We start from the raw sequence: 57,671 nt of genomic DNA on the forward strand, positions 1-57,671 counted from the left end.
TTTTCGGAGCCGGTCGGTGTCGTGGATACCGTGCTTGTCGTGCGCTCGAACGACACGCACATCAACAAGGCCGACGATGTCGCAGGGCATGTGGTCGGCACGCAGATGGGCTCGTCGTCGCAGCCTGTCGCGCAGGCATTCGATACACAACTGAAAGCGAAGGGCGCGGGCTACGCGGATATGAAACTGTTTCAGGCCTATCCGGACGTGATGGTCGCGCTGTCGAATAAAACGCTCGATGTCGGCATCATGCCGTCGAATATTGTCGCGGTGATGATGAAGCGCGAGCCCGGCCAGTATCGCGTGATTGGCAAGATCGGCGAGCCAAAGATGCTCGCCTGGGTCGCGCATCCGCAGGACAAGGAAGTTCGCGCGTTTATCAATACGTCGCTGAACCAGCTCGAGCAGAATGGCCAGCTCGCGCAGATGCAGAAGAAGTGGTTCGGCTACACGATGAATCTGCCGACCAGCGGTTATCTGCCTGAAGGCGCGGTCTAAAGCGGGTACGCAGCGTGTTCGGGATCAGTAAGGCACTCGCGGCGACGGTTGCGCCATTCGCTCGCGATTTCGCGCAAGGCGCGGCGACCACAGTGATAGCCAGCGTCGTCGCGTTCGCGATCGGCATCGCGATCGGCTCCTTGCTGCTGGTGCTAAGACAGCATGGCGGCCGGCTCTGCGCGGCATGCGTGGTCGTTTACGTGAGCGTGATTCGCGGCACGCCGGCGCTCATTCAGATGCTGATCGCCTACTACGTCCTGCCTGCGATGCTGAATATCTCGATCGCGCCGCTGACAGCCGGCATTCTCGCGCTTGCCTTGAATACGGCGGCCTACGTGTCTGAAATCCTGCGCGGCGCACTCAACACGCTTGGACATGGCCAGGTGCCCGCAGCGCGCGCGCTCGGTATGAATGCGCTGCAGGTGTGGCGCTACATCGTGTTTCCACAGCTGTTCTATCGCTCGATTCCGCCGTTGACCAGCGAATTCACGATGCTGCTCAAAGCCTCTTCGCTGATGTCGATTATCGCGGTGCACGATCTTGCCACCGTCGCGCGCGACGCGACATTGCAAACGAACCTGCCGCTGCAGCTCTTTTCGCTGACGGCCGCGCTCTATTTCACCATCCTGTTCGTCGCGTCGTCGGCGTCGCGCCGGATCGAGCGGCACTTCGCGAGAGGTTTGCCTCATGGCTATTGATCTTGCGGTCGCCGAATCGTGCGTGCCGCCGCTGCTCAAAGGGCTCGCGGTCACCGCGCAGGTCTGCGCGCTCGGCATTCCGCTCGGCATCGTGGCCGGCACGCTCGCCGCGTATTGCCGGTCGGCGCCGTGGGGCGCGCTGCGCGCGCTCGCGTTCGCCTACGTCGAGATGGTGCGCAACGTGCCGTTCCTGATTCTCGTCTACCTGGCCTTTTTCGGCTTGCCGAAGCTGGGCGTCATGCTGTCCGCGTTTGCGATTGGAGTCGCGGCGACCGCGTTCTACACGGGCGGCTACTTCTGCGAAATTCTGCGCGCGGCCTGGGCGAGCCTGCCGCGTGGGCAATGGCAGGCAGGTCTCTCGCTTGGACTCTCTGGCGTGCAGATCCAGCGCTATATCGTGCTGCCGCAGATATTCGGATTCCTTGCACCCGCGACGACGAGCCTCACGATCATGATGTTCAAGGACTCGTCGGTGTTCTCCGTGATGAGCCTCGCGGAACTCACTTACCAGAGCAATCTGCTGACCGCGGACACCTTCGCCTATGTCGAAGTGCTCGGTACCACCGCGCTGATCTACTGGGGGTGCAGCGTGCTGCTCGACATCGCGGGCCAATGGTCCGAACGCTACGCGACACGCTATCGGCGCGTCTGAACGCCGGTCGACATTCGAAGAATCCCCCTCCCGTTCCTTTTGACACGCTGGAGTTTCCCGATGACACGACCACCACTTGTTGCGCCGCTTACCGTGCCGCCGAAGACCGGACACAAGACGCTGCTCTACTCCGAGCTCGCACTCGATCTCGACCATCTCGAAGCCGATATTGCCGTGCTCGGCATGCCGTATGGCGCCGCGTATTCGGCGGCCGATTTCACGAACGACCAGACCCGCGCACCGGCGGCGATTCGTGCGGCGACCGATCGTGTCGTGCGATCGCCGGGCCACTACGACTTCGATATCGACGGTCCGCTGCTGCAGGAGCGCGACGATATCCGCTTTGTCGACTGCGGTGACGTGATTGCCGACCTCGCGGCGCCCGGCAGCCACTATCAACGCGTCGAGGCCGCGGTGCGCAAGATTCTCGCGGCGGGCGCGCTGCCGATCGTGATGGGCGGCGACCACGGCATTACGACGCCGGTGCTGCGCGCATTCGATAGCCTCGCGCCGATCACACTCGTGCATGTCGACGCGCATCTCGACTGGCGCGACGAAGTGAACGGCGTGCGCGATGGGCTGTCGAGCCCGATTCGCCGTGCCTCCGAGATGGCGCACGTCGATCGCATCGTGCAAATCGGACTGCGTGCGCAGGGCAGCGGCCGCCCCGAGGAATTGCGTGCGGCCCGTGCATACGGCTCGGAACTCGTGACCGCTTACGAGTTGCATGAAGTGGGGATGGACGCCGTGCTCGCGCGAATTCCCGACGGCGGCAACTACTATCTGACGATCGACGCCGACGGTCTCGACCCGTCGGTGATGCCGGCCGTGGCGGGTCCCGCGCCCGGCGGCGTGACCTTCGTGCAGGCGCGCAAGCTGATTCACGGTCTCGTGAAGAAGGGGCGCGTGGTCGGCATGGATATCGTCGAAATTCAGCCGGAAAAAGACGTGAACCAGATTTCGTGCATCACCGCGGGCCGGCTGATTCTGAACCTGATCGGCAGCGCGATCCGTGCCGGCTATTTCGACAAAGGGCGTTGACTCATGGAACATATCCGCATCCGCCCGTTCAATACGCGCGACACGTATCCCGAGCAACGGCTCGACAATGACCTCGCTCAAGCGGTCGTGGCCGGCAAGATGGTTTTTCTGCGCGGCCAGATCGGGCAGGATCTCGATACGCGCCAATCGGTCGGTATCGGCGATGCGGCCGCACAGGCCGAGAAGGCGATGTCGAACGTCAAGATGCTGCTCGAGGAAGCCGGCAGCAAACTCGAGGATATCTGCAAGATTACGATCTATCTGACCGATGTTCGTTATCGCGAAGCCGTGTATCGCGTCGTCGGCCGCTGGCTCAAGGGCGTGCACGCGGTGTCGACGGGGCTGACCGTGACCGCGCTTGCGCGGCCCGAGTGGGTGGTCGAAATCGATGTGATCGCGGTCAAGCCTTAGGCAAGCGCTGCTTCATCGAATGCACGCCCGAATGCACTTCCTTCACGCACGCTCGAAGGGAACGCTGCACCAAATCATGGCTTGTCCGAATCACGTTGGATCACGCGGGATGACGCGAGCGGCTCCGTTCGAGTCGCTCGCGTGCATGGTCGACGCCTGCTGATCGTTGCCCGGTGTGGCTTCACGCTGCCTTGCGCAAAGCCCGGCACGAAAGCTGCAATCTCCCTGTCTGAACTTGTATCCAAGATTGAACGCAAGATGCGCGCGATCGTCCACGCGGCCGTCCATGCCGCGGCCAACCACGACAGACAGGAATCCAGACCATGACCCATCGCCGCGACTTCATCAAACGGATCGGAGCGTTCGCGCTCGGCAGCGCACTGCCGTTCGACGCGGCGTTCGCCGCCGGCAATCTGACCGTCGGCGTGATCTATGTCGGCGCGCGCGGCGACTATGGCTATAACCAGGCACAGGCGCAAGCCACTGCGGTAATCAGGAAGCTGCCGAACGTCAAGGTAGTCGAAGAAGAAAACGTGCCTGAAACCGTGGCCGTTCAGAAGACGATGGAAGCGATGATCGAGCAGGACGGCGCGACGCTGATCTTCGCGACGTCGTTCGGTTACTTCGATCCGCATGTGCTGAAGATAGCCGCGAAATATCCGAAGGTGCGCTTCGCGCATTGCGGCGGGCTGTGGAAGAGCGGCGATCCGGCCAATATCACGAGCTATTTCGGCTACATCGACGAGTGCCAGTATCTGAACGGCGTGGTGGCCGGCCATGCGAGCAAGACGAAGAAGCTTGGTTTTGTCGCGGCCAAACCGATTCCACAGGTGCTGCGCAATATCAATGCGTTTACGCTCGGCGCGCAATCGGTCGATCCGTCGATCACGACGCATGTGATCTTCACCGGTGACTGGTCGATGCCGATCAAGGAGGCCGAGGCCACCAATAGCCTCGTCGATCAGGGGTGCGATGTGATCACCTGCCATGTCGATGGCCCGAAGGTGGTGGTCGAAACGGCGGAGAAGCGCGGCGCGATGAGCTGCGGCTATCACGCAAGCCAGGCGCCGCTCGCGCCGAAAGGGTATCTGACTGGCGCGGAATGGGACTGGGCGACGCCCTTCAGGACCATCGTCGCGTCCGCGCAAAACGGGCAGCCGCAACAGAATCTGATGCGCGGCGGCCTCAAGGAAGGCTTTGTGAAGATGTCGCCGTACGGCGCGAAGGTCGGCGCCGATGCGCGCGCGAACGCCGACTCGGTGAAGGCGAAGATGGTGGCCGGCGCTTACCCGATCTTCAAGGGGCCGATCAAGGACAACAAAGGCGCGAGCGTGATCGCGGCGGGCGTCACGCATCCGCAAACCGATATCGCGCTCGAAAGCATGAACTATCTCGTCTCGGGTGTCGTGGGGCAGATCTGATCGTCGCGGCCGTTGCATTCAACGTCCCACGCAAGGAGTGACGATGCGTTCCGATGTTTCAACCAGTGTGAGCGCGCACGGCAGCGGCGCAAGGCTCATGCTCGGCATGCTGCCGGGTGTGCCGACGTTGTGCGCGGTTGGGTGCACGCTGCTGCTGTTTTCGCTGTTCCTGCTCGTGCAGGGGCAGCCGGCCGCGCAAGCGCTAGGGCTGATCGGCGAGGGCGCGTTCGGCTCGTGGTTCGCATGGCAGAACACGCTGCTGCGGGCCGCGCCGCTCATGCTCACTGCGCTGTGCGTGGCATTGCCGGCGCAGGTGGGGCTGATCGTGATCGGCGGCGAAGGCGCGCTGGCGCTTGGCGGCCTCGCGGCGGCAGTCGCCGCGCAGGCCGTGCCGCATGGGTTGCCGTGGTTCGTCGCGCTGCCCCTGGTGGCCGTGGCCGGCATGGCCGCCGGCGGGGTCTGGATCGGCGCGGTAGGCGCGCTGCGCCAGTGGCGGGGCGTCAACGAGACAATCAGCAGCCTTCTGATGTCGTACATCGCGATCGCGCTGTTCAAACAACTGGTCGAAGGACCGCTGCGCGATCCGGCAAGCCTGAACAAGCCTTCGACGCCGCCGCTGCCCGATGCTCTCGCGATCGGCTCGATGCCCGGCCTCGATGTGCATTGGGGGCTGTTCTGGGGTGTGCTCGCGTGCATTGCGGCCTGGATCTTCGTGCGCCATAGCACGCACGGTTTCGCCATGCGCGTCGCCGGCGGCAACTTTCGCGCGGCGCGGCTCGTCGGCTTGCCCGTGAACCGGCTTGCGTTTGCTGCCTGTGTGATGGGTGGCGCGGCCGCGGGCCTCGCCGGGATGTTCGAGGTCGCGGCGGTGCAGGGCAGCGCAAACGCATCGCTGCTCGCGGGCTACGGCTACGCGGGTATTCTCGTCGCCTTTGCCGCACGGCAGAATCCGCTCGCGATCGTGCTGTGCGCCGTGCTCGTAGGCGGGATCGAAGCGAGCGGCAGTTTGCTGCAGCGCCGTCTCGGTCTGCCCGATGCGACCACGCTCTTTCTGCAAGGTCTGCTGTTCGCCAATCTGCTCGCCTGGGAGGCCTTCGGGGTGCGCCTCGCGGCGTGGCGCACGAAACTGCAAGCGGCCGCGCGTGCCGGCGAAGCGGGTGTGCAAATGGAGCGTACTCATGCCTGATCCGCATTCGACCTTTGCCGTGCTCGCCCTGTCGCTTATTGCGGGCGCGATCCGCGTCAGCACGCCGTATCTGTTCGTCAGTCTCGGCGAATGCCTGACCGAGAAGGGCGGCCGTGTGAATCTCGGTCTGGAAGGCATTCTGGTATCGGGTGCGATGACCGGTTACGCCGCGTCGTTTCTGTCCGGTTCGCCGTGGGCCGGCGTGCTCGCCGCCGGCGGCGCGGGGCTGTTGCTCGGCTGCCTGCACGGCCTCGTCTGTTCCTTGCCGCGCGTGTCGGATATCGCTTTCGGCATCGCATTGATGCTGATCGGAACCGGCCTTGCGTTCTATCTCGGCAAGCCCTTTATCGAGCCGCAGGCACCGATGCTCGCGTCGCTGCATCTCGGCGACGCGTTCGCATCGCCTCAGGTGCGCGAGGCCTTGCACGTGAATCCGCTGTTTGCGATCGGCGTCGTGCTCGCCTTCGCCTTGCAATGGGGCTTGCGCCATACGCGCTGGGGCGTGGTGCTGCGCCTCGTCGGCGAAAACGCGGAGAGCGCGCGTGCGATGGGCTATCCGATTACGCGCGTGCGCGTTGCGGCGACCGCGGTCGGCGGCATGTTCGCGGGCGTCGGCGGTGCGTATCTGTCGCTCGTCTATCCGGGCAGCTGGAACGAAGGTCTGTCGAGCGGGCAGGGATTGATGGCGGTGGCCCTCGTGATTTTTGCGCGCTGGAGACCGCTGGCGTGCCTGTGGGCCGCGCTGCTGTTCGGCGCTGCGGGCGCGCTCGGGCCCGCGCTGCAGGCGGTCGGTGTGACGAGCGGCTACTACCTCTTCAATGCCGCGCCTTATCTGCTGACGCTCGTCATCATGATCGTCAATTGCAGGCCCGATCGCACGCTCGCCGGCGCGCCGGGCGAACTGAGCCTGACGCGATAGCGCGCCAATGCGTTGCGCGCCGATTGCCATACCACCCGCAAGAGAGTTCGACCATGACACGTTTCATCGAAGCCCGTCCCTATCCGTGGCCTTACGACGGCGCGCTGCGCGCCGATAACACCGCGCTCGTGATCATCGACATGCAGACGGATTTTTGCGGCATCGGCGGCTATGTCGACAAGATGGGCTACGACCTGTCGCTCACGCGCGCGCCGATCGCGCCGATCAGGTCTGTGCTTCGGCTGATGCGCGAACTCGGCTTCACGATCATCCACACGCGCGAAGGGCATCGCCCCGATCTGTCGGACCTGCCCGCGAACAAGCGCTGGCGCAGCCGCCGGGCGGGCACGAACGGCATCGGTATCGGCGACGATGGGCCATGCGGACGCATTCTCGTGCGCGGCGAACCCGGCTGGGAAATCATCGACGAACTTGCGCCGCTGCCGGGCGAAATTGTCATCGACAAGCCCGGCAAGGGCTCCTTCTGCGCGACCGATCTCGAACTGATTCTGCGCACGCGCGGCATTGCGAATCTTGTGCTGACCGGCATTACGACCGACGTTTGCGTGCATACGACGATGCGCGAGGCGAACGATCGCGGCTTCGAATGCATGGTGCTCGCCGATTGTTGCGGCGCGACCGATGCGGGCAATCACGACGCGGCGCTGAACATGATCCTGATGCAGGGCGGTGTGTTCGGCACGGTCTCGGATTCATCGGCGTTGCTTGCGGCGCTCGGGAGCTGATCATGTCGACGGCTGCGCGCGCACTCGGTATCGAAGTGCTGAACGCGACGAAGCGGTTCGGCGCCTTCCGCGCGCTCGACGGCGTATCGCTGAAGGTGCGGCCCGGCACGATCCACGCGCTGCTTGGCGAGAACGGCGCGGGCAAGAGCACGCTCGTCAAGGGACTGGTCGGTTATGGCGTGCTCGACGACGGCGAGATTCTCGCGGACGACCGTCAGGTGCACATTGCGTCGCCGCGCGACGCGCGGGCGCTCGGTATCGGCATGGTGTATCAGCATTTCACGCTTGCCGCGGGGCTATCGGTCGAGGAGAATCTGCTGCTTGCGCGTGGGCGCGTGCCGTGGCGCATCGACTGGGCCGCGGAGCGCGCGGCGCTCCAGACGTTTCTGCGCGGCATGCCGTTCCGTTTGCGGCTCGACGCGTCCGTTGCAGGGCTCGCGGCTGGCGAAAAGCAGAAGCTCGAAATATTGAAGCAGCTCTATCTGCGCCAGCGCTTCCTGATTCTCGACGAACCGACTTCCGTGCTGACGCCGCAGGAGGCCGACGAGGTGCTCGGTCTGATGCGCGAACTGACCGCACGCGGCGAATTGACTGTGCTGATGATCACGCACAAGTTTCGCGAAGTGGATGCCTATGCGAACGACGTGACGGTGCTGCGCAAGGGACGCTGGGTCGGCACGAGCGCGGTGCGCGATACCGATCGCGACCGGCTGGCCGCGTGGATGATGGGCGAGGAGCGCGCGGGCGATCCGCGCGCGGCTGCGGAGCTGAATGCGCGTCGGCTGCCGCGCCGCGCCGTGGCGGCGGACGCGCCGCTCCAGCTCGAACTGCGTGAGCTGAGCGTGGGCGACGATCGCGGCCATCGCGCGGTGCGCGAGGTGTCGATTGCGGTACGCGCGGGCGAGATTCTCGGCATTGCGGGCGTGTCGGGCAACGGCCAGAAGGAACTGATCGAGGCGCTCGTCGGGCAGCGCCGCGCTGAAGCAGGCGATATGCGCGTAAAAGGTGAGCCATATCGCGCCACGCGCGAAGCGATGACGCGCCTGCGTGTGTTCGCGCTGCCGGAAGAGCCGTTGCGCAATGCGTGCGTGGCGGGCATGAGCGTCGCCGAGAATCTCGCGTTGCGCGAGTTCGACCGGGCGCCGTTCAAGCGCGCCGGCTGGCGGCTCGACCGCCGCGCGCTGCGGGCGCGTGCGCAGAAACTGATCGCCGAATTCAATGTGCGGCCGCCGGCGCCCGAGCGCGCAATCGGCACCTTGTCGGGCGGTAACGTGCAACGCGCAGTGCTCGCGCGCGAGTTCGGCCAGCCGGTCGACGTGCTGATCGTGGCGAACCCGGTTTTCGGCCTCGATTTCGCATCGGTCGCCGATATTCACGCGCGCATTCTGACCGCGCGCGATGCGGGGGCGGCGGTATTGCTCGTCAGCGAAGATCTCGACGAACTGCTCGAGCTCGCGGACCGCATCGCGGTGATGGCCGATGGCCGTATCGTGTTCGAAACGGCCGCGGAACAGGCCGACAGGGTGTTGCTCGGCCGTCATATGGCGGGGCACGTCGACGCGAGCGAACAACACAGGAAAGTGACGGCTCCCGTGCATGCGGGTATCTGACAAAGGAGAGAGGACAGCAATGAGTTCAAGCGGATTGGGCGGATTGAACAGGTCACCGAATGGAATTGTGGTTGGCCTCGTGCAGTTGCAGAACCCCGATGTCGAGACGCCGGCGCAACTCGCGGCGCAAACGCAGCGGATTGTCGAACTGGTGGGCAAGGCACGGCGCAACAACCCGGCGATGGATCTCGTGGTGTTTCCCGAATACGCGCTGCACGGGCTGTCGATGCGCACCGACGACGCGATCATGTGCAGCCTCGACGGCCCTGAAGTGGCGGCATTCAAGGCTGCCTGTATCGAGCATCGCATCTGGGGCTGCTTTTCGATCATGGAGCGCAATCCGGGCGGGAATCCGTATAACAGCGGTATCGTGATCGATAGCGAGGGTGCCGTGCAGCTCTACTATCGAAAGCTGCATCCATGGGTGCCCGTCGAGCCCTGGGAACCCGGCGATCTCGGCGTGCCGGTCTGCAAGGGGCCGAACGGCGCGATGCTGTCGCTGATCATTTGCCACGATGGGATGTTTCCCGAAATGGCGCGCGAAGCCGCATACAAAGGCGCGGAAATCATCCTGCGCACGGCTGGCTACACGGCGCCGATCCGTCATGCATGGCGCGTGACGAACCAGGCCAATGCATTCCAGAATCTCGCGCAGACGGCGAGCGTGTGTTTGTGCGGCAGCGACGGCACCTTCGATTCGATGGGCGAAGGCATGTTCTGCGATTTCGACGGCACCGTGATGGTCGACGGCAGCCACCGTCCCGACGAGATCATCACCTGCGAAATGCGGCCCGATCTTATACGCGAGGCACGCGTTCACTGGGGCGTGGAAAACAACATCTATCAGCTCGGCCATCGCGGCTACGTTGCGGTGAAGGGCGGGGCGCGCGATTGTCCCTATACGTTCATGCAGGATCTCGTGCGCGGCGAATACCGGTTACCGTGGGAGCAGGACGTGCGCGTCACGGACGGCACGTCGTGCGGTTTTCCGGCGCCCGAGCGGCATTACCGCAACGGATCGCGAGGCTGAGCGATGCAAACCGTGAGCGGCGCGCAACCGTTTCCATTTCATTTCGATTCGCGCCACACCGCGCTGGTTGTGATCGACATGCAGCGCGACTTTATCGAGCCGGGCGGTTTCGGCGAGGCGCTCGGCAACGACGTGTCGCTGCTCGCCGCGATTGTGCCGACGGTCGCGGTGTTGCTCGAGCATGCGCGTGCAGAGGGCTGGCTCGTCGTGCACACGCGCGAGTCGCACGCGGCGGATTTGTCCGATTGTCCGCCGGCCAAGCGTGCGCGCGGCAAACCGCTTGCCCGCATCGGAGATCAGGGGCCGATGGGCCGCATCCTCGTGCGTGGAGAGCCGGGCAACGCGATCGTCGATGCGCTCGCGCCGGCCGCCGGCGAGATCGTGATCGACAAGCCGGGTAAAGGCGCGTTTTACGCGACACGTCTGGCGGAGGAACTGGCGCTGCGTTCGATCACACACCTGATCTTCGCCGGTGTGACGACCGAAGTCTGCGTGCAGACGACGATGCGCGAAGCGAACGACCGCGGCTACGAATGCCTGCTGATCGAAGATGCGACGGCGAGCTACATTCCGGCGTTCAGGGACGCGACGCTTGCGATGGTGCGTTCGCAGGGAGCGATCGTCGGCTGGACAGCGACGTTGGCGAGCTTGATGGAGGCATGAGGATGGCGGTTTCGATGAGCGAGTTAAATCGTCCGGACGTGGTTGCGCAGGTTACGGCGGCGTTCGATGCCTATGAGCGTGCATTGGTCGACAACGATATCGCGACCATGAACGCGTTGTTCTGGAGTACGCCTCAAACCGTGCGCTACGGCATTGCCGAGGTGCAGCACGGCGGCGAAGCGATCCAGCGCTGGCGGGAGACATGTGAGCCCGTGCCGCGCTCCCGACGCCTTCATCGCACGGTCGTGACAACGTACGGCAACGATCACGCGACGGTGAGCACGGAATTCACCAGCGACGCGACGCCGCTGCTCGGGCGGCAGATGCAGACATGGGTGCGGTTCGACACGGGCGGCGCGTTCGGCGGCTGGACCATCGTCGCCGCCCATGTCAGCCTGATCGATGTGCATTGACGCGATGCGGTCCGGCTTATGAATGGCTGTGCGCACATGGCTGAGGTAACCGGCTTTCCTATGCTTGCCGATGATGGGCAGTGCGCGACGGAGAAGGCCGCGTCCCGTGCGAATCCACTCGCTGAGGAGGTCTATCAGCGGCTCAAGCACGACGTCTTCAGTTTCAGGCTCTTTCCCGGCGACCGTTTCTCGGAGAACGATATCGCGCAATACTATGGCGTGTCGCGCACACCGATGCGTGATGCGCTGTTCCGTCTCGCTCGCGAAGGCTACCTCGAAGTGGGATTCCGGCGCGGATGGAAAGTGGCCGCGGTCGATTTCGACCGGCTCGATCAGCTTTACGACCTGCGTATCGTGCTCGAAGCCGCCTCGCTCGAGCGGCTGGCGATGAATGCGGCGGCCCATCCGGTGCTTGGCGAACTCGAACGGATTTGGTGCGTTGCCGAACCGGAGCGCAATAGCGATGCAGTCGATATGTTCAGGATGGACGAGCAATTTCACCGCGGGCTTGTCAGCGCCGCGGGCAATCTCGAGATGCTGCGCGTCCATGACGAAGTAACCGAGCGCATCCGCATCGTGCGGCGCCTGGATTTTTTGAAGCCGCACCGCACCGCCGCCACGTATGACGAGCATGCGGCGATTCTTCACCTGATCGAGCGCGGCAAACAGACCGAGGCACGCATCATGCTGAGTGCGCATATCACTCAAAGCAAGCTCGAAGTGCGCAAGATCACGTTGTCCATGCTGATTTCGGCGCGAGACAGCAAGTTGCCGTTCGTTACGTAGCGAACGGTGTTGCCATACTGGCCGACACCTCGGCGGTGTTATTCTTTCGGAATCGGCCGACTATCGGGGTCGAATCGGTGCCAGCCGCCGCGAGGCGGGCTGGTGTTGCCGCCTGGAACTGGCGCGCTCGCGCCGGCTCATGAGGAGAAGCCCATGCCTGCGCGCTCGATCGCATCGCTTTCTCTGTCTTTCGGTCTCGTTTCAATTCCCGTCAAGCTCTACTCCGCCACGGAGAGTTCGGCGGACGTGCGTTTCAATCTGCTCGCGCCGGACGGTTCGCGAGTCAAGCAGCAGTACATTTCGGAAGCGAGCGGCCAGATCGTCGAGCGCGGCGCGATGAACAAGGGCTACGAGTTCGAAAAGGACCGATTCGTCGTATTTACCGCGGACGAGTTAAAGGCACTCGAGGATAGCGCGAGCCACATGGTGGAGATCGTTGCTTTCATTCCTGAAAAGTCCGTCGATCCCCTTTACTACGACAAGGCGTATTTCATTGCGCCCGATAAGCGCGGCGGCAAGCCCTATAGTTTGCTGCAGCAGGCGCTACTCGAAAGCCAGCGCGGCGCGCTGGCGAAATGGGCGTCGAAGGGCAAGACACACATCGTGCTGATCCGCCCGACGCAGGACGGCCTTATTTTTCAGCAATTGCTGTTTGCCGACGAAGTGCGCTCCCTTGCTGATTTGCATATCGAGCACGTACCGGTGTCCGCGGCGGAACTCAAGCTTGCGCTGCAGATTATCGAGCAGGGCACCGAAGATCAGTATGACCCGAGCGCCTACGAGAACGAAGAGAAGAAGCGTATTCTCGCCGCGATCGACCGCAAGATCGAGGGCAAGGAGATCGTGTCGAACGAACCCGTGGAGAGCGAGTCCAGCGGGCAGGTGATCGACCTGATGGAAGCCTTGCGCGCGAGCCTGTCGAAGGGCAGCGGAGCGCGGCAAAAGCCCGCCGCGCGTAAGGCGGCGGAAGAAGCTGAGGTTACCGAAATGCCGGCGCCGCGCGCGAGGAAGCCCGCACAGCGCGCGGCGAAAGCACCCGCCGCGGCGCCTGCTTCTGCTCCTGCCAAGGTCCGCGCTCGCAAGTGAAGCAGAAGAACAATCGCCACGACATCTCGGTACGCAAGCTGCAGTCGTTGCTGGGAGTATCGCGCACCGTACTCGCGGGCCTGATCGACGAGGGCTTCGTCACGCCGGCGCGCGGGCCGCGCAACGAATTGCGCTTTACGTTTCAGGATGTCGTGCTGCTGCGTACCGCATTTCAGTTGCGCTCGGCGCGGATTTCCTCGCGCAAGATTCTTGCGGCGCTCTCGCGCTTGCGCGCGCAACTCCCCGATGAAATTCCGCTTTCCGGCATACGCGTGAGCGCGCTCGGCAACACGATCATGGTCAGGACCGGCCCATCGCAGTGGGATGCGAATACTGGGCAGCTCGCGTTCGATTTCGAGGTTGCCGATATTAAAGGCGATGTGGTTTTTCTCGACGCATCGCCAGCCAGGAAAGATGCTCGCGCGCAGGCGCATGAGTGGTATGCGCTTGCAGATCAACTTGCCGCCGACGGTGAGGCCGGCGAGGCAGAGCAGGCTTACCGCAAGGCGCTGGCAGTTTCGCCTTTACCGTTTTACGGCGCTTACGTCGACCTCGGTGCGCTGCTGTGTGAAGACGAGGGGCGTTGCAAGGATGCCTTAGTCGTCTTTGACGAAGCGATCGGGCATTTTCCTGAAGATGCCGTTCTCCACTTCAATCGGGCGGTCGCGCTTGAACTGCTTGGGCGGTTGACGGATGCCGAGCAAAGTTACGCACGGTGTCTCGAGATCAATCCGAGTTATGCCGATGCGCATCACAATCTTGCGCTGGTCAAGGAGCAGCTTGGCGATAAGCAAGGGCTGGTTCGGCATATGAGTGCTTACCGGAAGCTGAGTAGCTGATCTCCGACGCGGGCGTGCGATTCCTACAGGCGTCTTCCTGCCTCATTCCCTGCCGCAACGCATTGCAGAAATTCCTGCACTTCAAATCAGCGCGTTCGTAGATTCAAAACCCGCTTCTCTGGATATGTTTGACGTACCTGTTCACCACAGGGATATCGAACAATGAATCTGGAGAGCTTATGGTTGACCGAGGGTGGCTAAATCGCGCGTGCCTGCGCGTTGCACATGTGCTGGCTGTGGGTTTGATCGTTGCGTTTGCAACGGATGCGCATGCCGGTTCAGGCGATGCATCGTGTTTCGGGCTCTATTCGCAGTCGCGCGCCGTGCCTGGCACACGGGGATGCTCGATCAGCGTTGCCGGCGGCACGCCCGGCGGAATGGGCAACTATAGCTGCATCAACAGACTCGATCTGATCGACAGCTATTGCGCGACGCCTTCGACGCCACCGCCCGAGGCAAGCTGTCCGGTTGCCGACCCTGTGTATCCGGCGACCGGCGTGACGACGGTCAGTGAGACCGATTTCGTCAGTGGCGGCGACTTGCCGCTCGTGTTCAAGCGGACCTATCGCTCCGCGCCGTTCACCCGAACCGATTCAGGTTTCGGCACCAACTGGTTTCACAACTGGCAGCGTCAACTGGACGTCGCCAAGGCGAGCGGCGCTTCCGCGCAGGTGATTGCGTATCGCGACGATGGCTCGAAGCTGATTTTCGTCAAGGACGCGGGGCAGTGGAAAGCGAGCGGCGGCATGCCGTTCACGCTTACGCAAAGCGCGTCGGACTGGACCATCACCGATCTGACGAGCGATACGCGCGAAACGTATTCGGCGGCAGGTGTGCTGCAAATGGTGCGCACGCACGAGCGGCGTGTCATTTCGTTGACGTATAGCGATGCGAATACGCCGGCTGTGGTTGCGCCAGCGCCAGGCTTGCTGATTACCGTTACCGAGCATGCGGAGGACTCGGTTCCGTATATGGACCTCGTGCTGCGCTTTGCGTACGACACGAAGTCGCGCATCGTGCAGATGACCGACCCCACCGGCGCAGTGACGCGATACGGCTACGACCAGCACGACAACCTCGTTTCAGTGACCTGGCCTGATGGCTATGTGCGGCGCTTTGCTTACGAGAACGCGGCGTTCTGGACCTTGCTGACGGGCGTGATCGACGAAACGGGCTCGCGTATCGCGACGTGGGACTACGACGCTAAGGGCAGAGCGGTCTCGGTTAGCCATCCCGATACGACGCGCAATGTCCAGTTCGTTTATGGCGACGGCAAGACGACGGTTACCGACAGCCGCCGCAGCACGACGTTGAGCTTTGCCCCCATAGGCGGCGTGCAGCGTCCGATTGGCAGCAACTCTTCAGCGGGTTCGACCAGCACGACGTGGGATGCGTCGGGGAATCTGCTGACCGACAGGGCCGCGGACGGCAGCGATACCGAGTTCGCGTATGACCCGGCCGGGCGGCCAGTGCGTTCCGTGCGGCGCAATGGAGCAGGCACGCAGATTACGTCGATGCGCTACGCGGACGGGGTTAGCTTGCGTCCGTCGATGGTGGCGATGCCGGGCAAGGTTCGCGCTTTTGTCTACGACGACGCGGGAAATCCGACCGGCGTTAGTGAGCTGACGACCGATGATCCGACTGGTGCGCGCGGATTCGATGCGTCGACTGCGGGTGGTCAGAAGCGCACGTATGGGATGACGTACGACTCGTTCAATCACCTGAAGACCTTGCAGGTGTACGCGAATGGCGTGTTGAGCGAGGACTGGCATCTGACTACGGATGCGAGCGGTAATAGCCGGAGTTGGAGCGACGCGGTTAGTGGGCGGGACGTCGGCATTTACCTCAGAGATGCGGCGCATCGGCCACTTAACCTTTCGGGGCAAGGTATCGATGTCACGGTCGGCTATGACGCGCGTGGGCGTGTCAGTCGATTCTGGTACACGGAGCTGGCGACACGGAACAACGGTTATGTGCAACGGCGTTTGACGGTGAGCTATGTGCATTCGCCGGATGGGCGCGTGGTGTCGCGCACCGGTACCGTCAGGACGGATAGCGGCGCGGAAGTGCCGATCAGCAGCAGTGAGATCGATGTTTGGCTCGACAACTATGAAGCAGGGGTGATACCTGCGGGTCCTGCAGGTGGCGCACTGTCACTATTGCTGAAGGGGCTGATGGCGCTACCGGAGCAAGGGCTGGAGGATGTGTGTGTCGAGTGCTGGATCTCACCAGGGATAAGATGGGCGGCGGGGGCGGTTAATTGGGGGATGTCGGTTGTCGGACGCGCTGGCGGGGAGTGCGCGACCACACCGGCGGTCATCGATCAGCTCTCGGCTGCGGCCAACGAGATGCATGCAGCAGGTCAGTTGATTAGCAAGGCGGGAAGAGGCGTAACAAAGCATCCCGACTATTTCGGCTTTAAGTCTGCGGAAGAAGTGCGCCAAGTGTATCGAACTAGTGAGCAACTCAATGAGTTTGCGGGAAGCCAAGTCATCGAGATATTGAAGAAAGGCGCGCGAACCGAAGGAGACGGGGGGCCTACCGGCCAAGGTTGGGTTACCTATACGAAGCCCGACGGCGTAGCAGCAAGTTGGACCAGGAATGGCGAATTTATTGGCTTTAGAGGAAACCAGCGAGGACGGTGACATGGGAAAACTGGTATTTGAGCAGATTGATGACGTTCGCGCCGCTCATCCGTATTTGTTCGTCTATTTGCTTGGGGATCAACAGACTTTCCAGGTTGGTCGAGGACATCCGTTCATGCAAATCGAGGTGACGCGAGAACAGAAGTTGTCGTTTAACTTCTATCCGATTGACCAGGAGATTGCGCTTACTCAAGAGCATTGGGAGAAGGTTCTTGCAGTTGCTCGTGAATTTCTTGAAGAGACACTTCAGAGCGGAGACGATTGGTGAATTCGTCGACACACCGAGGAACGCTCGTCGATCGCAAACTTGCCGCGTGAATGGATGAGGGGAAGTGACCAAACTAGCATTCGATTTATTAAGTGATGTACATGCCGCGCATCCGTACATCTTGGTAGGCTTACTTGAAGACGATGAGCCACGCCTGCCAAGCGTCTTTGACCCGTTCATGGAAGTGTCAGTCGAGAAGGACAAGACTTTGCTGCTGACTATCAACCAGGGAAAGAAGTTCGTGGCACTCACGATTGAGCAATGGGAGGAGATCGCTCAGGAAGCACGTAAGTACCATGCCGAAATACTGGCGAATGGCGACGAGTGGTGACTCTCGGGTACGCCAATCGATAGCCGGGCTCGTGAAGCGCGCTGAGCCCGGCGGCGTGGCGCATATACCGCGAATCGAACTTACCGCCGCCAACGCTATTGGAGTAGGCCGATTGACCGGCCTCGCTAACCGTCGAGCAATGGGACGCCATGGCGAGGCACGCGAAAAGCTATCACGAAAAAATCCTGTCAGGCGACATAGACTGTTAGCGACACTTCCGACGCCCCACGTACCAACCCGCCTTTATAAAATCTTTTCAAAAACCCCCCAACTCTTTTGATGCTCCGCCTAAGTAACCTGCATAGAATCGTCGGGCTGCAGGTGCCTAAGCGGACCTCACGCAAAGGAGGGCCCACTCTCGTGGTCGTACGGGCGGCCTTTCGTTGAACACGCTTGTCAAATAAGCCGAGCGTTATCCGGACATCCTGAGGTATCCGGGGCTACGCGCGCCCGGCTTCATTTCTGTTGGGGATTGAGTGAAAAAGAAAATTATCGGCGCAGCTGCTTTGTCCGTCTTTGCCGTGGCGGCTCATGCGCAAAGCAGCGTCACGCTTTATGGTTTGATCGACACCGGTATCGTCTATACGAATAACCAGGGCGGCAAGAGCGCGTGGCAGGAACAAAGCAGCATGCTGTCGAACGAAGTCTGGGGCCTCAAAGGCAGCGAAGACCTCGGCAACAACCTGCATGCGATCTTCCGCCTCGAAAACGGCTTCAATATCCAGAACGGCAAGACCACGTACTCGAATACGATCTTCGGCCGTCAAGCCTACGTCGGTCTTCAGCACGACCAGTACGGCACGCTGACGCTCGGCCGCCAGTACGACCCCGTCGTCGACACGCTCGGCCCGATCGCGCTCGCCAACAACGGCGACGGCAACAACCTCGCCGCGCACCCGTTCGATAACGACAACGTCGACGACTCGTTCTACATCGACAACTCTGTCAAATATGTAAGCCCGACCTTCCACGGGCTGACCGGTGAAGCACTGTACGGCTTCAGCAACACCGCCGGCGGCTTCTCGGATAACCGCGCATACAGCTTCGGCCTGACCTACAGCATCGGTCCGATCAACCTCGCCGCGGCTTATTTGCAGCTCAATAACGGTTCGCTTAACGGTACCGGCGCAGTGTCGAGCAACGACTTCGTCAATTTCCCCGCTGCACGTCAGCGGGTGATGGGCGTGGGCGGCAACTATACGATCGGACCGGCCGTCGTTGGCCTGCTGTGGACGCATACGCTGTTCGACAATACGCAGCCCGGCGCGAATTCGGTGATCCAGCAACCGTTCGATACGCTGCACTTCGATAACTACGAAGTCAACGTGCACTACGCGGTAACGCCGGTAATTTCGCTCGCCGGCGCCTACACGTTCACGCAAGGCGCGTTTAGCGGTGCGACCGGCTCGGCCGATCCGAAATGGCATCAGGTGACGCTGATGGCCGATTACTCGCTCAGCAAGCGCACGGATGTCTATGTGGAAGGTGTCTACCAGCATGCGTACGGTGCGGAAGGTTCGGCGTTTGAAGGTGCATTTATCAATGGCCTCGCGCAATCTTCAACCGGCAACCAGGTTGCGGCGACCATCGGTATGCGCACGCGCTTCTAAAACCCCGAGCGCCGGCAGCCTTAAGGGACGCCGCGCGCTCGGCTTGCGCGTCTTTACTTTTGCCGGCTGCGCGCCTTCTTGCTGTCGATCAATGCAAGCGCGGCGCGCAGCGGTTCTGCGTCGCCGCCGAGCAACTCGCTTGCTTTGATCGACGACTCGAGCATCGACACGCGCATGCCTTTGAGCAAAGCCTCGTCGACGCGCGGGAGCGGTCCCGCTAGCGTAAATGAGCCCGCGAGCGGTTGAGCGGCTGAAAACACCGGCGTGGAAATGCCGGCTGTTTCGCTATCGCGCTCGCCGATCGAAATGTAATAACCCTCGCGGCGAATCCGCTCGTATAGCTCGCCACGGGCGCCGCTGAAGGCATTCAGCACGCGCCCGCCCGAACCTTTTTCCATCGGCAGCACATCGCCTTCGCGAACGTGGTCGCGAATCGTATGCGTCGTATCGACGCGATGCAGGCACACGCGCAAATCCTGCCGCCGCACATAGAACGACACGCTTTCGTTGCATTCGTCGCGCAGCGCACGCATCAGCGGCAAGACCACATCGGCCAGTTGCAGGCCGCGCTGATAGAGCGCGCCAAGCTGCAAAGCGGCAGGACCGATCAGATAGCGTCCGTCTTCGGAGCGCAACAACATACGATGATGCGTCAGCGACGCGATCAGCCGCAGAATCGTGCTCTTGTAGAGGCCGGTTCGCGCCGCCAGTTCGGCAAGCGAAAGGCCCTTGTCGTCGGGGCGGAACGCGAACAGGATGGCAAATGCGCGATCGAGCGCGGCGACGCCGTCGGGGGAAGTCGAGGGCGCCGCTGTTGCATCGTCGGACACGCGACTGGAAGAAGCCATGAGTAGCGAAAGAAACGGTAACGGCGCAATTCTACGCCGGCCCGGTGGCTGCGATACGTCCGGACGCGCCGCGCGCGTCCCATTCCGCGCGCAATACCGAGCCGGTGCTCGAATCGGTGATGAACAGTGTGCGCTGTTCCGGGCCGCCGAACGTCACATTCGTAATCGTGCGCCCAGCGCACGATTCGATTTTCGCAAGCGGCTCGCCGTGCGGATTCAGTACGAACACCGCGCCGAGCGAGGCATGCGCGACGAACAGATTGCCGTCCGCGTCCATCGTCAGGCCATCGGGACCACTGGTGCCATAGAATTGCGCGAACCGGCCGACTTTGCTCGTGCTGCCATCCGGCAGCAGCGGCAGGCGCCAGACCGCGTTATCGCGCGTCATCGCAACGAACAGCACTTTTTCCTTACCGTCGAGCACGAGTCCGTTCGGGCTCGGGCCATTGTCGATCAGACAGTCGAGGCGTCCGTCGGCGGTCAAGCGAAACACGCGTCCGGTCGGATCGTGCAGGCCCGTTTGCCCCTGGTCCGTGAAATAGATGTCGCCGTTGCGCGCGACAATCAGATCGTTGACGCCCTTGAAGCGCTCGCTATTGCGTCGCGCCAGCAACGGCTGCACTTCGCCTTGCCTGGGGTCGAGCTTCATCACGCCGTTTTTATAGTCGGCAATGATCAGCTGATGCTGCGGATGCCACGCCAGTCCGTTCGGCTCGCCGTCGTAAGCGGCAATCACGCGCCATTCCAGCGACGGCGTGATCTGGAAAATGCGGCCATGCGGAATATCGACGATATACAGGTTACCGTGCGGATCGAAGCACGGACCTTCGATAAAGCAGTCGACCGGCTCGCCGCCCTTGTTCGCACGGGACCATTCCGATACCACGCCGTGTTTGCGCAGCGCATCCGGCATGGCGGTATGCACTTCCGTCTTTATGACGGGCGGGACCGGATTCCAGCTCATTGCGTCTCTCCGTCGAAGTGGCGCTCGGGCGCGCCCGTGTATCGATACGGCATCTGGCGCGGCATCGGCCCCTTGTTGCGCTCGGCGCGGCCGCGCTGTTCCCATGCATGCGACAGAATGCCGACCGCGCGCGACAGGCAGAAAATGCCGCGCGCAAGTTCGGGCTCAAAGCCGAGTTCCGCGTAGATCACGCCGGTCGCGCCATCGATATTCATCGGAATCGTGCGGCCTTTGCGCGCCCGGAGCAAGGCTTCGATGGCGCGTCCGATCGTAGCGTAGCGACCGGAAACGACCTTGTCCGCAGCCGCTTCGTCGACGAGATGCAGCAGGCGGCCCGCACGCGGATCGATCGGATGAAAGCGGTGACCGAAGCCCGGCAGGTATTTGCCATGCGAGGCGTTAAACGCGTCGACTTCCGTTTCGACGGCTTCTGCAAGCGTCGCGCCTTGCGCCTGGGCGCGCTCGATCGCATGGAAAAGTTCGACGGCCTGCTGCCCGGCGCCGCCGTGAACGTCGTCGAGTGTATTGAGCGCGGACGCCATCGCGCCATTCAACGGCAGCCCGCAACTGACGGCCATCCGCGAAATGGCAATCGACGGCGCATGCGGGCCATGATCGACCGACGCGACAAGCGCCGCTTCAAGCAGACGCGCCTCGCCGTCGCTGGGCAATTCGCCGCGCAGCATGAGCCAGATCATTTGCGGAAAGCCGATCGTGCCGATCAGTTCCTGAATCGGGTAGCCGCGAATCTTGATCGAGCCCGGATGAATATCGACGATCGACGTGCTCCAGTAATCGGCGGCGAGTGTGGCGAAATCCTGCGGAGAAGTCATAACGGATAATCCCTCGACGATGCGTTGTTCAGCGGTTGATGTCTTCGAGCGCGAGCCCTTTCGTGCGCGGCCCCATGATGCCGATCAGCAGCATCACGAACACCATGCATCCGGTGATCATGTAAAACACGCCCGTCGCGCCGAATTCACGCAGGCAGAACGCAACGATAAAGCCGGAAAAAATCGCGCTCAGGCGGCTCCACGAGTAAACGAAGCCGATGGCGCGTGCGCGGACCTCGGTCGGATAGAGCTCCGATTGATATGTCTGGAACGAGTAGGTCAGCACAGTGAGCGCGAGGTTCATGCAAAAGCCGAATACGATCAGCCCCACGGTGCCGGTCTGATTGGCGAATGCGAGACCGAATGCAGCCGCCACGCCGGATGCACCGACAAGGCTCCATTTGCGCTCGATACGATCGGCAAAGAAGAAGAACAGCGCGGGGCCGAGCGGCAGCGCGATCGACATCAGGAACGAGTACTGCAAGCTGTGGACGAGGCCGATGCCTTTGCTTGTCAGCAGCGACGGCACCCAGTTGCTGAACCCGTAGAAGCCGATCACCTGGACCGCGTTGAACAGCGACATCATGATCGTGCGCTTCAGATACGGTGCTTTGAGGATGTCGCGAAAGCGCCGCTCGACAGTGGGGGCCGCGTGTTCGTATGGCGCAGGCGTCGGCAATGCGCGGCCGTACTGACGCTCGACGACCTGTTCGATCTGCATGGTGACGCGTTCCGCTTCGGCGAGACGGCCGCGTGTAACGAGCCAGCGCGGGCTCTCGGGAATGCCGAGGCGAATGATCCAGATCAGCGCCGCGCCGATTGCGCCCGCGAGCACGACCCAGCGCCAGCCGTCGAAGCCGAACGGCCGCTGCGGCACCAGCCACCACGACATCAGCGCGACGATCGGCACCGCGAGGTAAGGCACGACCTGGGTGATCGCGAATGCGCGGCCACGCAGGTTCTTAGGCATCAATTCCGCAACATACGTGTTGATCGTCACCATTTCGATGCCGAGGCCAATGCCGGCTAGCAAGCGGAACAGGTTGACTTCAAAAGCACTGTGCTGGAATGCCATCAGCACGCTTGCGGCCGTATAGCCGAGAAGCGCAATAACGAATATCTTGCGGCGTCCAAAACGATCGGCGAGGAAGCCGAGCCCCATCGTGCCGATAAAAAGCCCGATAAACGTTGCCGCAACGAATGCGGCGATGCTGTTCATCGCGAAGATCGACGTCGACGTCTTCACGAACAGGCCGCTTTCGGTCAGGCCCGGCGCGATATAGCCGGTCATGAACAGATCGTAGAACTCGAAGCTGCCGCCAAGCGACAGCAGGAACACGATGGTCCAGATATGGCGCGTGGCGGGCAGCCGGTCGAGGCGGGCGACGATATCGCGCGCCACGCTGTCGCGGTCCGATTCGGCGCGCACGCTCGAAGCGGTTCGTGCGGGCTCGGGAATGGCGTCCGCGGTCAATGTCTGTTTCATGTCTGCCTCTAGTCTCCGGTCGGTTTTTTGTTGGCGTGCGATGCTCAGATCGCGCCTTCGTTTTTCAGCTGCGCGATCGCATCGGCGTCGAAACCCAACTGCTGCAGATGCGTCTGCGTATGCTCCGACAAGTAGGGCGCGCGTCTGGCGGGACCGCCTTCGACCGTCTCGCCCCGCGCATCGAGAAAGCGATAGCCGGCGCGCGTGACGCGCTGCACGCGTTCGCCATCGGGTAACGCGTGGATGAATTCCCGGCCGGCGATTTGCGGCTGCGATACGGCTTCGGGCACGCTTAGCACGAGTCCCGCCGGCACACCGGCGGCGGTCAGACGCGCGTCCCAATTGGCCGCACTGTCGGTACGCAGCGCGATTTCGATTTCTTGCTTCAGTTCCGCGCGATGGCGCTTGCGCGTGTCGCGCTCGCGAAAGCGCTCGTCTTGCGCGAGTTCGGGCCGGCCGATCACGTTGCATAGGGCGACAAACTGTTTCGTTTCGTTCGCGGCAATGTTGAGCTTGCCGTCGCCGCAGTCGAAGGTGCCCGACGGCGCGGCCGTGAAGTTTTCGTTGCCCATCGGCTTTGGTTCGACGCCCGCGTTCAGGTAGTTCGAGACGACCCAACCCATCGTCGACAGCGACGCTTCGAGCATCGACACATCGACGATGCGTCCCTCGCCCGTGCGCTGCGCCGCGAAAACGGCTGCGCAGATTGCAAGCGCCGCGCTGATGCCGCCGACCGTATCGGTGACCGGATAGCCGACGCGCAGCGGCGCCGAATCGGCATCGCCGGTGACGCTCATCGCGCCCGACATGCCCTGGATAATCTGATCGTAAGCAGGACGATGCGCGAGCGGCCCGTCGCAGCCAAAGCCGGAAATCGCGCAGTAAACGAGGCGCGGATTCAGTTCAAGCAGCGACTTCGCGCCCAGACCAAGGCGATCCATCACGCCGGGCCGGTAGTTTTCGACAAGCACGTCGGCGTCGCGCACGAGCTTGCGCAGGATGTCCTTCGCCGCATCGTGCTTCAGATTCAGCGTGATCGATTCCTTGCCCGCGTTGACGGCGACGAACGACGCGCCCATGTTGCGCGCAGACGCGCCCGGGTCCGCGCCCAGACGACGCGCGAGGTCGCCGCCGTCGGGGTTTTCGATCTTGATCACATGGGCGCCGAGCAACGCCAGCTGATAGGTGCAGAAAGGTCCGGACAGGACATTCGACAGGTCCAGTACGCGGATGCCCGAGAGAGGGAGGGCGGTCATTGCAGCGAAATCCTCGAGGCTATTTGACGTTCTGTTAGACAGAATGACGTTCTGTAATTGCGTTGGTTGAATCGTAGGTCGCGCGCGGGCCTCGCAGAATCCGGGATTACCCGTATTTGCGGTGGCATGCTGAAGGGACGGGATAGAGATGAAAAAAGGCCGCGTACGCGACGCGGCCTTCGAGGACTTCAGTAGATCAGCGCTTCAAGCCTTTGAAAGCTCGCCGTCGGTGACGCGCCACAAGCCGAGCGGATTGTCGTACTTCAACGCTTCCGGCAACAGCTCATCCGGAAAGCCTTGATAACTGACGGGCCGCAAAAAGCGCTCGATTGCGCTCATGCCGACAGAAGTAAAGCGGCTATCGGACGTTGCAGGAAACGGTCCGCCATGAATCGACGCGTACGACACCTCTTGCGGATGCGAAAACGCATTGATCACGATGCGCCCCGTGCGGCGTTCCAGTATCGGCAGCAGGCGTGCGGCAAGCGAATGATCGTCTCTATCGATCTGCATCGTTGCCGAAAGCTGCCCGCGGAACTGCTTTGCGATGGCGATCAGTTGCTCCGCATCTTTCACACGCACGAGCAATGCGGCCGGGCCGAATACTTCTTCGGATAGCGAAGCTTCCTCAAGCATGCGCGCGCCGTCCACTTCGAAGAGGAACGATTGTCCGTCCCACTCGCCCTGCGGCTTGCCGCCTTCCGCGATGCGCTCGGCGCCGGCGTCGCGTTGCCGTTCGACGTTATTTCCATACGCGGTCGCGATGCCCGGCGTCAGCATCGTGCGCGCCACCATCGCGTCGACACGCGCGATCATCGCCTGCTTCAGCGCCTGATAGCCGGGGCCGTCGATCGCAAGCAGGATCGCGGGCTTCAGGCAAGCTTGCCCGACCGTGACAAGCATGCGTTCGGTAAAACCGTCGCCGATCGCACCGCCACGCGCCGCGAGCGCGGACGGAAGCACGAAAGTCGGATTGACGCTCGTCATTTCCGTGAAGACCGGGATCGGGTCCGGACGTTGTTGCGCGCGCCGGAATAGCGCCATGCCGCCGGCTTCGGAGCCCGTGAACGTGACGCCCTTGATCAGCGGATGATCGACGAGTGCTTCGCCGATTTCGTTGCCGCCGCCGCGGACCATCGAAAATACGCCTTCGTGAAGGCCCGAATCTTTGACGGCCTGTTGAATGACGCGCGCCTGCAGTTCCGATGCGCCAGGATGCGCGTTGTGCGCCTTCAGGATAACGGGCGCGCCGGCGGCAAGCGCCGACGCGGTATCGCCGCCCGCGACCGAGTACGAAATCGGAAAGTTGCTCGCGCCGAAGATCGCGACAGGGCCGAGCGCGATCTTTTGCATGCGGTGATCCATGCGCGCGCGTGGCTGACGTTCCGGCTGCGCAGGGTCGATCGTTGCGTTGCGAAAGCGTCCTTGACGCACGACCGTCGCGAACTGCCGGAACTGCGTGGCCGCTTTCGCGGTTTCGGCTTCGAGTTGCGCGACGGGCAGCCCTGTTTCGAGTGAAGCGCGCTGTGCGAGCTCGGACTGAATCGCGTCGAGTCCCTCGGCGATGCGTTCGAGAAATGCAGCACGTTCAGCAAGACTCGTATGGTTGTAGCTGTCGAATGCGTCGTCGGCAAGACGCGCCGCGCTATCGACTTCGGCTGCGCCGCCAAACGCGAACGACGGCTCGAGTTCCGCGTTCGTTGCGGGGTTCAGCGCCTTCATCGTGCCGGCCGTGGCGGCCACTTCCTGTGTGCCGATTAGCAGATTGCCAGTGAGTGTCATGTTCGATCTCCTGGCGAATCACGCTGAACGCGAGGAAGAAAGCGGGGAAGAAAGCGGCGAAGGCAGCGCAGCGAGCAGCTCAGCCGTCGTGAGAATTTCATGCGCGAAGGTCGGGCCGTTCAGTTCGTGCGCGGCGTGCATCATGTCGTGCGTGAACGCAGCGGTGGCATCGCGTACGAGCGTAACGTGGTAACCGAGCTCCATCGCGAAGCGGCTCGTCGATTCGATGCAGGTATTCGCGAGCAGGCCGACCGCGATCACATGCGTCACGCCTTGTTGCTTGAGCTGGAAATCGAGGTCGGTATTCGCAAAGCCGCTTTGCGCCCAATGCTCGTGAATGATGATGTCGCCTTGGTGCGGCACGAAATCCGGATGCCATTCACCGCCCCACGTGCCTTTCTCGAACGTGTGACGCTTCTGGATGAGCCGCTGCGTCGGGTTCGGATGATCCCAGTTCTCGTAGTCGCCCGGTTGCCAGCGACGATGCGGCACATAGAACACCTGAATGTCCGCCTTGCGCGCGGCAGCGACGATGGCGCGCAGGTTATCGAGCAGCCCAACTTCTTTGGCAATCGACTCGATCATCGGAAATATCTTGCCGCCATGCGACAGGAAGTCGTTATACGGATCCACCAGCAGCAGACCGGTGCGCTCCGCGCGATACACAGTGCCAGCCATTTCGATTCTCCTTTCGGAAAGTGTGCGAACAGGTACACGTCTCGCAGTCGGCGCCGGGCTGCTTCAGTTCTGACGAATCCGTGACGTCTCACGTATCGTGACGGTGATGGCAATTTATCACTATGAAAATCATATGGTCAAGCGTGATGCGGGTTTCGAGGCACGGAGGAAGGCGAGCAGAGGGCGCCATGCATTGTGGTCGGAGGCCCGTCCGGCCGTCTTCTCCGTATGCACGAACGCGAGATCAATGTGTTACTATGAAATTAATAGTTTCGGTGGGAGAAAGATTGTGGCGCGCGTCGCAGTAGAGAATCCGGACACCGTATGCCCGGTCGCACGGTCGCTCGATATCGTTGGGGACAAGTGGACGGTGCTGGTGCTCAGGGAGTTGTATATGGGCGTATCGCGGTTCGAGGAGTTGCAGATTCAAACCGAAGCGACGCCGCAAATGCTGGCGGGGCGTTTAAAGGCGCTCGAGGCGAATGGAATGATCGAACGGCATCCGTACAACGAAAAACCGTTGCGCTACGAATATCGTTTGACGCGGAAAGGCTGGGCGTTTTATCCGGTCATCTACGCGCTGCGCGCGTGGGGCGAGGGATGGTGCAAGGATGAAAGCGAGGGCGTGGCGGTGCGATTTATTCATCGCGAGTGCGGCGCCGACGTCGGGCTTGCGAATGTGTGCCCGAATTGCGGCGCACCGGTCGCGCGCGACGATCTGCAGCCCGTTGTGAGCAGCCATTACGCAAAAGAGCGTGAAGAACGGCGCGCTGCGTTTAAAGACAGGCAGCAAGGTTGAGGGCGGCGAGCCGAAATGACTTGCTCGGGATCGCCCGTGGCGTGCTCGCGCCCGAATACGGGCCTTATCGCGCCGCGCGTCGTCCGCCTGCAATCATCACCACCGCAATGATCAGCAGTCCATAAGCGACCGACCTTACACCGGCGCCCGCGCCGACCGCGTTGAGGATTGCGTTGCTCAGAAAAAGAAACATCGATGCGCCCCAGACGCCCGCGACAGTCGCCTTGCCGCCGGTGACGAGCGTGCCGCCGATCACGACGACGGCGATCGAGATCAGCATGTACTCGACGCCCATATCGAGCGCCGCGCCCCCTGAAACCGCGGCAAGCAGCAGCCCCGTCAACGCGGCGAGCGTGGCGGATAGCAGATACGTCATGCAGCGCACGCGTTCGACTTTCACGCCGGCAAGCCAGGCCGCGCGCTCGTTCTGGCCGAGCGCCGAGAGGCCGCGGCCGAATACCGTTCGATGCAGCAGCACCGCAAGCAGGGCGGAAAGCACCAGCGCGAGCCAGGTGATATTCGGTAGCCCGAAGAAGTGCCCATTCGCGAACGCCTGCAACGCGGGCGGGGGAGGCGGCATGTCGCGGCTTTGCGTAATTGCGACGGACTGCACGATAAAGCTCGACGACAGCGTCGCGATAATCGGCGGAATCCGCAGCATGCGGATCAACAGATAGTTCGCGAGACCGACGAAGATGCCGACCGCCAACGCGACGGCAATGCCCACGATAACCAGCTCGTTGTCGCTCTTCATCAACTGCACGCCGACCACGCCGCTTAGCGCGATAGCGGAGGGCATCGACAGATCGACGTTGCCGGGGCCGGCGGTGATGACGATCATCTGCCCGAGGCCGACGAAGACCATGAAGATGGCGAACACGAGCGCGGTCTGCACCACATTGCCCGCAATCGAGAAGCTGAATACGCCGACCGTGACGAGCCACACGAGCACGGCGCCGACGACCGACCATAGCCAGGGCGCCTCCATGGAAGCGAGGCGCGAGGCGGACGCTGCAGCGCCGCTTTCGTCAGGCCGCTCGCGCACGTGCGGCGACGGCTCGCTCGCGGGTTCGGCGTTGCGATGGCTCGTTTCATGCGTGTCGCTCATTGCACGCCTCCACGCTGACGCTGCTGAAGCAGGACACGCAGCGATAGCACGATGATCAGGATCGCGCCTTGCGCGCCGACCTGCCAGTCCGGCGACACGTTGAGAAACGCGAGAAACGATGCGGCAAGCGTCAGTGTGACGGCGCCGAGCACCGCGCCGATCACCGATACGCGGCCGCCGACGAACTCGCCGCCGCCGAGAATCACGGCCGCAATCGAGAGCAGCGTATAGCGCAGCGCGAGATTCGCGTCGGCGGAAGTCGTGAGCCCCAGCAGACACAGGCCCGACAGCACGCCGAACAGCGCAGCGACGCCGTAGAGCGTCGCCTTGCTGCGCACCAGCGACCAGCCGAAGCGCCGCATCGCGCGTGGATTGCCGCCGCCGCCGCGCAGGCGCACGCCGGCCGATGATCGCATCAGCAACAGATGGCCGAGCACGGCGATCAGCGTCGACCAGACGATCGGCGCAGCGATAAACGGCGTCTGATACGTCATGGTGGAGGTGAGCCACGCCGGACTCGCGCCGCCCGGCGACGGCAGCAGCAGCACCGCGAGGCCGTTCCAGACGAACGAGAGTCCGAGCGTCACGACGATCGACGGAATCTGCCGTATTTCGACGAGCGCGCCCACCACCGCATACAGCAGCACGCAGCCCGCGAGCGCGGCGATGCCGACCAGAGGCCGGCTTTCCAGAAGCGTCGCGCCGATGCACGCAACGAGACTCACGAAAGGCCCGATCGACAGGTCGAGGTCATTGGTCGTGATGATCGCGAGCTGCGCCAGCGTCGCGAGCACGAGCGGCACCGCGAGGTTCAACAGCAGGCCGATGCCGAAGTAGCTGAACGTGGTCGGCTGCAGAATGAAAATCGGCAACAGCACCGCGACCAGCGAAAAAGCCGGGAGCAGCGCGCGCAGACGTGCGCGATCGAGTGTCCCGTTCATGCGCGCGCCTCCATGAAGCTCGCTGCCAGCAGCGCTTGTTCATTGCATTCGTGCGCGAGCAGCATGCGCGTGATGCCGCCCGCGCGAAACACGTAGGTGCGGTCGCAGTACGCGAATTCGTCGTTCTCGGTCGTGTACCAGATGAAGGTGCGTCCGCGTGCGGCCTCGTTGCGCACCAGCTGATAGATGTCGCGCTTCGTGCCGATATCGACGCCGCGCGTCGGGTCGTCCATCAGAATCAGTTGCGCGTCGGATGCGAGCGCGCGGGCGAACAGCACCTTCTGCTGATTTCCGCCGGACAACGAAAGAATATTCGCGCGCAGCGGCGCTCCGCGAATGCCGATTCGTTCGCGCCATGTCTCGGCGATGCGGCCTGACGCGCGGCGGTCGATCAGCTTCGTTAGCGTGGGGGCTCGCATAGGGCCGTCGCCGTCGCGCTTGCCGAGCAGCCAGCGGATGTCGAGATTCTGCGCAATCGACCATAGCGGGAAGATGCCGTCGCGCGCCCGGTCGCCCGCGACAAACGCGATGCGTTCGCGGCTTTTCGTCGCCGCCTCGTAGACGGCCAGCAAGGCTTCGCTTTGCCCTTGGCCCGCCAGGCCCGCAAACCCGATTACCTCGCCACGCGGCGCATCGATCTGCACGCGCCGGCTTTTACCGAAGGTCCAGTGATAGGCGGTATCGCCTTGCACCGTTTCGCGCGCCACACGCGTCTCGCCCGATGGTTCCGCTTCGACGTCGACGTGCTGCCCCATTGCGCGAATGATTGCGTCCTGCGTGACCGCTTCGCGCGGCAGCACGGCGGCCACCTGGCCATCCCGCATCACGAGCACGCGATGCGCGGTTTGTGCGATTTCGCCGAGCATATGGCTGATCAGGATCGTTGCGATGCCGCGCTGGCCTGCATCCCCGATATAGGTCAGCAATTGCCCCGCCGTGTGCGCATCGAGGCTCGACGTTGGCTCGTCGAGAATCACGAGCTTGACCGGATCGCGAGTCATCGTGAATGCGCGCGCGATTTCCACCATCTGCCGTTGCGTGAGCGTCAGGTCGGCGATCAGTTCGTGGCCCTTGATGCCATGACCGGGAAAGATGGCGTCGAGCTGTTCCCGCATCAGACGCGTCGCGCGCCTTCGCCAGTTGCCGCCGCGCAATTCCGGATGGACGACCGCCATGTTCTCCGCCACGCTCAGATTCGCGCACAGCGACAGTTCCTGAAACACACAGCGCACGCCGGCTTCGCGTGCGGCGTTCGGGTCGTACTGGCGAGCGGGGCGCCCGTTGACGGTGATGGTTCCTTGCTCAGGCGCGAACACGCCGGTGAGCACGGCCATCAGCGTCGATTTGCCCGCGCCGTTGTGGCCGGCAATGCCGACGCACTCGCCGGCGCGGAAATCGAAGCTGATATCGGCCAGCGCCTTGACGCGCCCGAATGTCTTGCCGATGCCATCAAGGCCGATCAGCACGTTCGCGTAATCGCGCGTGCTCTCCGTTACAGCTTGATCGTTCAAAGCCGGACCTCTGCAGGTTGCGGCGCCGCGTCGCCGGGCGCGCGGCGCGTCTCGTCGAAACGGGATTGCCGGTTACTTGGCGTCGACGACCTTGATCACTTCGTCGCGCGTATAGAGCTTGTTCGCGAGGCCGCCTTGCGGCGTTTTCGCGAGCACCGAATCGAGCTGGTCCGCATCGACCTGCAGCAGCGGCATCTGGATATCGTGCGGCAGCTTTTTGCCCGCGAGCAGTTGCTGCGCCACCCAGAACGCGAACGTGGAGCAGCCGGGCGGAATCGTGACGGAGAGCGTGTCGTAGCTGCTGCTCTTGCGCTGTTCGGCCCACCAGGCGAGCTCTTCCTGGCGATTGCCGAGGATGATGATCGGTGTGGGCCGGCCGGCGGCCTTGATGGCGTTGGCCGCGCCGAATCCATCGCCGCCTTGCGCGACGACGCCGTCGATCTTCGGCAGCGTCGGCAAAATACCGGCTACCTGTTTCTGCGCGACGGTCTGCGTCCAGTCGCCGTGCACCGAGCCGACGACCTTCAAACCCGGATACTTCTTGAGTTCATCGGTGATGCCGCGATGGATTTCATCGTCGACGGAGACGCCCGCGAGTCCACGGATTTCAAGCAGATTACCCTTACCGTTCAGGCGCTTCGCCATATAGTCGACCTGCATCGAGCCGAGCTTGTGAAAGTCGACCGCGATCCGGTACGCGCACGGCTCGGTTGCGATGCCATCGAATGTGACGACCGTCACACCCGCGCCGCACGCCTGCTTGATCACACCGTTCAGCGCGGTGGGGGATGCAGCGTCGATGACGATTGCCTTGTAGCCCTGCAGGATCAGGTTCTGGATCTGCTGCGCCTGTTCCGTTGCCTGATTTTCCGCTGTGGTGAAGGTCGGCGCCGCTGCAACGACGCCCGATTTCACGGCCGGGTCGGCGGTCTCGGTCCAGCTTTTGAGCATCGTCTGCCGCCAGCTGTTGCCTGCATAATTGTTCGAAAGCGCGACCTTGGCCGACGAGGTATTGCCGGACGCCACCTGGGCAGAGGCGCTGCCGGCCGATGCGGCGATGCAAACTCCGAGCACTGCTGAAGTGAAAAGCAAACGCACTTGTTTGTCTCCTTTATGTATTAGTCGGAACACGTGCATTACTTGACGCCGCCGCCATGCGGCAGCGTCGCTGCTTAAGGCGGCCTTCGAGGGTGCCGGACCATTTGCAGCGGTTAGTTAATATACTCGTTGGCGCAATGCGTGGGCGCTTTTTTGTGCACCGTCGGAAATTTCCCCGTGACGTGCCGGGCGGCTGTGTCGGGTGGCTTAAGGAAGAGAAATACGTTTGTAATAGTGGACGTATTGTTGGCCCTAGTTAACCTTAGGGCTGACCACTATTTGAACAAATCGGCGGCGCGACCAATGGATACGTTTTCGAATGCCATTGCGCCGCGCGTTGTCACACGTTATCGGGCGTGATCGCCTTACGTTTGCGGCGACAGCTTGTCTTGCGTGCGCGTCTCGAAGTCGGAGGCGTCGTGACGCTCGTGCAATTGCGTGGAAGGATCGCCGGAGATCCGGTTGACCATGCGTCCGCGCTGCACGGCCGGGCGCTTGTCGATCGCATCGGCCCAGCGCTGCACGTGCTGATAGTCGCTTGCCGAAAGGAATTCGGCCGCATCGTAAAGCCGGTTTTTAACGAGGCCGCCATACCAAGGCCAGATCGCGATATCGGCAATCGTGTATTCGCTGCCGGCCACGTATTCGTTATCGGCGAGGCGTTTGTCGAGCACGTCGAGCAGGCGCTTGGTTTCCATGGTGAAGCGGTCGATAGCGTATTCCATCTTCGATGGCGCATACGCATAGAAATGGCCGAATCCGCCGCCCACATACGGCGCACTGCCCATCTGCCAGAACAGCCACGACACGCATTCGGCACGTTTGGCAGGGTCTTTCGGCAGAAACTCGCCGAACTTCTCGGCGAGATACAGCACGATCGCGCCGGACTCGAACACCCGCACGGGCGCCGGGCCGCTGCGATCGACGAGCGCCGGAATTTTCGAGTTCGGATTGATATCGACAAAGCCGCTGCCGAACTGATCGCTGTTGTTGATTCTGATGAGCCACGCATCGTACTCGGCGCCGCGATGACCTCGCGCAAGCAGTTCTTCGAGCATCACCGTGACCTTGACGCCATTCGGTGTGCCTTGCGAATAAAGCTGCAGCGGATGCTTGCCGACGGGCAACGGCTTGTCGTGCGTCGGCCCGGAGACGGGGCGATTGATGCTGGCGAACTGGCCGCCGTTTTCCTTGGACCATGTCCAGACTTTCGGCGGTTCGTACTCGGATGAGGGGGGCATTGTTTAAAGTCTCCTTACTATTCCCGGAATGCGGGTATGTCGATCAAGCTTAGCAAATCGCCGCATAACGCGCTGAAAGCCAATAAGGCGCGAACGGGATCTACTCGCGTGAACCTGCCCGCGGACCGGGGCCCGCATGGCTCGAGCGTCACGCCTTAAACGTCACGCCTTGCGCCGATAGCGCAGCCACACCACGTCGTTATCGAGGCGCTCGACGGAATCGAGCCGCAGATACGCAGGCTTTTTCCATTTATCCATCGACACTTCGAACGAAGAGGTATGTGCTTCACGTCCGTCGACGAGCGGAATGACCAGCACGCTGACTTCATCGACGAGCCCCGCATTGACGAATGCGCCGCACACATGGCCTCCGCCTTCGACAATCAGCTTGCGTATCTTCAGCTCGCGCTCGAGCGTATCGACGACGCGCTTCAGTTCGATATCGTCGCGGCCGCCGAACAGATACGATGCGCCGATCGATTGCAGGTGCGCGAGGTAATCGTCGTTCACGTTTTCAGAAAGCACTTCCACGATATGCGAATCGAGCGCAGTGTCGCTTTTCCACGCAACGCGTCCATTTGGATCGATCGAAATCGCGTATTGGCTTGCATCGCGCCGGGCAAAACGGTCGGTGCGTGCGATCGCCTGCTTTGCGACACCATGGGGATAATCGTCGCCGTGCGATATTTCCTGCATCGTTACGCGGCCGCAGACCCACGCGTCGGCCTTGAAGCTTGCAGCAGTTTCTTCGTAGCAGGGGATGGCGAAATCGAGGTGCCAGCCATCGGTAAGACTGCGGCCGTCGAGCGACGACATCATGTGACAGACGATATGCATGGTTGCTCCAGAAAAGCCGTTCAATGCGGAATTCAGATACGGGAGATCAAAACAGAACCATGCTGCGCAATTACTATGCCGCGCCGATTGGATGGTATATATAATCTAAGCAACCGGGTGCATTGAGAACCTGGATTTTGTTTGGAGATAGCAGGCAATGAGAAAGTCAAGACTGGAGACCGCTGAAACGCGGCAGCGGATCGTCGAAGCCGCGTCGAGCAAGTTCCGTTTGCAGGGCATCGGCAGCACGGGGCTTGCGGACTTCATGGGCGAAGCCGGGCTCACGCACGGCGGCTTTTACAAGCACTTTTCATCGAAGGATCAGGTCGTTCAGGAATCGGTTGCGCTCGCGGCCGATGCGCTGCAGGAAACGCTCGAATCCGCAGTGGCCTGCACGCCCGCGAATCGCGGCGTCAAGGCGATCGTCGATCGCTATCTGTCGCCCGAGCATCTTGAGAACGTCGTCGACGGTTGTCCGTTCGTCGCGCTATCGGGAGAACTCGCGCGCGGCACTGAAGAGGTTCGTCAGATTACAACGCATTCGCTTGTCGACCTCGCCGAACTGATCGCTTCCCAGTTACCTGATATGCCGTCGGCGGCGGCGCGAAAGAAAGCCTGGGTGATGCTGTCGACCATGATCGGCGCGATGAGCGTCGCACGCATGGTCAACGATGAGGCGCTGTCCGCATCGATTTTGCGCGAGGCGCGCAAGTCGCTGATTTCTTGAAGCCTATGTAAATGGGGCTTCGAACATTCGAAGCCCCATGGCTAAAACATTGAATATGCGCCGATGGTCAATGCGCGGGGTCGGCCTTTTTAGCGCCGTCGCCGCTCGCGAGTTGTGGCACCGCATCGACCTTCCAGCCACCGCCGAGCGCACGGAACGTCGTCACGGCAGCGCGTGCCGCATCGGCTCGCGTGCCGTCGAGGTCGTCGCGCGCGAACAGCAATTCGCGGTCGGCATCGAGCACATCGGTCAGCGTGATCGCGCCGGCCTTGTAAGCGCGTTCGGAAAGATCGCGCGACTTCTGCAGCGCCGCGACTTCGTCTTCGAGTTCATGACGGCGCGCTTCGGTCTGCGTGAGCGTGGTGAACGCGTTTTCGACGTCTTCCGCCGCCTTTAGCACCGTTTGACGATACTGCGCGAGCGCTTGCGCATTCGAGCCGCGCGCGTCGGCAACCTCGGCGTCGACCTTGCCGAAGTCGAACAGGCGCCAGCGCAAACCGCCGGTGATCGCAGGCTGGAATGCGCGCGACGTGAACAGATCGCCTGACGTAATGCTGTCGACGCCTAGCAATCCGGAGATCGAGATCTTCGGGTAGTAGTCCGACAGCGCGGCGCCGATCCGTTCATTCGAAGCGGCAAGCCGCCGTTCCGCGGCGATCACGTCGGGCCGGCGGCGCAGCACGTCGAGCGGTTGGCTGCTGTCGTCGATCGACGGAATAGCGGGAATCTCGCCGGGCTGCGACAGTTCCTTCGCATAGGTGCCGGGTTGCGCACCCATCAGCACGTCGAGACGGTTCAGCTGCGCTTCGAGCTGGATACGCAGCGTCGGCACGATGGTTCTGGCCTGCTTCAACAGCGCGTCGGCCTGCGCGATTTCGCGTTCGGTCGCCGAGCCCGCGCGACGCCGCACACGCACGAGTTCGAGCAGACGCGTATCGGTGTCGATCTGATCTTGCGCGACCGCGAGGCGAGCCTGGAAGCCGCGAATCTGCATATACGCATCAGCGGCATCGGCTGCGACCGTCACGCGTGTGCCGAGCTGATCGGCCTCGGCCGCTTGCGCCTCGTTGCGCGCGGCCGCGGCATCGCGCCGCAAGCCGCCGAACAGATCGATTTCCCAACTGGCCGCGGCGCCGACCGTGTACTCGCGCTGATCGCGCGAGTAGCCGGGGAACGTCTTCGCGAGCGAGCCGAACGGGCTGACCGTGCTTTGATGTTCGATCGACGCCGCCGCGTCGAGGTCCACCGTTGGCAGCAGTTGCGCGCCTGCCGCCGACGCGGCCGCGCGAGCCTGCTGCACGCGTGCGATCGAGGCCGCGAGATCGAGGTTTTCCGCCAGCGCTCGCTGGACAATCGTGACAAGCATCGGATCGTTGAAGCCAGTCCACCAGGTATCGAGCGGCGGGGCCGGGGTTTTCGCCTGCTGGTCGGTCTCGATCCGGTTATGGAACGGCGCGAGGTTTTCGGTCGGCTTCACGTAGTCCGGCCCAACGGCGCAGCCCGCTAGCGCCGCGGCGAGAATCAGCGCGGGTGCGATGCCGACGGTACGGCCGAGCCGGACACGCGCCGGCGACGATGATTCGGAGCCCGTCGTTTCCAAAGCGTGCGACGGCCTCGCATCAGAGAAATCGAAAGCCATCACGTGCGCTCCTTGCGGCCGAATTTGCGAATAAAGACATAAAACGCCGGGGTGAACAGCAGGCCGAATCCGGTCACGCCGAGCATGCCGAACAGCACGGCGGTGCCCAGCGACTGGCGCATTTCGGCGCCCGCGCCGGTGGCGAACGCAAGCGGCGCGACGCCGAGAATAAACGCAAACGACGTCATCAGAATCGGCCGCAAGCGAGTGCGCGCCGCATGCACGGCAGCATTCACCGCGGTATCGCCTTCGTCCTGCTTCTGCCGCGCGAACTCGACGATCAGAATCGCGTTCTTTGCCGCCAGGCCGACCAGCACGACGAAGCCGATCTGCGCGAGGATATCGATCGGCATGCCGCGAATCGCAAGGCCCGTTACCGACGCGAGAATGCACATCGGCACGATCAGCACGATCGAAAGCGGCAGTTTCCAGCTTTCGTACTGAGCCACGAGCACGAGGAACACGAACAGCGCAGCGGCGCCGAACACCAGCAGCGTCGGCGTGCCGCGCTGTTGCTGCTGGTACGCGAGTTCGGTCCATTCGAAGCCGATGCCTTGCGGCAGCACCTGATGCGCGAGCTCTTCCATCCGGCGCAAGGCGGAGCCGGTTGCGACACCCGGTGCGGCCACGCCTTGCACTTCCGCGGCGGGGTAGAGGTTGTAGCGCGGCACGCGGTACGGAATCGTGCGCGTTTCCATCTTCGCGACCGTGCCGATCGGCACCATTTCGCCCGCCTGGTTGCGCGCCTTCAGCCGCGTGATGTCCGGCGCGTCGCGCCGGTACTGGCCGTCGCCCTGCACAATCACCTCATACGTGCGGCCCAGATAATTGAAGTCATTCACATACTGCGAGCCGAGATACACCTGTAACGTGGAGAACACGTCGGTCGGCGTAAGGCCGACTTTTTCGGCCTTCACGCGGTCGATATCGGCGAATACCGACGGCGACCCGGCGTTGAACAGCGTGAATACGCCTGCGAAATCGGGGTCCTTGTTCGCCGCGGCGACGAGGTCCTTGGCCGCATGCACGAGTGCGTCGGGACCAAGCCCCGCGCGGTCTTCGAGCATCATCTTGAAGCCGCCCGCATTGCCGATGCCCTGCACGGGCGGCGGCGGAATCGTCAGCACATAGGCATCCTTGATGACCGACAGGCGCTTGCGCAGATCCGCGAGCACCTTGTCCGCGGTCAGGCCCGGGATTTCGTGGTTATAGAGCGACGGCAATCCGGAAAAGATCGTTCCCGAATTCGAGGCAACCGTCAGCGTCGTCGCATCGAGGCCAACGAACGGTGCGACGTGCTCGATCCCGCGCGTCGAGAGAATGATGTCCGTCGCGCTGCGCACCACCTTCTCGGTGCGTTCGAGCGATGCACCAGGCGGCAATTGCACGACCGTAATCAGATAGCCCTGGTCCTGCTCGGGAATAAAGCCGGTCGGCGTGTGCGCGAACTCGAGCGCCGCGATGCCGATCAACGCGACGTAGATCGCGAGCATCACCGTGAGGCCGCGGACGAGGCGGCGCGTGAGTTTGCCGTAGCCGAACGAGAGCCTCTCGAAGCCGTGATTGAAGCGAGTAAAACCCGCTTGCATCAGCCTCAAAGCAAAGTTGCCGCGGTGCTCGACATCGCTTCCCTGCGGAGCATGCTGCTTGAACAGCACCGCGCAAAGGGCAGGGCTTAAGGTCAGCGAGACGAAGCACGAAATCACCGTCGATGCGGCGATCGTCACCGCAAACTGCCGGAAAAATAGCCCCGAAATGCCGCTCAGGAAGGCGGACGGTACGAACACCGCGCACAGCGTCAGCGCGATCGACAACAGCGCGCCGCCCACTTCATCCATGGTGCGGTGCGCGGCTTCGGTTGGCGACATGCCCGCGTGCATATTGCGCTCGACGTTTTCGACGACCACGATCGCATCGTCGACGACGATACCCACCGCTAGCACAAGCCCGAATAGCGAGAGGTTATTGAGCGAAATGCCGAACGTCGCGAGCACGATAAACGAGCCGAGCAACGAAACCGGAATCGCGACCACCGGAATGATCGTCGCGCGCCAGTTCTGCAGAAACACGAACACCACGCCCACCACGAGCAGGATCGCGACGAAGATCGTGATCACCACTTCGTGTACGGACTTGCCGATAAAGATCGTCGGGTCGTAGATGATCTTGTACTCGACGCCGGGCGGGAAGTCTTTGCTCAGGCCGCGCATCGTCGACAGCACTTCTTCCTCGACCGCGAGCGAATTCGCGCCCGGTTCGGCGTAGATCAGCATCGTGGCCGCCTGGTTGCGGTCCATGAATGCGGTCGAGCCGTAGTCCGCCGCGCCGACTTCGACACGGGCGATATCGCGGATACGCGTCACGCGCCCCTGCGGGTCCGACTTGACGACGATGTCGCCGAACTCGTCGGGCGTCGACAGGCGGCCGAGCGCTTCGACGTTGATCTGGTAGGCCGCGTCGGTCTTCGTGGGCGGCTGATTCAGCACACCGGCCGACACCTGAAGGTTTTGCGCGCGCAGTGCGGCGAGCACTTCGCCTGCGGTCAGATTGCTCGCGGCGACCTTGTCGGGGTCGACCCAGATACGCATCGCGTACTCGCGGCCGCCGATAAACTGCACGTCGCCGACGCCTTGCAGGCGCGCAAGTTCGTCCTTCACGTGCAGCGTCGCGTAGTTCGACAGATACAGCGTGTCGCGCGTCTTGTCGGGCGAATCGAGGTGCACCGCGAGCAGAATGCTCGGCGTCGATTTTCTGACCTGCACGCCGAGGCGCTGCACGTCGTCAGGCAGGCGCGGCAGCGCATCCTGCACGCGGTTCTGCGTGAGCATCTGCGCAACGTTCAGATCGGTGCCGATGCGAAACGTCACGGTCACGGTCAGCTTGCCGTCGCCGGTCGACTGACTGCTCATATAGAGCATGTTTTCGACACCGTTGATCTGCTGCTCAAGCGGTGTCGCAACCGTTCGCGCGATCGTCTCGGCCGACGCGCCGGGGTAAGTCGTCGTCACCTGCACGGTAGGCGGAACGATCTCCGGATACTGCGCAACCGGCAACACGAACATTGCGCCTAAGCCGATCAGGGTCAGGAAGGCGCTGACCACCGTCGCAAAGCGCGGGCGGTCGATAAAGAAATGGGCAATACGCATGGCTTCGTCCGGTCCTGGTCAGTCCTGCTTGGCCGTATAACGAAGCGTGCTGTCACGCGTCGCCACTTTAGCGCCGGGCGCGGCGAAGGGCAGTCCGTCGATAATCACGCGGTCGTCGGCACTCAAGCCCGAGCGGATCACACGCAGACCGCCGCGCATATCGCCCACCTGTACCTGTTTCGGTACGACGGTGCCGTCGGCGGCGACCGTCAGCACGATATGTTCGGACTGGTCGGGCAACACGGACGCGTCGGGAATCAGCAGCGTCGGCACGGGCCGCGCAACGGCGAGACGCACGCGTGAGAATTCGCCGGGCGTGAGACGCAGGTCCGGGTTGGCCACCGTCGCTCGCGCATGGATCGTGCCGCTCGAGCGGTCGAGCACGTTATCGACGAAGTCGAGCGTGCCTTGCCGCGTCAGCACGCTGTCGTTGCCGTTGCCTGAGGTCAATTCGACCTTGTTTGCAAGCGGGCTTCTCAGATCGCTGCGATAGTGCGAAAACGTCTGGTAATCGGCCTCGCTCATGTCGAAATCGAGGTAGATCGGATCCAGCGACACGATCGTCGCCAGCAGCGTGGTCGGGCTCGTCGCCGCGCGGCTGCCGGCAATCAGATTGCCGATCGAAACGAGGTGCCGGCCGATGCGGCCCGTAAACGGCGCGCTGATCCGGCAATGGTCGAGATCGAAGCGCGCGTCGCGAATCTGCGCTTGCGCATCGTCGATCGCGGCTTGTGCGCCGTTCAGGTCGGACGTGCGTTGCTGCACGTTTTCGACCGTGCCTGCGTCGTTGTGCTCGAGTTCCTGGGCGCGGCGCAGCTCCTGGTCTGCGAGCACTCGCTTCGCCGTCGCGTTCTCGAGTTGAGCTTTAGCCTGCGCCAGCCTGATTTCATACGGCACCGGGTCGATCGAGAACAGCAGATCGCCCTTGTGAACGATGTCGCCGTCCTTGAAGTAAATACCCGTTAGCGTGCCGCCGACCTGCGCGCGCAACTCAACCTGATCGACCGCTGAGAATTGCCCGAGAAAGCCAAGGCGCGTATCGAGGTTCTCGACGAGCGGCTTGCTCACCGTCACTTGCGGCGGCGCGGCGGGCTTTGCATTGGCAACCAGCGCGTTGGCCTCGCGGTGCTGGTAAAACCACCAGCCGCCGCCGATCACCGCCATCACGACGAGCACCCCAGCCCAGCTTTTAACCGGCGATCGCCTGCGTGTACGCAGCGCATCGCGCTTTTTGACTTGACCGTCTTGCAGTTCCGTTTCCGTATCCACTTGCAGGCATCCCAGACTTGTTTGACGTGCGATATGAAATCGTGTTTCTTATAGATGTCGAATACACGCTAAGGGCGTAAAAGATTGCATGTAGCATCTAAATGGTCAAGTCAAAAGCAATTGAGAAAGGCGATGGTGTCGCTTGCGGGGCGGGCAGACGCCTGTCCGGCGTGCGTTTGCGCGATTGTTCAGGCTTGCCGGTAAGTGAATTCAGGCACACCAGGTATATCGGTGCGGGGTGATGCGCTAATCTTTGCCGTGCAGCAGAAGGACGGCTCCCTCCATACCTCGGCCTTTTGTTGTTGCGTTTGTTTGTCGCTTTGTAGACTACGCACGAGCCTCGCTCGTGCGTTTTTTTTGAGCATTTTCCGGTCCGTTTTAAAGCGGGGACGCCTTGCGGGGCTTCGGTTGCGGTGAGATTTCACCCCAATGAAACCAAATCGGGCTATCCTGAGCATTGTTGCTCAAAGTCGAACGCTCACCATTGCGCCCATCCGGTGCGCAATTCCCTCCCATTCGAATCATTCGAAGGCGTCGACCAGCCCTCGCAGGAGCCGTCATGCTCGCTTTGGAAGTCGTTTCGCTGCCGGTTGCCGATGTCGACCGTGCGCTTGCGTTCTATACGCAGAAGGTCGGCTTCAGGCTCGATGTCGACTACCATCCCACGCCCACGTTCCGGGTAGTTCAGCTCACGCCGCCGGGCTCATCGTGTTCGGTGCAACTGGTTACGGCCGATTCCGCCGCGCGCGTGCGTAACCTGTACCTGGTCACGACCGACCTCGCGGCCGAGCGCGCTGCGCTGATCGAGCGCGGCGTAGCGGTCGGCGAGTTCCGTCACAAGGCGCCGATCGATACGTGGGAAGGTGGCTTTAGCGCCGGGCTCGACGCGCAGCGTCGCGACTATGCGAGCTTTGCCGACTTCGAAGACCCGGATGGCAACACATGGACGCTGCAGGAGCGCGGTTACCGCGCGCCCTGATATGGAAGATAGCCTCAACGTCTTTAACCAGCTTCGCCCGCGCTTGCAGAAAATGGCGTACCGGATGCTCGGGTCGGTCGCCGAAGCCGAAGATATCGTGCAGGAAGTCTGGCTACGCTGGCATGTGGCGTCTCACGACACGATCGACAATGCGGAAGCTTGGCTTGTTGCCGTGACGACGCGCATGTCGATCGATCGCTTGCGCGAGGCGAAAATCCAGCGCGAACACTACACGGGAATCTGGCTGCCCGAACCGCTGCTGACCGAATCGCCGGTGACGCCCGAGGAGGTCAAGGAACGCGCCGACGATGTGTCCGTTGCGTTTCTGTTGCTGCTCGAACGGCTTACCCCGGAGGCACGCGCGGCGTTTCTGCTGCGCGAGGTGCTCGATGTCGACTATGACGAGGTAGCCGAAGTAATCGGCAAGACGGAAGCGGCGTGCCGGCAACTCGTCAGCCGCGCAAAAGCGCAGTTGCGCGATGAGCGGCCGCGTTACGAGGTATCGCGCGACACGCATCGGCGTTTGCTGCAGAGCTTTACGCTCGCCATCGAGCGCGGCGACTTCGCCGGTATTCATGCGCTGCTCGCGGAAGAAGCGAGTCTGTACGGCGATGGCGGTGGCAAGGTGTCGAGCTTTCCGGAGCCGATGCGCGGCGGCAAGCGCATTGCGCAGCTCTTTTATGCGTCGTCACTGCGTTTCCAGAGCGAGGTTCGCTTCAGGCTTGTCGAGCTCAACGATCAGTGGGCGCTGTTGCGTTACCTCGACGGCCAGCTCGAGTCGGCGATGTCGTTCGAAACGGACGGCAACCGGATTGTCCGTATGCTCATTCAGCGCAATCCCGACAAGCTCTCATTTATTGCAAAAGCGCACGGTACGCCGCCCGAGCGCTTTGCTGCCTCCCACGCTTAATCGCAACGCCGCATTGATGTGCGGTTGATACCTGATTGGTGCTCTGAGGGCAACGCTGTGAGTCCAATCGTCTATCTACCGCCGTGCGCGCCGCAAACCTACCATGGCCTCTTTCCGTCCGCCGCCACGCGTCACGCGCGTGGCGCGCCAGGACTCGTCGATGCACATTTTTATCATCGTGAGGTTAGGCCATGTCCCAGCGCATCAACTATATTCAACAATCACCCGCTCTATTCAAGAAGTTCCTCGATTTCAGCATGCAGCTGAAGGATAGCGGCATCGAGCAGGCGACTCTCGACTTCGTCTCGCTGCGTGCGTCGCAAATGAATGGCTGCGGCTTTTGCTGCGACATGCACACGAAGGAAGCGCGCATTCACGGTGAGCGCGAGCTGCGACTTCACCATGTCGCGATCTGGCGCGAATCGACGCTCTTTTCGCCGCGTGAGCGCGCCGCGCTTGCATGGACCGAGGTACTGACGAAGCTGCCCGAGCACGGCGTGCCCGACGAGATCTACGAGCGCGTGCGCGGCCAGTTCTCCGAGAAGGAGTTGTCGGATCTGACTTATGCAGTGATGGCGATTAATGGCTGGAACCGCGCGAACGTCGCCTTCAGAACGGTGCCGGGTTCGTCGGACAAGACATTCGGTCTCGACAAGGCGAATCTCGCCTGAGCACGGTCACGCGGTTTTTCTCTGTTGTCCTGTCGTTGTTCCATCTTGATCCGCTTTTGATCCGCGTTATTGATCTGTATTTATCGCTGGCCCGCAATTGCGGGCCGCATCCTTTGGGAGCCCATCATGTTCCGCTCGAAAATCACTGCGATGGCTTTGATCACCCTCGCCGCATGGTCCGCGGGCACCGCGAGCGCCGCGGCGCCCGAGGCAATCGTCACACCGCTGATGACGCAGCCGCTTGCCGACTATCCGGGCAAGGAGGGGCTCATGATCATGGTCGAATATCCGCCCGGGTCGGTTGACCCGGTGCACCGTCACAACGCGCATGCGTTTGTCTATGTGCTCGAAGGGTCGATCGTGATGCAACTGAAGGGTGGCAAGGAAGTGACGTTGAAGCCTGGCCAGACCTTCTACGAAGGGCCGAACGACGTCCACACTGTGGGACGCAACGCAAGCCAGACGCAGCCTGCGAAATTTATCGTGCTGCTGCTGAAAGACAAAGGCGCGCCAGTGCTCGTACCTGAGAAGTAAATCCGGGGCCGCATAGGCAGGTGCCCGAAGAAAAATAATGGCGGCCGTGTCACAAACGGCCGCGCTCATCCGTCTAGTCGGGTGTGGACCCAACTATTTGCGCCTCCATGTCAGACTACGCCCTCCGCCGATCCGTTAGCGGCGCCGACGATCCGTTTGCCAGCAGTTTCGCAACCAGCTATGCCGGCGTCGTATCTTTTCTTGCCGTTGCCGATGAAGGGAGTTTCGCCCGAGCCGGGGATCGCCTCGGCATCGGGCGCTCATCGGTCAGCCGCAATGTGCAAAAGCTCGAAGCGCAGCTCGATACGCGCCTGTTCCTTCGCACGACGCGCAGCACGTCGCTGACACGCGAGGGCGAGCTGTTCTACGAGAACTGCCGGCCAGGCGTCGAGCGCATCGTGCAGGCGCTCGACGAGATGCGCGAGTTGCGCAGCGGGCCGCCGCGCGGGCAACTGCGTATCTGCTCGGCGCCCGGGTTCGGCCGCAAGATTGTCGCGCCGCTGCTGCGCGGGTTTCACGCGCAATTTCCGGGCATCACGCTCGAGCTGCTGCTTAACGATCGCCCGTCGGACTTCACCGGCGATCGCATCGACGTCTCGTTTCGCGACGGGCGCATGGAAGACAGCGAAATCGTCGCGCGTCAGCTGATACCGATGCAAATGCTTGTATGCGCGTCGCGCGACTATGCGCGCGTGCATGGCTTGCCGCGCAGCGTCGATGAACTGGCCGGGCACGGCTGCATCAACTTCCGGACCGCGTCGGGCCGCGTCAAGGAGTGGGAATTCAAGGTGGACGGGATCGCGCAACGGCGCCTGCCGGTTGCGCGCCATACGTTCAACGACGCCGACCTGATGCTGCAATCGGTGCTTGACGGGCAGGGCATTGCGCAGCTGCCCGCTTATCAGGTGTGCGATCTGCTTCGAGACGGGCGCCTTGTCAGCTGTCTTGCGCAGTATGTGCCGGACGACGGCGGCCACTATATCTGCTACCTGAGCCGCAAGCATCTGCCCGCGAGAATTCGTGTGTTCGTCGACTACATGATCGAGCATACGAGGCGGCTCGATCTCGATTGCCTGACCACGATGCCCGTGCAGCGGCAGACGGTCGCCGATGCTTGCGACGACGGGAGAATGATCGATGCAGCCTAAGGCATACGATCGGCGCGATCGGGCAAATGAAATGAAGCGCATCGACCCGTGGTCGCACATTATTAAAGGATTGCGCGGCCATCCCACCGATATCGGCCACGCGATTCGCAAGGCATCCTTTGCATCGCACGATTTCGACGAGCCGTTGCCGTGCGCCATCGCCAATGTCGTGTCGATCCGCCGTATCGAACGGCAGACTGAATCGACCATACTCGTTTCATGGAGCGATCCGACGCTTGGCCGGTATCAGGACCAAACGTGGCGCGCGGGCTTTGCGCGCACCGCCGGTGTGTGCGGTCTGACCGGCATGCCGGTACGCCGCGGCGACCCGGTGTTCAGGCCTGTCGTACGCGGCGGGTTCCGGCCGTTAAACGCATTCGACATGATTCTGGCCGACACCTTGCTGCGCACGAATGTGCGCATGGCCGATCCGTTTGCTTAGCGCATATCGCGCCACCATCGCTTAGCATGCCTCTAGCATTCGCGCAGTTCACAATAGTTGACAGATGCGCGATACGAAAAAAGTGATCATCACCACGTCGACTATCGATCGTCGCAATGAGTCCGCTTGCGACGGGTTCATTATCGGGGGCGTGCTATGCATGATCAGCGAACATCGGTTGCCATCATCGGTTCTGGAACGATCGGCACCGATCTGATGTGTAAGGTTATCGAATCGGAAGTCCTTAGCCTTGCGTTTGTCGTTGGGCGCGATGCAAACAGCAAGGGTCTTGCGATTGCCAAAGAGCGTCATGTCGAGACTTCAGCGGAAGGCATCGATTTTCTAAAAGAAAACGCAGACGCTTTCGATATCGTGTTCGACGCAACGTCGGCCTATGCGCACGCACAGAACAACAGCTTCTTCTCAGCCGCGGCCAAGTTCGCGATCGATCTGACGCCGGCCCGCATCGGCGCGATCTGCGTGCCTTCGATCAATCTCGGCGACGTTGGGCAGCAGCAGAACATCAACCTCATTACGTGCGGCGGCCAGGCGAGCTTGCCGCTAGTTCATGCGCTAAGAAATACCACCAAACGCATTGATTACATCGAAGTCGTGTCGACGATTGCGGCCGCTAGCGCCGGCCTCGCCACGCGCGAAAACATCAACCAGTATCTGCTCACCACCGAACATGCGCTGGCGCGCTTTAGCGGCGCGCCGGAGGTCAAGGCGATTCTGAATATCAATCCGGCCGAACCGGGCGTCTCGATGCAAACGACGATTTACGCCTATGCGTCGTTCGACGATTTCGGCGCGATCGAACTCGAGATAGAACGGGCGGCCGATGCGGTTCGCGAATACGTTCCCGGCTTTGAAATCGTGCTGAAGCCCGTGCTCGATGCGGGCAGGATCACCGTCAGCGTGACGGTGCGCGGCAGCGGTCATTATCTGCCGCAATACGCGGGCAATCTCGACATCATCAATTGTGCGGCGATTGCGGTCGCAAAGAGCCGGCACGAACATATCGCGAGCAAAAGATCATGACGAACACCATCATTCTGAGCGACGCAAGCTTGCGCGACGGCAACCACGCCGTTCGCCATCAATTGACGGCGCAGCAGATTGCGAGCTATGCAAGAGCCGCCGACGAAGCCGGTATCGATATCGTCGAAGTCGGTCACGGCAACGGCCTGGGCGCATCGTCATGCCTGCTCGGCAAGGCCACCAGCACCGATACGGAGATGCTGGCCGCGGCGCGTGCAAACCTGCGGCGCTCGAAGCTTAGCGTGCACTTCATTCCGGGCTTTGCGAAGACGACCGATATCGAGCGCGCGCTCGAGGTGGGCGTGGACGTGTTCCGCATCGCGTCGCATTGCACCGAAGCGAACATCACGCGCCAGTACATCGAGCACGCCAAGCAGGCGGGAAAAACCGCGTACGGCGTGCTGATGATGTCGCATATGGCGGATGCCGCAGAACTGCTGAGGCAGGCGAAGCTGATGCAATCGTATGGCGCCGATGCGATCGTCTTGATGGACAGTGCGGGCTTTTCGACGCCGGGCGACGTCGCGGAAAAGGTCGGGCGGCTCGTCGAGCATCTTTCGGTGGCGGTCGGCTATCACGCGCACAACAATCTCGGGCTCGCCGTGGCGAATTCGATCGTTGCCGTGCAATGCGGCGCGACGATGCTCGATGCCTGCGTGCGCGGCTTCGGCGCGGGCGCGGGCAACACACAGCTCGAAGCGCTTGTTGCCGTGCTCGAACGATACGGTTACGCGACGCGCACCGACTTCGCCCGCACGGCGGTGCTTGCCAAGGTGACCGAGTCGTTCCTGCCGGTGCGCACGCCGCATATTCCGATCGCGAACATCACGACGGGCGTCTACGGTCTTTTCTCCGGCTTTGTGCCGCATATCGAGCGCCTCGCGACCGAACTGAAAATCGATGCGTTCGAGCTGTGCGCGCGGCTTGCGGCGCGCAAGCTCGTCGCAGGGCAGGAGGACACCATCGTCGAAGAGGCGCACCGCCTTGCGGCCGAAATGAATGTCACGCGCGTGGCCGCATAAATCAAAACAAGGAGACACACGATGATCAAGAAAAACGCCGCATCGCATCACATCTGGACCGATCTTCAGGCGAAGCGACTTGACCCGAAGATCATGCAGGAGATCATTCAGGGTAACGACATGATGCTGTCGCGGCTGACGCTCAAAGCCGGGGCGCAGGTCAGCCGGCATTCGCATCCAAATGAGCAGTTCACCTGCATTCTCGAAGGCGCGCTGGAGTTCAGGCTCGGCGAAGACCTCGAACAGTCGGCTACGGTCAGAGCCGGTGAAGTGCTGCATATTCCGGCCAACGTGCCGCATAGCGCGTTCGCGCTCGAAGACACGATCGATCTCGACATCTTCACGCCGCCGCGCGAGGACTGGATGAAGCCGGGCGGCGAAGACTACTTCAGGAAGGGCTAATCGTGGAACAGGAAAAGCCTGGTAACGCCGATCATCTTTCGGCGGGGCAACGGGAACTGGACAACGTCTATCACCCGGAGCACGCGGCGTGGCTCAGGGAGGTGAAGTCGTTTTGCCCTGACTACTTTTCGATTATCGAAGAGTTCGGGCTCGGCAATCTGTGGCAAAGGCCGATGTTCACGGCGCGCGAGAAAGAACTGATTGTCTTTTCGACGCTGATTACGCAAGGCGATGCGGACAAGCAGATCCGTCAGCACGTTCATACCGGCCTGAAGCGCGGCATGCGCGTCGAGGAAATGCTCGAATGCGTCATTCTGCTCGCGGTCTATGTCGGCGTGCCGCGCACGCTGAACGCGATCAGCATCATCAAATCGGAACTGGAGGCCACGCGATGAACGTCGCCGACGCAATCGTCAAGGTGCTGCGTGACGAGGGCATCCGGCATGTGTTCTGCGTACCGGGCGCGGCAATCGACCCGTTACTCGAAGCCTTGTCGCGCCAGCATGACGTCGAGGCGGTGGTCTGTGCGCACGAGGCTGGCGCCGCATTCGCGGCGGACGGTTACAGCCGCGCGAGCGGGCGTTTCGGTGTGTATGCCACGACGAGCGGCCCGGGCTTCACGAATACGATGACCGCGTTGGCGACAGCCTATACGGACCGCTCGGCGGTGCTCGCCATTTCCGGCGAAGTGCGGCGCGATGCGATGGGCCGCGGCGCATTTCAGGATTCGAGCGCGGCCGGCATGCGCGCGAACAGCATGGCCACGCCGGTTACCGCCTTGCAGCTCGACCTTAACGTGCCGGCGCTGACGTTCAATCATCTGCACCGTTTGCTGAACGGCATGCTGGGGCACGCAACGCGCGGCCCGGTGCATCTGTCTATACCGGCCGATGTGCAGCGTGCGGATGTCGCCGGCAGTTGGTCCGCGCTTGACGAACGGCTTTATCAGCCGCGCTTCGTCGATGCGCACAGTTGCGGGGCATTCTGGGATCGTGTGGATGCCGGTCATAAAGTCGCGATTCTGGCCGGCAGCGGATGCGTGCAATCGCGCGCTGCGGAGGAACTAAAACGCTTTGCGGAACGCTTCGACGTGCCGGTGGCGACAACGTTGGCCGCGAAAGGGGTTTTTCCCGAAGATCATCCATTGAGTCTCGGCGTGCTCGGCTGGTGCGGCAATCATGCGGCGCACGATGCGCTAACCCGCGGCGAACTCGACGCGCTGTTCGTGATCGGCTCGCGGCTCAATATGCTCGATACGGTGATGTGGAGCGAGGGCCTCAAGCCTAGGCACGCGATGATCGTCAACGACATCAACGTATCGAACGTGTTTCGCGACTACGAGGTCGACCTGTCGATACTCGGCGACGCGCGCACCTGCCTCGAGATGCTTAACGATGCATCGCATGAAGTGTCGGCGCGTTTGCGCGCGAGCCGTGCGGCAAGACGCGACTGGGTATCTGAACTGAAAGCACGGCACACGTCGAATCATGCCGATGTCCGTCGCCATGCAAGAGCCGATTCGCTTGCAGCAAGCATTCACCCAGGCGATGCGATTCTGGCGCTGCGCCGGGTGATGCCACGCTCGACGCGCCTTTTTATCGACAGCGGCGCGCATGCCTTCTTCGCCGGGCACTATTGGACCGCCTATGAGCCGGGACGCTTTTTCACGTCGATCAAATATATGGGTGCGATGGGCTGGGCGATTCCCGCGGCAATGGGTGCACAACTCGGTGCACAACCCGGCGCACAACTGACCGAGCCCAACGATCCGTGCGTGGTCGTCACCGGCGACGGTTGCATGCTGATGCATGGCGTGGAGATCCAGACCGCGGCACGTTACGGTGTGCCGCTGATCTGTGTGGTGTTCAATAACTCGGCTTTTGGCAATCCGAAGCTGCGCGCCGACCGTGTCAGCGAGGCGATGGCGCGCTTGCATGCGTTGCCGACGCACGACTGGGCGAAGTTCGCGAATTCGGTCGGTGCGTTGGGGATCACGGTCGACGATCCGTTGAAGCTCACCCATGCCTTCGAACAGGCGTTGGCCGCGAAAACGACGGTGGTGGTCGATGTGCGCACCGGCAACTATCCAACGCCAACGGAGCGGTTTGATGAAGAGGCGCTCGCCGGGTCTTCGCACTAGAAACGTTAAAAAGGAAGCTGCCTCTACTGTTACTGGTGAGCGCCCGAAGCGGGTTCGCTAGCCGTGGCCGAAGGCGTGCTTTTGACCGGAGCCTGTTGCGTTTCGCTGCCCTGGCCTGCCGTTGCCGCGGAATTGCTCGTCGCGTCGGCTGCCGCGCTTTGCCCCGGCGTGCCGCTCGGCCCCGCGCTGTTGCTCATCACGCCGCTGCTGCCGGCGCTCAGATTTTCGCCGGCCTTCTGATCGGCCTTGTTGCATGCGGCGACGCCGAACACCAATGCGGCCGCGGAGAATGCAACGCTGATGAATCGTTTCATCCTGTCTCCTCTGTGATGTGAGGCCATTCCATTTAACACGCAGCAGGGTTCATACCCGATTCCCTCATTCGCAAGGGAACATCGCTTGCGTGCCTGCTTAAAAGATCGCGACGTATCGATCGACGCCGATCATCACTCTTGCAGGAGAGCATCAATGTCCGCATCGTTATCCACATCCACCATGCATGCGTACCGCATTCGCCGCTTCGGCGGCGCGGATGCCGTGCAACTCGACTCGATACCCATTCCCGAACCCGCGCCGAATGAAGTGCTGGTGCAAGTGCTGGCCGCGAGCGTCAATCCCGTCGACATAAAAACGCGCGAAGGCCGCTATCCGGCGATTCGCGAAGACGCGCTGCCTTTCACGCTGGGACGGGATTTCGTCGGCAAAGTAATGCGGGTCGGCCGCGACGCCGTGCAATGGCGCGCTGATCAGCATGTATACGCTTTCGTCGGCCAGGGGCAGGGCGCGTTTGCCGAGTTTGTCGTAATCGACGCTGCCGCGCTCGCCGAGCCGCCGCATTCCGTCGATATCGCCACGGCAGCCGCAGTGCCCCTTGCCGCACTGACCGCGTGGCAAGGCATCTTCGATCAGGGATTGCTTGAGAAAGGAGAGCGCGTGCTCGTACACGCGGCGGCGGGCGGCGTCGGCCATCTAGCTGTGCAGTTTGCGCGCGAGAAGGGGGCTGAAGTCTATGCGACCGCATCGGGCGATGGCATCGACTTTGTCCGCTCGCTCGGCATCGAGCACGTAGTCGATTATCGAAGCCAGCGCTTTGAAGACATCGCGCGCGAGATGGACCTCGTGTTCGATCTGGTCGGTGGCGAGACACAGTCGCGCTCGTGGCCGCTCGTCAAACGCGGCGGCGCGCTTGTGTCGACGCTAACGGAGCCTTCGCAAGCCGAGGCCGCCGCACGCGGCGCGCGAGGCGCACGCTTTACGGCGCGGCCGGACGGCGCGCAACTCGCTTCGATTGCTGCGCTGATCGACGAGGGCCGCGTGAAGGTGCGCGTGGCCGAACAGTTCGCGTTCGACAATCTAAAACAGGCGTTCGCGCGCATCGAAGCGGGCCACGTGCGTGGAAAGATCGTCGTAAAGGCTTAGCGATATCGAAGGCAGACGAAGTTGCGATCGCCGATGGATGCGGCAAACGCGTGCAGGCAGCCTGCCGTCCGAAATGCGCGCGATACGTACAAACCGGGACAGTTCATCCTGGCATAGCCTTTCCGGTGTCCGCACACCACACGCAATCGCACGCGATCTGCATGCGATTCACGTATCGGCGTGGACACACACCGTTCATCGTCATTGCAGGTCTCGAAGTATGTTTCGACGCTACGAATATAAGGGTTTTGTCGTCAGCATCGCAGTGGAAACGAACTGCCGTATGCCATTGCATAAGCCCCATACACGGAGTACGCAAAGCTTCCTTGCGATCGTGCAGGTCGCGAACAAGACCGAGGCCATTCCATTGACGGCTCCGTTGCATCTGGCAGGCAGAACCGGCGAGGATTTCCACACCGAAGCCGACGCGTTGATGGGCGGCTATGCGGCAGGGCAGCGGCTTATCGACGAAATACTGCACGTGCCTCATTGACCACATCCTCGCGTGCGCTACTGCTTTTCAGGCAACGCGTAAGCAACGATGTAGTCGCCCAGCTTGGTTCCGAACGACCCATGCCCGCCGGCGGCAATGACGACGAACTGCTTACCGTTCGCCTCGTACGTCATCGGCGTTGCCTGGCCGCCTGCCGGCAGCCGCGCGCGCCATAGTTCGCGGCCTGTGTCGGTGCTGAACGCGCGCAGGTAGTTGTCGGCGGTGGCGCCGATAAAGAACACGTGGCCCGCAGTCGTCATCGGGCCGCCGAGCATCGGCATGCCCATGCGGAACGGCAACGGCAAGGGCGAACTGTCGCGCACGGTGCCGATGCGCTTTTTCCACACGATCTGATTCGTCTCCAGATCGAGCGCCGCGACATAACCCCACGCCGGTTCCTTGCACGGCAGCCCAAGCGGCGACAGGAACGGATTCAGCGTCACGCCGAACGGCACGCCATACTGCGGCTGCACGCCGGCTTCGGTGCCGGTGCCGCTTTGACCCGCGCCTTGACTCGCAGCAGGCGGCTCCATCGGATTATGCGGACCGCGCGGAATCAGCCTGGATACGAACGGCAAGGCAATCGGGTTTGCGATCGCGATATGCCGGTCCGTATCGATGGCAAGTCCACCCCATTCGAACATGCCGAGATTGCCGGGGAAAACGAGTGTGCCTTGCTCGGATGGCGGCGTAAACGGCCCCTCGTAGCGCAGACGATGGAACATCACGCGGCACACGAGCTGGTCGTACATCGTGGCGCCCCACATATCGGCGCCGCGCAGATTTTGCGCGGGACGGAAAGTCAGTTGCGAATAGGGCTGCGTCGGGGAAACGCGATCGCCCGGCGCGGCGCCTTGCGGCACCGGCTCTTCGGGTGCGGGCACGATCAGCTTGCCGGTGCGGCGATCGAGCACGAAGATATTGCCCGTCTTGGCCGGCGCGTAGACGGCGGGCACGATATTGCCGTTCGCGTCCTTGAGGTCGACGAGGGTCGGCTGCGCGGGCAGGTCCATATCCCACAGATCGTGGTGCACGGTCTGATAGAACCACGCGAGCTTGCCTGTCGATGCGTGCAGCGCGAGCAGTCCGCTTGCATAACGCTCCATATCCGGCGTGCGGCGGCCGCCCCAGATGTCGGGCGTGCTCACGCCCATCGGCAAATACACGAGGTCGAGCTTGGGATCGTACGCGGCGGGCGCCCATGAGTTCGGCGAATTCGCGACGAAGCTGTGCTGGTCGTCGGGTATCGCGTTCGGCGCATGCGCGCCCGGGTCGAACGCCCAGAGCAGCTTGCCGGTTTCGACGTCGAAGCCGCGAATCGCGCCGGATGGCTCGCTCACAGAAAAGTTGTCGGTCACCGAGCCGGCCACGACGATCACTTTATCCGTGACGATCGGCGGCGAGGTCGGTTCATAGGCGCCTGAGGTTTTGACGGGTTCGAGATGCTGCAAATCGAGGTCGCCGTTATTGCCGAATCCGGCGCAGCGCTGGCCTGTCGCCGCATCGAGTTCGTACAGGTGGCCATTGTTGACGGGCAAAATCACGCGCCGCGAGCACATCGGCAAGGCCGCTTGTGCTTGCGTCGTCGTCGCCGCGCTTGCAGCGGCGGTCTCGTGATACGACACGCCGCGGCAGGTTACGTGCTGAAAGCCTGGGTTCGTCTTGAGGCCCGGATCGAAGCGCCATTTTTCCTTACCCGTTGCCGCATCGAGCGCGAACAGTTTCTGATGCGGCGAGCACAGATAAAGCATGCTGCCGATCTTGATCGGCGTGACCTCATCGGTAATTTCCTGCGGGTCGTTCTTGCCCTTGCGATCGCCGGTTTCGAAGGTCCACGCAATTTGCAGATTCTTCACGTTCTGCTCGTTGATCTGCGCAAGCGGCGAATAGCGCGTGCCGCCTTGCGTGCGGCCGTAAGCGGGCCAGTCGCCCGCGCGCGGATCGGAGTCTGGTGTCGGCGACGACTGTTCCGCGGAAAGAGTGCCGTTGATCTGCTGCGGATCGTTGTACGCCGCGTAGACGAGTATCGTGGCGCTCGCGATCAGGCCGATGCCGATGACAAGCGCGGCCGGCATGACCGCGCCGATGAACTGCCGGTAGATAAATGGAAGAATCAGCCAGACGCCGAACACGACCAGCACATCGATGCGCGGCGCGAGCGCCCAGAAGTCGAAACCGGACTCGCTGACGGCCCATGCGAGCGTGCCGATCAGCAGCAATCCATAGAGCGCGAGCGCCCATCGATTGCGCTGGAAAACGAGCCATGCGACCGCGAGCATCGCGATGCCCGCGATCACGTAATACGGCGAGCCGCGCACCGAGATAAGCCAGATGCCACCGACAAGCAGGTAAAGGCCGGAAAGCGCGGCAAACAGTATGGTTAGCCATCGGGTCCAGCTGGCCCTTTGCGGGACAGGCTTCGGTAGTGGATCGCGCGTATTTCGCTGTGGTGGCGTATCGGTCGTCATGGCGAAGAATCTCTGTCTATCTGTTTCGTATTTTTCGGTTCCCGCATCAGGCGTGCAGCGCGAAATGTTGTCCCGCGGTCGTCCGCGGTCGTCCCGCGGCGCTGCATGGAGAGAGGCGGCCGAAGGACCGTCTTGCACACTCCGTTCCCGGCGGGAAATATGACGAGGGGGGAATGCCCGCCTGGCGCCGGCGGCCGCTGCTTACGTCGGCGCCCTAAGCGCAGGCTGCCAGTAATGTTCTTTAAGCATGCTTTACGGACGCGCATCAGCCATTGGCGGGTTGGCCATGCTCCGATACGCTATGTTTGGGGGCGCGCTATGTATTTACCCTCCTTCAGCGTCGCCCTACAAGCGGGGACTTGCCACCCCGTTGCGTGTTACGCGGCCGGCAACCTTGCGCTGCCGGCCACTTTCTCGGCCCTCGTTTGCAGACCGTTTGCAGACCGTTTGCAGAATCGTTTGCAGATCGTCTGCACATCGCGTGCAGTGCTTCACTGCATCAGAAGTTGCTCATGATTCCCATATACGCGCCAGTCTGCGATTCGCCGGCGAGCGGACTCGTGTTCGGCGTCGAGCCGCGCGGGTTGGCAAATACCGAGAACGTCGCATTCGCGCTATTGCGCACATACGCGACAGTCGCGTAGAAAAACGTGCGCTTGCTGAAGTTATACGTTGTGCCAAGCGCATAGAGCGTGGCGTGGCCTGCGGGGTCGTGCGTTGCGTCGCCGCCGCCATTGGGCACGTTGACGTAGAAGCCCGCCGCCGTCACCGCCCAGCGCGTGGTTGCCTGGAGCGTGGCGCCGAGCCAGTAGTAGTTTGCGGTGTCCGCGAGGCCGGCGGGCGTGTCGGGCGCCGCGTAGTGTGTCCACGCGGCCTGGACTTTCACGGGGTCGACGTTGATGTTCGCACCGAGGAAGTATTCGCGCGAGGCCGTGAAAATATTGTCCATCTGCCCATTCGAGTTACGCAGCTCGTCATAGATGCCGCGAAACTCGAGGGCCGGCGAATGCCACGTCAGCATCACGCCGTTGGAGCGGCCGAATTCGCCTGGCGCCCCCGTGTTGAAGCTGGTCTGGTTGCCGAACGCGAACTGCGTTTGCACGTCGAATCCGCCGATGATGGGGCTGTGGTACTCCACGTTGTTGTTCGTCTGCTGCCAGTTGCGGCCACGCACGAGCGACGCCGACGACACCGCCTGCTGCACGAACGGATCGAATGCCCACACGCCGTCGCTGTCGATAAACAGATTGCGGCCGGCCTGGATTTGTCCAAGCTTCGAGTCGTTGAGGCCGACATAGGCGCGGCGCGAGAACAGTCGCCCGTTGCCGCCGGTCATGCCATTCATCACCTGGAAGGCCGTTTCAAGGTCGAACAGCGCATTCAGGCCACCGCCTAGATCTTCGGTACCGCGCATGCCCCACATGCTTGTGCCCCAGTCGCCGCTCTCAGCGCTCCAGCGCGATGCGTTGGTGCCGTTCGGCTGGGCCAGATGGTTCAGGTACTCGATGCCGCCGTCGATCCGGCCATACATCTCGACGCTCGATTGCGCGTGCGCGGGGCGGGAGATGACAACGGCGATGGTGAGCGCCGTGAGCGCGATCGCTGCTGCAGCGCAAAAACGCTGAACGTGCGCGTGCTGACGGCGCCGGAGAAGGACATGCGGGCAGAAAAAGGCAGTGCTCAGCATCGGTTGTCTTATTCTCTGTTGTTGTCCTGACTGAAGCGGCTGCCATAAAACTTGCCGTTGTCAGTGTGCCGTAAACATACACCGCTTCGCCGCGCGCATTGGTGCGCCAGGGCGCAGGCCAAGCCGGAGCGTGGCTGGAACGCTACATGCTCGTCGCCAGATGATATTTCGGTAACAGGTGAATTCACATGGCAAGCGAGAGAAAGAGCAGCACGTACCCATTTGCGTCGGGCGGTTGGGGATCGGTGAAGGCGGTCGCGAAAATTCTTCTGCAGGAAAAGGCGCCGCTCGCAGATAGCCGCGCCTTGATGCATCAGAATAAGCCCGATGGCTTTATGTGCGTGAGCTGTTCATGGGCGAAGCCTGCGTCGCCCCATCCGTTCGAGTTCTGCGAAAGCGGCGCGAAGGCGACCGCGTGGGACATCACAGCGAAGCGCATGACGCCCGAATTTTTCCGCGTGCATCCGGTTCGCGAACTGCTGACATGGCACGACCACGATCTGGAAGAAGCGGGGCGCCTGACTGAGCCGATGCGCTACGACGCGGCCACCGACCGATACGTGCCTGTTTCGTGGCAAGACGCATTCGATGCGATCGGCGCGCAACTGCGCGAGCTCGACCCGAACAGCGTGGTGTTCTATACGTCGGGCCGCGCGTCGCTCGAAACCTCGTACATGCTGCAGCTGTTCGCGCGCATGTACGGGACGAACAATCTGCCCGATAGCTCCAACATGTGCCACGAAAGCTCGAGCGTCGGGCTCAAGGAAGCGATCGGCGTCGGTGTGGGCACCATCACGCTCGACGATTTCGAAAAGACCGATTTGATGTTTTTCTTCGGCCAGAACGTCGGCACGAACAGCCCGCGCATGCTGCACCAGCTGCAGGACGCGAGAAAGCGCGGCGTGCCGATCATCACGTTCAATCCGTTGCGCGAACCAGGCCTGCTTCACTTCGCGAACCCGCAGTCGCCGAAAGACATGCTGACGCCCGGCGATACGCAGATCAGCACGCAGTACCACCAGGTTAGAACGGGCGGCGACACGGCCGCGATGCTCGGCATCTGCAAGGCTGTGATCGAGGCCGATGACCATGCGCTCAGCGCCGGCGAGCCGCGCGTGATCGATGTCGATTTCATCCGCGAGCATACGAACGGCTTCGAGGCGTTCGCGCAATACGTTCGCGACGCAAACTGGGACGAGATACTTCGGGAAAGCGGGCTGCAACGAGAGGCGATCGAAGCGGCCGCAAGCGAGTATATGAAGGCGAATGCCGTGATCGCGCACTACGGCATGGGCATGA

General features: G+C 62.2%; 55 protein-coding genes (2 of these 55 only partly in view). 36 read left to right on the forward strand and 19 right to left on the reverse strand.

Annotated elements, in window-relative coordinates; all coding sequences use genetic code 11:
• From KZJ38_RS27880 to KZJ38_RS27975, 20 genes are all read left to right on the forward strand, one after another.
• Positions 1-498 carry the 3' portion of a transporter substrate-binding domain-containing protein gene (locus KZJ38_RS27880; protein ID WP_219803225.1) on the forward strand. Its footprint begins 351 nt before the window's first position, so 498 of the gene's 849 nt are visible here — the last part of the coding sequence; its start codon lies beyond the left edge, outside the window; it ends in the stop codon at positions 496-498.
• 23 nt (positions 499-521) lie between these two features.
• Positions 522-1,196, forward strand: coding sequence for an amino acid ABC transporter permease (locus KZJ38_RS27885; protein ID WP_219803671.1), 675 nt, complete (start codon positions 522-524; stop codon positions 1,194-1,196).
• Positions 1,186-1,848, forward strand: a complete 663-nt coding sequence (locus KZJ38_RS27890) for an amino acid ABC transporter permease (protein WP_219803227.1) — start codon at positions 1,186-1,188, stop codon at positions 1,846-1,848. Before KZJ38_RS27885 ends, KZJ38_RS27890 begins: the two co-directional genes overlap by 11 nt.
• Positions 1,849-1,908: 60 nt before the next feature.
• Entirely contained in the window at positions 1,909-2,889 is a 981-nt protein-coding gene (locus KZJ38_RS27895) for an agmatinase (RefSeq protein WP_219803229.1), read from the forward strand.
• 3 nt (positions 2,890-2,892) lie between these two features.
• Positions 2,893-3,300: a RidA family protein gene (locus KZJ38_RS27900; protein ID WP_219803230.1), complete on the forward strand. Its 408-nt coding sequence runs from the start codon at positions 2,893-2,895 to the stop codon at positions 3,298-3,300.
• A gap of 323 nt (positions 3,301-3,623) precedes the next feature.
• On the forward strand, positions 3,624-4,721 hold the full coding sequence (locus KZJ38_RS27905; RefSeq protein ID WP_219803232.1) for a BMP family ABC transporter substrate-binding protein: 1,098 nt from the start codon (positions 3,624-3,626) through the stop codon (positions 4,719-4,721).
• 43 nt (positions 4,722-4,764) lie between these two features.
• Positions 4,765-5,907, forward strand: coding sequence for an ABC transporter permease (locus tag KZJ38_RS27910; RefSeq protein ID WP_219803234.1), 1,143 nt, complete (start codon positions 4,765-4,767; stop codon positions 5,905-5,907).
• Positions 5,900-6,826: an ABC transporter permease gene (locus KZJ38_RS27915; protein WP_219803235.1), complete on the forward strand. Its 927-nt coding sequence runs from the start codon at positions 5,900-5,902 to the stop codon at positions 6,824-6,826. Before KZJ38_RS27910 ends, KZJ38_RS27915 begins: the two co-directional genes overlap by 8 nt.
• 53 nt (positions 6,827-6,879) lie before the next feature.
• Complete coding sequence (biuH, locus tag KZJ38_RS27920) at positions 6,880-7,572, forward strand: biuret amidohydrolase (RefSeq protein WP_219803237.1); 693 nt, start codon at positions 6,880-6,882, stop codon at positions 7,570-7,572.
• A 2-nt stretch (positions 7,573-7,574) separates the two neighbouring features.
• Entirely contained in the window at positions 7,575-9,182 is a 1,608-nt protein-coding gene (locus KZJ38_RS27925) for an ABC transporter ATP-binding protein (protein ID WP_219803239.1), read from the forward strand.
• A 19-nt stretch (positions 9,183-9,201) separates the two neighbouring features.
• Positions 9,202-10,212, forward strand: a complete 1,011-nt coding sequence (locus tag KZJ38_RS27930) for a formamidase (protein WP_219803240.1) — start codon at positions 9,202-9,204, stop codon at positions 10,210-10,212.
• A gap of 3 nt (positions 10,213-10,215) precedes the next feature.
• The gene (locus KZJ38_RS27935; RefSeq protein ID WP_219803242.1) at positions 10,216-10,875 is read left to right on the forward strand and encodes a cysteine hydrolase family protein; all 660 of its coding nucleotides are present in this window, start codon (positions 10,216-10,218) and stop codon (positions 10,873-10,875) included.
• A 14-nt stretch (positions 10,876-10,889) separates the two neighbouring features.
• Entirely contained in the window at positions 10,890-11,288 is a 399-nt protein-coding gene (gene hpxZ, locus KZJ38_RS27940; RefSeq protein WP_219803244.1) for an oxalurate catabolism protein HpxZ, read from the forward strand.
• A gap of 60 nt (positions 11,289-11,348) precedes the next feature.
• The gene (locus KZJ38_RS27945; protein WP_246642070.1) at positions 11,349-12,074 is read left to right on the forward strand and encodes a GntR family transcriptional regulator; all 726 of its coding nucleotides are present in this window, start codon (positions 11,349-11,351) and stop codon (positions 12,072-12,074) included.
• Between the two features lie 153 nt (positions 12,075-12,227).
• Positions 12,228-13,160 carry a non-homologous end joining protein Ku gene (gene ku / locus KZJ38_RS27950; RefSeq protein ID WP_219803248.1) on the forward strand — a complete coding sequence of 311 codons (933 nt, stop codon included), beginning with the start codon at positions 12,228-12,230 and terminating at the stop codon, positions 13,158-13,160.
• Positions 13,157-13,999 (forward strand): tetratricopeptide repeat protein, encoded by an 843-nt coding sequence (locus KZJ38_RS27955; protein WP_219803249.1) that lies wholly within the window; start codon positions 13,157-13,159, stop codon positions 13,997-13,999. The genes ku and KZJ38_RS27955 overlap by 4 nt, the downstream gene beginning before the upstream one ends.
• A 179-nt stretch (positions 14,000-14,178) precedes the next feature.
• Positions 14,179-16,644 (forward strand): DUF6531 domain-containing protein, encoded by a 2,466-nt coding sequence (locus tag KZJ38_RS27960; protein WP_219803251.1) that lies wholly within the window; start codon positions 14,179-14,181, stop codon positions 16,642-16,644.
• A 1-nt stretch (position 16,645) separates the two neighbouring features.
• The gene (locus KZJ38_RS27965) at positions 16,646-16,912 is read left to right on the forward strand and encodes a hypothetical protein (protein WP_219803253.1); all 267 of its coding nucleotides are present in this window, start codon (positions 16,646-16,648) and stop codon (positions 16,910-16,912) included.
• A gap of 64 nt (positions 16,913-16,976) precedes the next feature.
• Positions 16,977-17,243 (forward strand): hypothetical protein, encoded by a 267-nt coding sequence (locus KZJ38_RS27970; protein ID WP_219803255.1) that lies wholly within the window; start codon positions 16,977-16,979, stop codon positions 17,241-17,243.
• Between the two features lie 476 nt (positions 17,244-17,719).
• Positions 17,720-18,853: a porin gene (locus KZJ38_RS27975; protein ID WP_219803257.1), complete on the forward strand. Its 1,134-nt coding sequence runs from the start codon at positions 17,720-17,722 to the stop codon at positions 18,851-18,853.
• A 53-nt stretch (positions 18,854-18,906) separates the two neighbouring features.
• On the opposite strand, the gene KZJ38_RS27980 is transcribed toward KZJ38_RS27975, so the two are convergent.
• From KZJ38_RS27980 to KZJ38_RS28010, 7 genes are all read right to left on the reverse strand, one after another.
• A complete protein-coding gene (locus KZJ38_RS27980) occupies positions 18,907-19,701 on the reverse strand; it encodes an IclR family transcriptional regulator (RefSeq protein WP_219803259.1) in 795 nt (264 codons plus the stop codon).
• A gap of 31 nt (positions 19,702-19,732) precedes the next feature.
• A complete protein-coding gene (locus KZJ38_RS27985; protein WP_219803260.1) occupies positions 19,733-20,665 on the reverse strand; it encodes an SMP-30/gluconolactonase/LRE family protein in 933 nt (310 codons plus the stop codon).
• Positions 20,662-21,498, reverse strand: coding sequence for a citryl-CoA lyase (locus KZJ38_RS27990; protein ID WP_219803262.1), 837 nt, complete (start codon positions 21,496-21,498; stop codon positions 20,662-20,664). The genes KZJ38_RS27985 and KZJ38_RS27990 overlap by 4 nt, the downstream gene beginning before the upstream one ends.
• A gap of 28 nt (positions 21,499-21,526) precedes the next feature.
• Positions 21,527-22,984, reverse strand: coding sequence for an MFS transporter (locus tag KZJ38_RS27995; protein WP_219803264.1), 1,458 nt, complete (start codon positions 22,982-22,984; stop codon positions 21,527-21,529).
• A gap of 44 nt (positions 22,985-23,028) precedes the next feature.
• Positions 23,029-24,240, reverse strand: a complete 1,212-nt coding sequence (locus tag KZJ38_RS28000; RefSeq protein ID WP_219803266.1) for a CaiB/BaiF CoA transferase family protein — start codon at positions 24,238-24,240, stop codon at positions 23,029-23,031.
• Positions 24,241-24,444: 204 nt separating this feature from the next.
• Positions 24,445-26,022 (reverse strand): aldehyde dehydrogenase (NADP(+)), encoded by a 1,578-nt coding sequence (locus KZJ38_RS28005; protein WP_219803267.1) that lies wholly within the window; start codon positions 26,020-26,022, stop codon positions 24,445-24,447.
• Positions 26,023-26,040: 18 nt separating this feature from the next.
• Positions 26,041-26,700, reverse strand: a complete 660-nt coding sequence (locus KZJ38_RS28010) for a cysteine hydrolase family protein (RefSeq protein WP_219803269.1) — start codon at positions 26,698-26,700, stop codon at positions 26,041-26,043.
• 106 nt (positions 26,701-26,806) lie between these two features.
• On the opposite strand from KZJ38_RS28010, the gene KZJ38_RS28015 reads away from it, so the two are divergent.
• Positions 26,807-27,499, forward strand: a complete 693-nt coding sequence (locus KZJ38_RS28015; RefSeq protein ID WP_246642071.1) for a winged helix-turn-helix transcriptional regulator — start codon at positions 26,807-26,809, stop codon at positions 27,497-27,499.
• A 64-nt stretch (positions 27,500-27,563) separates the two neighbouring features.
• Here the strand turns inward: KZJ38_RS28015 and KZJ38_RS28020 are convergent, their stop codons facing one another.
• From KZJ38_RS28020 to KZJ38_RS28045, 6 genes are all read right to left on the reverse strand, one after another.
• Positions 27,564-28,487 carry an ABC transporter permease gene (locus KZJ38_RS28020; protein ID WP_246642072.1) on the reverse strand — a complete coding sequence of 308 codons (924 nt, stop codon included), beginning with the start codon at positions 28,485-28,487 and terminating at the stop codon, positions 27,564-27,566.
• Positions 28,488-28,603: 116 nt separating this feature from the next.
• The gene (locus tag KZJ38_RS28025; RefSeq protein ID WP_219803273.1) at positions 28,604-29,548 is read right to left on the reverse strand and encodes an ABC transporter permease; all 945 of its coding nucleotides are present in this window, start codon (positions 29,546-29,548) and stop codon (positions 28,604-28,606) included.
• A complete protein-coding gene (locus KZJ38_RS28030; protein WP_219803275.1) occupies positions 29,545-31,059 on the reverse strand; it encodes an ATP-binding cassette domain-containing protein in 1,515 nt (504 codons plus the stop codon). The genes KZJ38_RS28025 and KZJ38_RS28030 overlap by 4 nt, the downstream gene beginning before the upstream one ends.
• Before the next feature lie 72 nt (positions 31,060-31,131).
• Positions 31,132-32,157 (reverse strand): ABC transporter substrate-binding protein, encoded by a 1,026-nt coding sequence (locus KZJ38_RS28035; RefSeq protein WP_425518424.1) that lies wholly within the window; start codon positions 32,155-32,157, stop codon positions 31,132-31,134.
• Positions 32,158-32,522: 365 nt separating this feature from the next.
• Positions 32,523-33,398, reverse strand: a complete 876-nt coding sequence (gene yghU / locus KZJ38_RS28040; protein WP_219803277.1) for a glutathione-dependent disulfide-bond oxidoreductase — start codon at positions 33,396-33,398, stop codon at positions 32,523-32,525.
• A gap of 162 nt (positions 33,399-33,560) precedes the next feature.
• Positions 33,561-34,235 carry a RibD family protein gene (locus tag KZJ38_RS28045; RefSeq protein WP_219803278.1) on the reverse strand — a complete coding sequence of 225 codons (675 nt, stop codon included), beginning with the start codon at positions 34,233-34,235 and terminating at the stop codon, positions 33,561-33,563.
• Between the two features lie 157 nt (positions 34,236-34,392).
• On the opposite strand from KZJ38_RS28045, the gene KZJ38_RS28050 reads away from it, so the two are divergent.
• Entirely contained in the window at positions 34,393-34,962 is a 570-nt protein-coding gene (locus tag KZJ38_RS28050; protein ID WP_219803280.1) for a TetR/AcrR family transcriptional regulator, read from the forward strand.
• Between the two features lie 67 nt (positions 34,963-35,029).
• On the opposite strand, the gene KZJ38_RS28055 is transcribed toward KZJ38_RS28050, so the two are convergent.
• The 3 genes from KZJ38_RS28055 to KZJ38_RS28065 are packed head-to-tail and all read right to left on the reverse strand — an operon-like array spanning position 35,030 to position 41,016.
• Positions 35,030-36,601, reverse strand: a complete 1,572-nt coding sequence (locus tag KZJ38_RS28055; protein WP_219803282.1) for an efflux transporter outer membrane subunit — start codon at positions 36,599-36,601, stop codon at positions 35,030-35,032.
• Positions 36,601-39,747, reverse strand: coding sequence for an efflux RND transporter permease subunit (locus KZJ38_RS28060; RefSeq protein WP_219803283.1), 3,147 nt, complete (start codon positions 39,745-39,747; stop codon positions 36,601-36,603). The genes KZJ38_RS28055 and KZJ38_RS28060 overlap by 1 nt, the downstream gene beginning before the upstream one ends.
• An 18-nt stretch (positions 39,748-39,765) precedes the next feature.
• Complete coding sequence (locus KZJ38_RS28065) at positions 39,766-41,016, reverse strand: efflux RND transporter periplasmic adaptor subunit (protein WP_343223890.1); 1,251 nt, start codon at positions 41,014-41,016, stop codon at positions 39,766-39,768.
• Between the two features lie 559 nt (positions 41,017-41,575).
• On the opposite strand from KZJ38_RS28065, the gene KZJ38_RS28070 reads away from it, so the two are divergent.
• The 11 genes from KZJ38_RS28070 (at position 41,576) to KZJ38_RS28120 (ending at position 50,305) form a co-directional block, all read left to right on the forward strand.
• Positions 41,576-41,995: a VOC family protein gene (locus KZJ38_RS28070; protein WP_219803285.1), complete on the forward strand. Its 420-nt coding sequence runs from the start codon at positions 41,576-41,578 to the stop codon at positions 41,993-41,995.
• Between the two features lies 1 nt (position 41,996).
• Positions 41,997-42,905, forward strand: a complete 909-nt coding sequence (locus tag KZJ38_RS28075) for an RNA polymerase sigma-70 factor (protein WP_219803287.1) — start codon at positions 41,997-41,999, stop codon at positions 42,903-42,905.
• A gap of 191 nt (positions 42,906-43,096) precedes the next feature.
• Positions 43,097-43,576 carry a carboxymuconolactone decarboxylase family protein gene (locus KZJ38_RS28080; protein ID WP_219803289.1) on the forward strand — a complete coding sequence of 160 codons (480 nt, stop codon included), beginning with the start codon at positions 43,097-43,099 and terminating at the stop codon, positions 43,574-43,576.
• A gap of 126 nt (positions 43,577-43,702) precedes the next feature.
• The gene (locus tag KZJ38_RS28085; protein ID WP_219803290.1) at positions 43,703-44,110 is read left to right on the forward strand and encodes a cupin domain-containing protein; all 408 of its coding nucleotides are present in this window, start codon (positions 43,703-43,705) and stop codon (positions 44,108-44,110) included.
• A 107-nt stretch (positions 44,111-44,217) separates the two neighbouring features.
• On the forward strand, positions 44,218-45,258 hold the full coding sequence (locus KZJ38_RS28090; RefSeq protein WP_219803292.1) for a LysR family transcriptional regulator: 1,041 nt from the start codon (positions 44,218-44,220) through the stop codon (positions 45,256-45,258).
• Between the two features lie 31 nt (positions 45,259-45,289).
• On the forward strand, positions 45,290-45,700 hold the full coding sequence (locus tag KZJ38_RS28095; RefSeq protein WP_219803294.1) for a DUF3331 domain-containing protein: 411 nt from the start codon (positions 45,290-45,292) through the stop codon (positions 45,698-45,700).
• A 156-nt stretch (positions 45,701-45,856) separates the two neighbouring features.
• Positions 45,857-46,741 (forward strand): acetaldehyde dehydrogenase (acetylating), encoded by an 885-nt coding sequence (locus KZJ38_RS28100; protein WP_219803296.1) that lies wholly within the window; start codon positions 45,857-45,859, stop codon positions 46,739-46,741.
• Complete coding sequence (dmpG, locus tag KZJ38_RS28105) at positions 46,738-47,763, forward strand: 4-hydroxy-2-oxovalerate aldolase (RefSeq protein ID WP_219803298.1); 1,026 nt, start codon at positions 46,738-46,740, stop codon at positions 47,761-47,763. The genes KZJ38_RS28100 and dmpG overlap by 4 nt, the downstream gene beginning before the upstream one ends.
• Positions 47,764-47,856: 93 nt before the next feature.
• Positions 47,857-48,165, forward strand: a complete 309-nt coding sequence (locus KZJ38_RS28110; RefSeq protein WP_425518441.1) for a cupin domain-containing protein — start codon at positions 47,857-47,859, stop codon at positions 48,163-48,165.
• A 2-nt stretch (positions 48,166-48,167) separates the two neighbouring features.
• Positions 48,168-48,560 carry a carboxymuconolactone decarboxylase family protein gene (locus KZJ38_RS28115; protein ID WP_219803301.1) on the forward strand — a complete coding sequence of 131 codons (393 nt, stop codon included), beginning with the start codon at positions 48,168-48,170 and terminating at the stop codon, positions 48,558-48,560.
• Positions 48,557-50,305, forward strand: coding sequence for a thiamine pyrophosphate-binding protein (locus KZJ38_RS28120; RefSeq protein ID WP_219803302.1), 1,749 nt, complete (start codon positions 48,557-48,559; stop codon positions 50,303-50,305). The genes KZJ38_RS28115 and KZJ38_RS28120 overlap by 4 nt, the downstream gene beginning before the upstream one ends.
• A gap of 29 nt (positions 50,306-50,334) precedes the next feature.
• Here the strand turns inward: KZJ38_RS28120 and KZJ38_RS28125 are convergent, their stop codons facing one another.
• Complete coding sequence (locus tag KZJ38_RS28125) at positions 50,335-50,619, reverse strand: hypothetical protein (RefSeq protein WP_219803303.1); 285 nt, start codon at positions 50,617-50,619, stop codon at positions 50,335-50,337.
• A 154-nt stretch (positions 50,620-50,773) separates the two neighbouring features.
• Between KZJ38_RS28125 and KZJ38_RS28130 the strand changes: the two genes are divergently transcribed.
• Positions 50,774-51,724, forward strand: coding sequence for an NADP-dependent oxidoreductase (locus KZJ38_RS28130; RefSeq protein ID WP_219803304.1), 951 nt, complete (start codon positions 50,774-50,776; stop codon positions 51,722-51,724).
• A gap of 283 nt (positions 51,725-52,007) precedes the next feature.
• Positions 52,008-52,217, forward strand: coding sequence for a hypothetical protein (locus KZJ38_RS28135; RefSeq protein ID WP_219803305.1), 210 nt, complete (start codon positions 52,008-52,010; stop codon positions 52,215-52,217).
• 17 nt (positions 52,218-52,234) lie between these two features.
• Here the strand turns inward: KZJ38_RS28135 and KZJ38_RS28140 are convergent, their stop codons facing one another.
• Positions 52,235-54,685 carry a glucose/quinate/shikimate family membrane-bound PQQ-dependent dehydrogenase gene (locus KZJ38_RS28140; protein WP_219803306.1) on the reverse strand — a complete coding sequence of 817 codons (2,451 nt, stop codon included), beginning with the start codon at positions 54,683-54,685 and terminating at the stop codon, positions 52,235-52,237.
• 499 nt (positions 54,686-55,184) lie between these two features.
• The gene (locus KZJ38_RS28145; protein WP_246642073.1) at positions 55,185-56,216 is read right to left on the reverse strand and encodes a porin; all 1,032 of its coding nucleotides are present in this window, start codon (positions 56,214-56,216) and stop codon (positions 55,185-55,187) included.
• Positions 56,217-56,560: 344 nt separating this feature from the next.
• Here KZJ38_RS28145 and KZJ38_RS28150 point away from each other — a divergent pair, with 344 nt between their 5' ends.
• Positions 56,561-57,671 carry the beginning of an FdhF/YdeP family oxidoreductase gene (locus KZJ38_RS28150; protein ID WP_219803308.1) on the forward strand. It continues 1,196 nt past the right edge of the window, so only the first 1,111 of its 2,307 coding nucleotides appear in the window; its start codon is at positions 56,561-56,563; its stop codon lies off the right edge, out of view.

The sequence above is a fragment of the Paraburkholderia edwinii genome (assembly GCF_019428685.1).
GTDB lineage: Bacteria > Pseudomonadota > Gammaproteobacteria > Burkholderiales > Burkholderiaceae > Paraburkholderia > Paraburkholderia edwinii.

Coding starts and splice junctions, on each gene's coding strand:
- yghU (WP_219803277.1), bottom strand. CDS start 33,398: ATGCCCCCCTCATCCGAGTACGAACCGCCGAAAGTCTGGACATGGTCC.
- KZJ38_RS28110 (WP_425518441.1), top strand. CDS start 47,857: ATGCAGGAGATCATTCAGGGTAACGACATGATGCTGTCGCGGCTGACG.
- KZJ38_RS27960 (WP_219803251.1), top strand. CDS start 14,179: ATGGTTGACCGAGGGTGGCTAAATCGCGCGTGCCTGCGCGTTGCACAT.
- KZJ38_RS28145 (WP_246642073.1), bottom strand. CDS start 56,216: ATGTATGGCCGGATCGACGGCGGCATCGAGTACCTGAACCATCTGGCC.
- KZJ38_RS27965 (WP_219803253.1), top strand. CDS start 16,646: ATGGGAAAACTGGTATTTGAGCAGATTGATGACGTTCGCGCCGCTCAT.
- KZJ38_RS28050 (WP_219803280.1), top strand. CDS start 34,393: ATGAGAAAGTCAAGACTGGAGACCGCTGAAACGCGGCAGCGGATCGTC.
- KZJ38_RS27915 (WP_219803235.1), top strand. CDS start 5,900: ATGCCTGATCCGCATTCGACCTTTGCCGTGCTCGCCCTGTCGCTTATT.
- KZJ38_RS27925 (WP_219803239.1), top strand. CDS start 7,575: ATGTCGACGGCTGCGCGCGCACTCGGTATCGAAGTGCTGAACGCGACG.
- KZJ38_RS27995 (WP_219803264.1), bottom strand. CDS start 22,984: ATGAAACAGACATTGACCGCGGACGCCATTCCCGAGCCCGCACGAACC.
- KZJ38_RS28075 (WP_219803287.1), top strand. CDS start 41,997: ATGGAAGATAGCCTCAACGTCTTTAACCAGCTTCGCCCGCGCTTGCAG.
- KZJ38_RS27985 (WP_219803260.1), bottom strand. CDS start 20,665: ATGAGCTGGAATCCGGTCCCGCCCGTCATAAAGACGGAAGTGCATACC.
- KZJ38_RS28055 (WP_219803282.1), bottom strand. CDS start 36,601: ATGGCTTTCGATTTCTCTGATGCGAGGCCGTCGCACGCTTTGGAAACG.
- KZJ38_RS28140 (WP_219803306.1), bottom strand. CDS start 54,685: ATGACGACCGATACGCCACCACAGCGAAATACGCGCGATCCACTACCG.
- KZJ38_RS27900 (WP_219803230.1), top strand. CDS start 2,893: ATGGAACATATCCGCATCCGCCCGTTCAATACGCGCGACACGTATCCC.
- KZJ38_RS27910 (WP_219803234.1), top strand. CDS start 4,765: ATGCGTTCCGATGTTTCAACCAGTGTGAGCGCGCACGGCAGCGGCGCA.
- KZJ38_RS28085 (WP_219803290.1), top strand. CDS start 43,703: ATGTTCCGCTCGAAAATCACTGCGATGGCTTTGATCACCCTCGCCGCA.
- KZJ38_RS28095 (WP_219803294.1), top strand. CDS start 45,290: ATGAAGCGCATCGACCCGTGGTCGCACATTATTAAAGGATTGCGCGGC.
- KZJ38_RS28000 (WP_219803266.1), bottom strand. CDS start 24,240: ATGACCGCCCTCCCTCTCTCGGGCATCCGCGTACTGGACCTGTCGAAT.
- KZJ38_RS28080 (WP_219803289.1), top strand. CDS start 43,097: ATGTCCCAGCGCATCAACTATATTCAACAATCACCCGCTCTATTCAAG.
- KZJ38_RS27945 (WP_246642070.1), top strand. CDS start 11,349: ATGCTTGCCGATGATGGGCAGTGCGCGACGGAGAAGGCCGCGTCCCGT.
- KZJ38_RS28090 (WP_219803292.1), top strand. CDS start 44,218: ATGTCAGACTACGCCCTCCGCCGATCCGTTAGCGGCGCCGACGATCCG.
- KZJ38_RS27980 (WP_219803259.1), bottom strand. CDS start 19,701: ATGGCTTCTTCCAGTCGCGTGTCCGACGATGCAACAGCGGCGCCCTCG.
- KZJ38_RS28130 (WP_219803304.1), top strand. CDS start 50,774: ATGTCCGCATCGTTATCCACATCCACCATGCATGCGTACCGCATTCGC.
- KZJ38_RS27935 (WP_219803242.1), top strand. CDS start 10,216: ATGCAAACCGTGAGCGGCGCGCAACCGTTTCCATTTCATTTCGATTCG.
- KZJ38_RS28010 (WP_219803269.1), bottom strand. CDS start 26,700: ATGGCTGGCACTGTGTATCGCGCGGAGCGCACCGGTCTGCTGCTGGTG.
- hpxZ (WP_219803244.1), top strand. CDS start 10,890: ATGAGCGAGTTAAATCGTCCGGACGTGGTTGCGCAGGTTACGGCGGCG.
- KZJ38_RS28135 (WP_219803305.1), top strand. CDS start 52,008: ATGCCATTGCATAAGCCCCATACACGGAGTACGCAAAGCTTCCTTGCG.
- KZJ38_RS27905 (WP_219803232.1), top strand. CDS start 3,624: ATGACCCATCGCCGCGACTTCATCAAACGGATCGGAGCGTTCGCGCTC.
- KZJ38_RS28125 (WP_219803303.1), bottom strand. CDS start 50,619: ATGAAACGATTCATCAGCGTTGCATTCTCCGCGGCCGCATTGGTGTTC.
- biuH (WP_219803237.1), top strand. CDS start 6,880: ATGACACGTTTCATCGAAGCCCGTCCCTATCCGTGGCCTTACGACGGC.
- KZJ38_RS27895 (WP_219803229.1), top strand. CDS start 1,909: ATGACACGACCACCACTTGTTGCGCCGCTTACCGTGCCGCCGAAGACC.
- KZJ38_RS27990 (WP_219803262.1), bottom strand. CDS start 21,498: ATGACTTCTCCGCAGGATTTCGCCACACTCGCCGCCGATTACTGGAGC.
- KZJ38_RS28070 (WP_219803285.1), top strand. CDS start 41,576: ATGCTCGCTTTGGAAGTCGTTTCGCTGCCGGTTGCCGATGTCGACCGT.
- KZJ38_RS28060 (WP_219803283.1), bottom strand. CDS start 39,747: ATGCGTATTGCCCATTTCTTTATCGACCGCCCGCGCTTTGCGACGGTG.
- KZJ38_RS28005 (WP_219803267.1), bottom strand. CDS start 26,022: ATGACACTCACTGGCAATCTGCTAATCGGCACACAGGAAGTGGCCGCC.
- KZJ38_RS27930 (WP_219803240.1), top strand. CDS start 9,202: ATGAGTTCAAGCGGATTGGGCGGATTGAACAGGTCACCGAATGGAATT.
- KZJ38_RS28015 (WP_246642071.1), top strand. CDS start 26,807: ATGGCAATTTATCACTATGAAAATCATATGGTCAAGCGTGATGCGGGT.
- KZJ38_RS28045 (WP_219803278.1), bottom strand. CDS start 34,235: ATGCATATCGTCTGTCACATGATGTCGTCGCTCGACGGCCGCAGTCTT.
- KZJ38_RS28025 (WP_219803273.1), bottom strand. CDS start 29,548: ATGAACGGGACACTCGATCGCGCACGTCTGCGCGCGCTGCTCCCGGCT.
- ku (WP_219803248.1), top strand. CDS start 12,228: ATGCCTGCGCGCTCGATCGCATCGCTTTCTCTGTCTTTCGGTCTCGTT.
- KZJ38_RS27890 (WP_219803227.1), top strand. CDS start 1,186: ATGGCTATTGATCTTGCGGTCGCCGAATCGTGCGTGCCGCCGCTGCTC.
- KZJ38_RS28120 (WP_219803302.1), top strand. CDS start 48,557: ATGAACGTCGCCGACGCAATCGTCAAGGTGCTGCGTGACGAGGGCATC.
- KZJ38_RS28020 (WP_246642072.1), bottom strand. CDS start 28,487: ATGGAGGCGCCCTGGCTATGGTCGGTCGTCGGCGCCGTGCTCGTGTGG.
- KZJ38_RS28100 (WP_219803296.1), top strand. CDS start 45,857: ATGCATGATCAGCGAACATCGGTTGCCATCATCGGTTCTGGAACGATC.
- dmpG (WP_219803298.1), top strand. CDS start 46,738: ATGACGAACACCATCATTCTGAGCGACGCAAGCTTGCGCGACGGCAAC.